The 56,680-nt window shown below is 61.6% G+C and carries 52 protein-coding genes (1 of these 52 cut by a window edge); 16 read left to right on the top strand and 36 right to left on the bottom strand.

Annotated features, from left to right (window positions below; genetic code table 11):
- On the bottom strand, positions 1 to 559 hold the 5' portion of the coding sequence (locus tag EL191_RS08440; RefSeq protein WP_013714801.1) for a MotA/TolQ/ExbB proton channel family protein. It extends 74 nt beyond the left edge of the window; only the first 559 of its 633 coding nucleotides appear in the window; it begins with the start codon at positions 557 to 559; its stop codon lies off the left edge, out of view.
- A 56-nt stretch (positions 560 to 615) separates the two neighbouring features.
- A complete protein-coding gene (locus tag EL191_RS08435) occupies positions 616 to 2,829 on the bottom strand; it encodes a DNA internalization-related competence protein ComEC/Rec2 (protein ID WP_041978015.1) in 2,214 nt (737 codons plus the stop codon).
- Positions 2,830 to 2,967: 138 nt separating this feature from the next.
- Between EL191_RS08435 and EL191_RS08430 the strand changes: the two genes are divergently transcribed.
- Complete coding sequence (locus EL191_RS08430; protein WP_041978012.1) at positions 2,968 to 3,495, top strand: DUF2062 domain-containing protein; 528 nt, start codon at positions 2,968 to 2,970, stop codon at positions 3,493 to 3,495.
- Positions 3,496 to 3,528: 33 nt separating this feature from the next.
- Here the strand turns inward: EL191_RS08430 and EL191_RS08425 are convergent, their stop codons facing one another.
- From EL191_RS08425 to EL191_RS08415, 3 genes are read right to left on the bottom strand one after another with little or no spacing between them, the layout of a single operon-like run.
- Entirely contained in the window at positions 3,529 to 4,773 is a 1,245-nt protein-coding gene (locus EL191_RS08425) for a lipoprotein-releasing ABC transporter permease subunit (protein ID WP_041978010.1), read from the bottom strand.
- Positions 4,773 to 5,474, bottom strand: coding sequence for a lipoprotein-releasing ABC transporter ATP-binding protein LolD (lolD, locus tag EL191_RS08420; RefSeq protein WP_041978008.1), 702 nt, complete (start codon positions 5,472 to 5,474; stop codon positions 4,773 to 4,775). Before lolD ends, EL191_RS08425 begins: the two co-directional genes overlap by 1 nt.
- Positions 5,475 to 5,478: 4 nt before the next feature.
- Positions 5,479 to 6,726: a lipoprotein-releasing ABC transporter permease subunit gene (locus tag EL191_RS08415; RefSeq protein ID WP_017361511.1), complete on the bottom strand. Its 1,248-nt coding sequence runs from the start codon at positions 6,724 to 6,726 to the stop codon at positions 5,479 to 5,481.
- 290 nt (positions 6,727 to 7,016) lie between these two features.
- Here EL191_RS08415 and EL191_RS08410 point away from each other — a divergent pair, with 290 nt between their 5' ends.
- From EL191_RS08410 to EL191_RS08395, 4 genes are read left to right on the top strand one after another with little or no spacing between them, the layout of a single operon-like run.
- Positions 7,017 to 7,583 (top strand): PilZ domain-containing protein, encoded by a 567-nt coding sequence (locus EL191_RS08410; protein WP_013714794.1) that lies wholly within the window; start codon positions 7,017 to 7,019, stop codon positions 7,581 to 7,583.
- Positions 7,584 to 7,602: 19 nt separating this feature from the next.
- A complete protein-coding gene (locus EL191_RS08405; protein ID WP_017361513.1) occupies positions 7,603 to 7,911 on the top strand; it encodes a hypothetical protein in 309 nt (102 codons plus the stop codon).
- On the top strand, positions 7,908 to 8,627 hold the full coding sequence (locus EL191_RS08400) for a glycerophosphodiester phosphodiesterase (RefSeq protein ID WP_041978006.1): 720 nt from the start codon (positions 7,908 to 7,910) through the stop codon (positions 8,625 to 8,627). The genes EL191_RS08405 and EL191_RS08400 overlap by 4 nt, the downstream gene beginning before the upstream one ends.
- 7 nt (positions 8,628 to 8,634) lie before the next feature.
- Positions 8,635 to 9,147 (top strand): AAA family ATPase, encoded by a 513-nt coding sequence (locus EL191_RS08395; RefSeq protein WP_041978003.1) that lies wholly within the window; start codon positions 8,635 to 8,637, stop codon positions 9,145 to 9,147.
- A 182-nt stretch (positions 9,148 to 9,329) separates the two neighbouring features.
- Here EL191_RS08395 and sthA read toward each other — a convergent pair whose 3' ends face one another.
- From sthA to EL191_RS08345, 10 genes are all read right to left on the bottom strand, one after another.
- Positions 9,330 to 10,724 carry a Si-specific NAD(P)(+) transhydrogenase gene (sthA, locus tag EL191_RS08390; protein ID WP_013714790.1) on the bottom strand — a complete coding sequence of 465 codons (1,395 nt, stop codon included), beginning with the start codon at positions 10,722 to 10,724 and terminating at the stop codon, positions 9,330 to 9,332.
- Positions 10,725 to 10,820: 96 nt separating this feature from the next.
- Positions 10,821 to 11,051, bottom strand: coding sequence for a (Na+)-NQR maturation NqrM (nqrM, locus tag EL191_RS08385; RefSeq protein ID WP_013714789.1), 231 nt, complete (start codon positions 11,049 to 11,051; stop codon positions 10,821 to 10,823).
- Positions 11,048 to 11,971 (bottom strand): FAD:protein FMN transferase, encoded by a 924-nt coding sequence (locus EL191_RS08380; RefSeq protein ID WP_013714788.1) that lies wholly within the window; start codon positions 11,969 to 11,971, stop codon positions 11,048 to 11,050. Before EL191_RS08380 ends, nqrM begins: the two co-directional genes overlap by 4 nt.
- 105 nt (positions 11,972 to 12,076) lie before the next feature.
- Entirely contained in the window at positions 12,077 to 13,300 is a 1,224-nt protein-coding gene (gene nqrF, locus EL191_RS08375) for an NADH:ubiquinone reductase (Na(+)-transporting) subunit F (RefSeq protein ID WP_013714787.1), read from the bottom strand.
- A 15-nt stretch (positions 13,301 to 13,315) separates the two neighbouring features.
- The gene (gene nqrE, locus EL191_RS08370) at positions 13,316 to 13,924 is read right to left on the bottom strand and encodes an NADH:ubiquinone reductase (Na(+)-transporting) subunit E (RefSeq protein ID WP_013714786.1); all 609 of its coding nucleotides are present in this window, start codon (positions 13,922 to 13,924) and stop codon (positions 13,316 to 13,318) included.
- The gene (locus tag EL191_RS08365) at positions 13,924 to 14,598 is read right to left on the bottom strand and encodes an NADH:ubiquinone reductase (Na(+)-transporting) subunit D (protein WP_174447350.1); all 675 of its coding nucleotides are present in this window, start codon (positions 14,596 to 14,598) and stop codon (positions 13,924 to 13,926) included. The genes nqrE and EL191_RS08365 overlap by 1 nt, the downstream gene beginning before the upstream one ends.
- On the bottom strand, positions 14,595 to 15,383 hold the full coding sequence (locus tag EL191_RS08360) for a Na(+)-translocating NADH-quinone reductase subunit C (protein ID WP_041977998.1): 789 nt from the start codon (positions 15,381 to 15,383) through the stop codon (positions 14,595 to 14,597). Before EL191_RS08360 ends, EL191_RS08365 begins: the two co-directional genes overlap by 4 nt.
- Positions 15,376 to 16,587, bottom strand: a complete 1,212-nt coding sequence (locus EL191_RS08355; protein ID WP_013714783.1) for an NADH:ubiquinone reductase (Na(+)-transporting) subunit B — start codon at positions 16,585 to 16,587, stop codon at positions 15,376 to 15,378. The genes EL191_RS08360 and EL191_RS08355 overlap by 8 nt, the downstream gene beginning before the upstream one ends.
- A 3-nt stretch (positions 16,588 to 16,590) precedes the next feature.
- Positions 16,591 to 17,928, bottom strand: a complete 1,338-nt coding sequence (locus tag EL191_RS08350; protein ID WP_017361516.1) for a Na(+)-translocating NADH-quinone reductase subunit A — start codon at positions 17,926 to 17,928, stop codon at positions 16,591 to 16,593.
- 288 nt (positions 17,929 to 18,216) lie between these two features.
- Positions 18,217 to 19,683, bottom strand: coding sequence for a glyceraldehyde-3-phosphate dehydrogenase (locus tag EL191_RS08345; protein ID WP_017361517.1), 1,467 nt, complete (start codon positions 19,681 to 19,683; stop codon positions 18,217 to 18,219).
- A gap of 131 nt (positions 19,684 to 19,814) precedes the next feature.
- On the opposite strand from EL191_RS08345, the gene mfd reads away from it, so the two are divergent.
- Together mfd and EL191_RS08335 are read left to right on the top strand one after the other, a co-directional pair.
- The gene (gene mfd / locus EL191_RS08340; RefSeq protein ID WP_041977995.1) at positions 19,815 to 23,252 is read left to right on the top strand and encodes a transcription-repair coupling factor; all 3,438 of its coding nucleotides are present in this window, start codon (positions 19,815 to 19,817) and stop codon (positions 23,250 to 23,252) included.
- An 11-nt stretch (positions 23,253 to 23,263) separates the two neighbouring features.
- The gene (locus EL191_RS08335; protein WP_017361519.1) at positions 23,264 to 23,788 is read left to right on the top strand and encodes a CsiV family protein; all 525 of its coding nucleotides are present in this window, start codon (positions 23,264 to 23,266) and stop codon (positions 23,786 to 23,788) included.
- 51 nt (positions 23,789 to 23,839) lie between these two features.
- Here the strand turns inward: EL191_RS08335 and nagZ are convergent, their stop codons facing one another.
- From nagZ to EL191_RS08320, 3 genes are read right to left on the bottom strand one after another with little or no spacing between them, the layout of a single operon-like run.
- Entirely contained in the window at positions 23,840 to 24,838 is a 999-nt protein-coding gene (gene nagZ / locus EL191_RS08330; RefSeq protein ID WP_017361520.1) for a beta-N-acetylhexosaminidase, read from the bottom strand.
- Between the two features lie 11 nt (positions 24,839 to 24,849).
- Positions 24,850 to 25,377, bottom strand: a complete 528-nt coding sequence (locus tag EL191_RS08325) for a L,D-transpeptidase (protein WP_041977992.1) — start codon at positions 25,375 to 25,377, stop codon at positions 24,850 to 24,852.
- 49 nt (positions 25,378 to 25,426) lie between these two features.
- Positions 25,427 to 26,134 (bottom strand): TetR/AcrR family transcriptional regulator, encoded by a 708-nt coding sequence (locus EL191_RS08320; RefSeq protein WP_013714776.1) that lies wholly within the window; start codon positions 26,132 to 26,134, stop codon positions 25,427 to 25,429.
- 227 nt (positions 26,135 to 26,361) lie between these two features.
- Between EL191_RS08320 and lexA the strand changes: the two genes are divergently transcribed.
- Both lexA and sulA read left to right on the top strand, forming a co-directional pair.
- Positions 26,362 to 26,976, top strand: a complete 615-nt coding sequence (gene lexA / locus EL191_RS08315; protein ID WP_013714775.1) for a transcriptional repressor LexA — start codon at positions 26,362 to 26,364, stop codon at positions 26,974 to 26,976.
- Between the two features lie 9 nt (positions 26,977 to 26,985).
- The gene (gene sulA / locus EL191_RS08310; protein WP_017361522.1) at positions 26,986 to 27,459 is read left to right on the top strand and encodes an SOS-induced cell division inhibitor SulA; all 474 of its coding nucleotides are present in this window, start codon (positions 26,986 to 26,988) and stop codon (positions 27,457 to 27,459) included.
- Positions 27,460 to 27,522: 63 nt separating this feature from the next.
- Here sulA and EL191_RS08305 read toward each other — a convergent pair whose 3' ends face one another.
- The 6 genes from EL191_RS08305 to fadB form a co-directional block, all read right to left on the bottom strand.
- Entirely contained in the window at positions 27,523 to 27,759 is a 237-nt protein-coding gene (locus EL191_RS08305; protein WP_013714773.1) for a hypothetical protein, read from the bottom strand.
- Positions 27,760 to 27,839: 80 nt separating this feature from the next.
- On the bottom strand, positions 27,840 to 28,358 hold the full coding sequence (locus EL191_RS08300) for a DUF6586 family protein (RefSeq protein WP_026041968.1): 519 nt from the start codon (positions 28,356 to 28,358) through the stop codon (positions 27,840 to 27,842).
- 149 nt (positions 28,359 to 28,507) lie between these two features.
- On the bottom strand, positions 28,508 to 31,117 hold the full coding sequence (gene topA, locus EL191_RS08295; RefSeq protein WP_017361524.1) for a type I DNA topoisomerase: 2,610 nt from the start codon (positions 31,115 to 31,117) through the stop codon (positions 28,508 to 28,510).
- A 247-nt stretch (positions 31,118 to 31,364) separates the two neighbouring features.
- On the bottom strand, positions 31,365 to 31,607 hold the full coding sequence (locus EL191_RS08290) for a DUF1653 domain-containing protein (RefSeq protein ID WP_013714770.1): 243 nt from the start codon (positions 31,605 to 31,607) through the stop codon (positions 31,365 to 31,367).
- Between the two features lie 73 nt (positions 31,608 to 31,680).
- A complete protein-coding gene (gene fadA, locus EL191_RS08285) occupies positions 31,681 to 32,856 on the bottom strand; it encodes an acetyl-CoA C-acyltransferase FadA (RefSeq protein ID WP_013714769.1) in 1,176 nt (391 codons plus the stop codon).
- A gap of 30 nt (positions 32,857 to 32,886) precedes the next feature.
- A complete protein-coding gene (gene fadB / locus EL191_RS08280) occupies positions 32,887 to 35,034 on the bottom strand; it encodes a fatty acid oxidation complex subunit alpha FadB (protein WP_013714768.1) in 2,148 nt (715 codons plus the stop codon).
- A gap of 468 nt (positions 35,035 to 35,502) precedes the next feature.
- Between fadB and EL191_RS08270 the strand changes: the two genes are divergently transcribed.
- Both EL191_RS08270 and EL191_RS08265 read left to right on the top strand, forming a co-directional pair.
- Positions 35,503 to 36,324 carry a DNA glycosylase family protein gene (locus EL191_RS08270; RefSeq protein ID WP_041977989.1) on the top strand — a complete coding sequence of 274 codons (822 nt, stop codon included), beginning with the start codon at positions 35,503 to 35,505 and terminating at the stop codon, positions 36,322 to 36,324.
- A 118-nt stretch (positions 36,325 to 36,442) separates the two neighbouring features.
- On the top strand, positions 36,443 to 36,892 hold the full coding sequence (locus EL191_RS08265; protein WP_017361528.1) for a universal stress protein: 450 nt from the start codon (positions 36,443 to 36,445) through the stop codon (positions 36,890 to 36,892).
- A gap of 83 nt (positions 36,893 to 36,975) precedes the next feature.
- On the opposite strand, the gene EL191_RS08260 is transcribed toward EL191_RS08265, so the two are convergent.
- On the bottom strand, positions 36,976 to 37,662 hold the full coding sequence (locus tag EL191_RS08260) for a DUF6901 family protein (RefSeq protein ID WP_017361529.1): 687 nt from the start codon (positions 37,660 to 37,662) through the stop codon (positions 36,976 to 36,978).
- A gap of 18 nt (positions 37,663 to 37,680) precedes the next feature.
- Positions 37,681 to 39,606, bottom strand: coding sequence for an ATP-binding cassette domain-containing protein (locus EL191_RS08255; RefSeq protein ID WP_041978191.1), 1,926 nt, complete (start codon positions 39,604 to 39,606; stop codon positions 37,681 to 37,683).
- 226 nt (positions 39,607 to 39,832) lie between these two features.
- On the opposite strand from EL191_RS08255, the gene EL191_RS08250 reads away from it, so the two are divergent.
- A complete protein-coding gene (locus tag EL191_RS08250; protein ID WP_041977987.1) occupies positions 39,833 to 41,761 on the top strand; it encodes a transglycosylase SLT domain-containing protein in 1,929 nt (642 codons plus the stop codon).
- 55 nt (positions 41,762 to 41,816) lie between these two features.
- Here EL191_RS08250 and EL191_RS08245 read toward each other — a convergent pair whose 3' ends face one another.
- From EL191_RS08245 to yegS, 3 genes are all read right to left on the bottom strand, one after another.
- Positions 41,817 to 42,623, bottom strand: a complete 807-nt coding sequence (locus EL191_RS08245; protein ID WP_017361532.1) for an MOSC domain-containing protein — start codon at positions 42,621 to 42,623, stop codon at positions 41,817 to 41,819.
- 151 nt (positions 42,624 to 42,774) lie between these two features.
- Entirely contained in the window at positions 42,775 to 43,707 is a 933-nt protein-coding gene (locus tag EL191_RS08240; protein WP_013714761.1) for a chemotaxis protein CheV, read from the bottom strand.
- 92 nt (positions 43,708 to 43,799) lie between these two features.
- Positions 43,800 to 44,717 carry a lipid kinase YegS gene (gene yegS / locus EL191_RS08235; RefSeq protein ID WP_041977984.1) on the bottom strand — a complete coding sequence of 306 codons (918 nt, stop codon included), beginning with the start codon at positions 44,715 to 44,717 and terminating at the stop codon, positions 43,800 to 43,802.
- 177 nt (positions 44,718 to 44,894) lie between these two features.
- On the opposite strand from yegS, the gene EL191_RS08230 reads away from it, so the two are divergent.
- Positions 44,895 to 45,593 (top strand): pirin family protein, encoded by a 699-nt coding sequence (locus EL191_RS08230; RefSeq protein WP_017361533.1) that lies wholly within the window; start codon positions 44,895 to 44,897, stop codon positions 45,591 to 45,593.
- 150 nt (positions 45,594 to 45,743) lie between these two features.
- Here the strand turns inward: EL191_RS08230 and EL191_RS08225 are convergent, their stop codons facing one another.
- From EL191_RS08225 to EL191_RS08215, 3 genes are all read right to left on the bottom strand, one after another.
- On the bottom strand, positions 45,744 to 47,303 hold the full coding sequence (locus tag EL191_RS08225; protein WP_017361534.1) for an FGGY-family carbohydrate kinase: 1,560 nt from the start codon (positions 47,301 to 47,303) through the stop codon (positions 45,744 to 45,746).
- A gap of 83 nt (positions 47,304 to 47,386) precedes the next feature.
- Positions 47,387 to 48,970: a glycerol-3-phosphate dehydrogenase/oxidase gene (locus tag EL191_RS08220; RefSeq protein WP_041977982.1), complete on the bottom strand. Its 1,584-nt coding sequence runs from the start codon at positions 48,968 to 48,970 to the stop codon at positions 47,387 to 47,389.
- Positions 48,971 to 48,972: 2 nt separating this feature from the next.
- Entirely contained in the window at positions 48,973 to 50,568 is a 1,596-nt protein-coding gene (locus EL191_RS08215; RefSeq protein WP_041977979.1) for an FAD-binding oxidoreductase, read from the bottom strand.
- A gap of 124 nt (positions 50,569 to 50,692) precedes the next feature.
- On the opposite strand from EL191_RS08215, the gene gliR reads away from it, so the two are divergent.
- Positions 50,693 to 51,727, top strand: a complete 1,035-nt coding sequence (gene gliR / locus EL191_RS08210; protein ID WP_041977977.1) for an AraC family transcriptional regulator GliR — start codon at positions 50,693 to 50,695, stop codon at positions 51,725 to 51,727.
- On the opposite strand, the gene EL191_RS08205 is transcribed toward gliR, so the two are convergent.
- The 4 genes from EL191_RS08205 to EL191_RS08190 are packed head-to-tail and all read right to left on the bottom strand — an operon-like array spanning position 51,724 to position 54,192.
- Positions 51,724 to 52,323 (bottom strand): HvfX family Cu-binding RiPP maturation protein, encoded by a 600-nt coding sequence (locus EL191_RS08205; protein WP_041977974.1) that lies wholly within the window; start codon positions 52,321 to 52,323, stop codon positions 51,724 to 51,726. The two genes, gliR and EL191_RS08205, sit on opposite strands and share 4 nt — an antisense overlap.
- 5 nt (positions 52,324 to 52,328) lie before the next feature.
- Entirely contained in the window at positions 52,329 to 53,039 is a 711-nt protein-coding gene (locus EL191_RS08200; RefSeq protein ID WP_041977972.1) for an HvfC family RiPP maturation protein, read from the bottom strand.
- On the bottom strand, positions 53,036 to 53,878 hold the full coding sequence (locus tag EL191_RS08195; protein ID WP_041977970.1) for an HvfB family MNIO-type RiPP peptide maturase: 843 nt from the start codon (positions 53,876 to 53,878) through the stop codon (positions 53,036 to 53,038). Before EL191_RS08195 ends, EL191_RS08200 begins: the two co-directional genes overlap by 4 nt.
- Positions 53,879 to 53,898: 20 nt before the next feature.
- Entirely contained in the window at positions 53,899 to 54,192 is a 294-nt protein-coding gene (locus EL191_RS08190) for an HvfA family oxazolone/thioamide-modified RiPP metallophore (protein ID WP_041977967.1), read from the bottom strand.
- Between the two features lie 521 nt (positions 54,193 to 54,713).
- On the opposite strand from EL191_RS08190, the gene EL191_RS08185 reads away from it, so the two are divergent.
- A complete protein-coding gene (locus tag EL191_RS08185) occupies positions 54,714 to 55,238 on the top strand; it encodes a hypothetical protein (RefSeq protein ID WP_126403471.1) in 525 nt (174 codons plus the stop codon).
- An 85-nt stretch (positions 55,239 to 55,323) separates the two neighbouring features.
- Positions 55,324 to 56,199 carry a DUF5677 domain-containing protein gene (locus EL191_RS08180; RefSeq protein ID WP_041977965.1) on the top strand — a complete coding sequence of 292 codons (876 nt, stop codon included), beginning with the start codon at positions 55,324 to 55,326 and terminating at the stop codon, positions 56,197 to 56,199.
- Positions 56,200 to 56,680: the final 481 nt, after the last annotated feature.

Raw genomic sequence — 56,680 nt, 5'->3', positions numbered from 1 at the left:
CCATGCCGACCACCAGCTCATCGACGCGGCGCTGCAGGTAACGATGGAAGAACAGCGCCGGGATCGCCACCATCAGGCCGGCTGCCGTGGTGATCAGGGCCTTGGAGATACCACCGGCGAGCATCGGCGCATTGGCCATGCCCGAACCCATGAAGGAACTGAAGATCTCGATCATGCCCAGCACGGTACCGAGCAGGCCAAGCAGCGGAGCGATGCCGGCTATGGTGCCCAGGGCATTGAGGTAACGCTCCAGATCATGGATGACGCGCGCGGCAGCCTCCTCGATGCACTCTTTCATGATCTCGCGACCATGCTTGGAGTTGGCCAGACCGGCGGCGAGAATCTGCCCCAGCGGCGAATCCTCGCGCAGTTCCTTGAGTTTCTGGTTATTGAGTTTCTTGTCCTTGATCCAGCGCCATACCTGAGCCAGCAGATTGGCTGGGGTGACGCGGGCGGGCCGCAGAGTCCACAGGCGCTCGGCAACGATACCGGCAGCAGCGATGGAACAGAGAATGATCGGCAGCATCATCCAGCCGCCAGCTTTGACCAGTTCCCACACGGTAGAGAATCCCCCTCGAAAAAGTGGCGCCACTCTAGCATAGGGCGCCGCCGTTCTCATTTTTCCCGCCAGAAACGTGGCTCGCGTCGCAATGCCCGCGCTGCGCCATGCTCGCCCAGGCGCAGATGCAGCGCGCCATCGAGCGCCGTGTCATGGACCAACACGCCTGCTGCACGATAACGCTCCAGCACCTGCGGATGAGGATGGCCGAAGGCATTGTGGCGGCTGCGGGTAATCAGCACATGCTGCGCACCAACCGCATCGATGAACGCCTGGCTGGACGAGGTGCGACTGCCATGATGAGGGGCCAGCAGCCACTGCGAAGACAGGGGAAAGTCGGCCTGCATCAGCGCCCGCTCGGCCTGTACATCGATATCGCCGGTCAATAGCAGGCGTTCGCCCGCAGCCTCTATCTGCAATACGCACGACAGCTGGTTGCCGGAGCTGGCGCGTTCCCACTGCCACAGCCTGAAGACCACCTCGTTCCATTGCCAGCTTTGTCCTGACTCGCACGCTTCGGCGCCGAGCGCATCGGCCAGCCTTCGCGGTTCACCACTGACCACCCTCGATACCGGCATACCGGCCTTGATCGCGGCCGCGCCGCCAGCATGATCGTTATCGGCATGGCTGAGCAGCATCACGTCGAGCTGCCTGAGGTTCAGCGCCCGCAACGAGGGCAGGACGATGCGCTCACCGGTATCGAAATCACCAAAGCGCGGCCCAGCGTCGTACAGCAGAGCATGCTCTCGGGTACGCACCAGCACCGCCAGCCCTTGCCCCACATCCAGCACCCAGATGTCGGCGCGACCATCATCCAGATGCGGCGCTGGCAATAACAATGCGGGCAACAACAGCGCAAGACCGGGCAACCGCAGCGGCACCCCGGCCGGCAAAAGGAGCAGCAAAGCACCAGCTGCCGCCAGCCACCATGCCCACAGCGGCAGAACGCTCGGCAACCAGGCGGGTAGCCAGCCGGCGATGATGCCGAGCAACTCGAACAGCAGGTGCAGCGCACCACCGGCCAGCCACAACAGCCCTTCGCCCAGCATTGGTATAGGCAGCAGCAAGGTGCCCAGCAAGGCCAGAGGCACCACCACCAATCCGACCCAGGGCACGGCGATCAGATTGGCCAACGGCCCGCTGCTGCTGACCGGCAGGCCGAGGACTAACATCATCGGCAACAGGCCGATGGCCATGGTCCATTGCGCACGCGTGAGCCCGCGCCACCAACCCCAGACGCCAAGTCGACCGCCAAACACCAGAGCCAGAATCGCCACCGCCGAAAATGACAACCAGAAACCCGGCTGCAACGATGCCAGCGGCTCCAGCAGCAGAACCACGATCAAGGCCAGCAACAATGGCCACCACGCACCAAGATGACGAAAGCGCATGCGCCACAGCAGCACCAACGCGACCATCACGCAAGCCCTGCGCACCGGCACCTCGAAGCCCGCCAGCAAGCCATAGGTCAAGGCCCCGCCCAGCGCCAGAGCACAGGCGCAAGGTAGCCATGGCCAGCGCGCCGGCCATGCGCCGAGCTTGGCCAGCAAGGCCACCAAACCATAGAGAAAGCCGGCCAGCAGTCCGATGTGCTGCCCGGAAATGACCATCAGGTGCACCGTGCCGGTGTGCTGCAACAGGCGCCAATCTTTGGTGCTCAAGCCAGAGCCGTCGCCCAGTACCAGCGCAGCGATGGCGCCTTCGCGCTCAACAGCCGGCGCCGCCAACAAGCGCTGGCGCAGGCTGTCACGCCAACTGCCCAGGCCCGAAGCTGGAGCAAGGCGCTGACCGGATTTGATCGTGCCTGTGGCACCGATACGCTGTGCCAGCAACCAGGCTTCGTAGTCGAAGCTCTGCGGATTGACCAGGCCATGCGGCCGCTTCAGGTTGACCGCCAGACGCCAGCGCTCGCCGCCCTGCACTGTCGGCCCGTCATACCAGGCCACCCGCAACCTTTTTGGCAGGTCGGCGCGACGCGAGTGCGCATCCTCCAGCAGGAAGCGCACCACACCATCGGATACCTCGGGCAATCCGACCACCCGCCCTTCCAGCCATAGCGTGCGGCCGTCGAGCTCAGGGCCGAGGCGATCATCCAGCGCCCACTGCGCAGAATTGCAGGCCCAGGCCAGCCCCAGCAAAAAGAACCCCAGCGGATAGAGACGCGAGAGCAGCAAAGCCAGGCCGACACAAGCTGCAACCAGCAACAGCCAGCCTGGCGGCAGGCTCGGTAGAAAGCGCAAGCTGAGCAGCCCCAAGGCCAGCGCCAACATCCCTGTTCGCATCCTTCCTCCCTGCTCATCGAGCTGCAGCGAACGCGTCCGGCGCTCACCTTCGGTCACAATATGAAAACGCTGGCCAAGCTGAATCCGTGCATAATATCGGCGCTTTTGCCTGCCCAGAGACTCTTCATGCCGCGTCGTTTATTCAAGCGCTACATGCCCACCCCCGACAGCATCAAGGGTAACAAGTCCCTGCGCTTTCTCGGCAAGTTGATTCACGATCCCAATCTCTGGCACCTCAACCGTCACTCTGTAGCTCGCGGCATGGCCATCGGCCTGTTCTGGGCGATGATCCCAATGCCGATGCAGATGCTGGCCGCCGCCGCCGTCGCTATCCCGATGCGCGCCAACCTGCCGATCTCCATCGGTCTGGTCTGGCTGACCAACCCCATCACCATGCCGCCCGTTTTCTATTGCACCTACAAACTGGGCGCGTGGATCATGCAGACGCCACCGGTGCGCATGCCGCAAACCCTGAGCCTGGAATGGATCACGGCCGAGGTGGCAGTGCTGTGGAAACCGCTGTACCTGGGCTCCTTCGTCGCGGGAATCATCCTCGCGGCAATGGGCTACGTCCTGACCATGCTCTACTGGCGCTGGTGGGTCCAGCGCAGCTGGCGCAAGCGCCAGGAAAAGCGTCGCCAGCAACGTCACTGAAAAAAGCCGTCGAAATCGACGGCTTTTTTATGCTTACTCGTAACGTAGCGCTTCGGCCGGTTGTACTTGCGCCGCCCGCCAGGATGGATAGAGCGTGGCGAGGAAGCTCAGGATCAATGCCGCCGAACAGATCAGCGCCACATCCAGCCACTGCAGGTCCGATGGCAGGCTGCTGATGAAGTACACGTCGGAGCTCAGCACCTGCTGTCCGGCGAAGGATTCCAGCGAGGCCACCAGTGCACTGACATTCAGCGCCGCAAGCACGCCGAATACCGTGCCGATCAGGGTGCCGACGAGGCCGATCACCGAGCCCTGCACCATGAAGATGGCCATGATCTGCCGTGGTGTGGCGCCCAGCGTACGCAGGATGGCGATATCGCCGCCCTTGTCGGCGACCACCATGATCAGCGTGGCGATGATATTGAAGGCGGCGACTGCGACGATCAGCAGCAGGAGCAAGCCGATCATGGTCTTTTCCATCTTCATCGCGCTGAACAGGCTGCCTTGGGTATGAGTCCAGTCGTCGGCACGGTAATCGGCGCCCAGCTGTGCCAGCAGCGCCTTGGACACCTGCGGTGCCTGATACAGGTCCTTCAGCGCCAGGCGGATGCCCGGCACGGTGCCCTCCGGCAGGCGCTGCATCGCTGCGGCATCGGCGACGTTGATCAGCGCCAGCGAGCTGTCCAACTCGGCGCCGACCTTGAACACCGCCGCCACGTTCAGGCGCTGCATGCGCGGTGTGACACCACCGGGCGCATTGCTCGGCTCGGGAATGATCAGCGTCAGCTTGTCACCCACCTGCAGGCCGAAGCGCCGCGCAGTGATATCACCGATCACCACGCCGAACTCACCGGGCTGCAGATTGTTCAGGCTGCCCTGGCGGATATGCTCGGGCAGGATCGATACCTTGCCCTCCTCGGCCGGGTCGATGCCGTGGATCTGGATCGGCTGCATCGTGCCGCGATGCGAAAGCATGCCTTCCAGTTCGGCATAAGGCGCTGCAGCCTGCACCTGCGGATTGGCCATGGCCTTTGCCGCCAGGGCGCGCCAGTCGGCAACCGGCTCGGCGCCATAGAGCATGGCGTGCGGCACCATGCCGAGGATGCGCGAGCTCATTTCCTTCTGGAAGCCGTTCATCACCGACAGCACCACGATCATCGCCAGCACGCCGAGCGCCAGACCGATCATCGAAGTCAGCGAAATGAAGGAGATGAAGTGATTGCGGCGCTTGGCCCGTGTATAGCGAGCGCCGATGAAGATACTCAGCGGACGAAACATCAGAGGGTCACCAGCTTGCCGTCCTGCAGGCTGAGCACGCGATCCATCTGGCGGGCCAGCTGCATGTCGTGGGTCACCACCAGGAACGCGGTGTTGGAATCGCGGCTGAGCTCGCGCATCAGCTCCTGAATACCTTCGGCGGTGTGCTGGTCGAGGTTACCGGTAGGCTCGTCAAGCAATACCAGCCCCGGGCGATTGACCAGGGCGCGGGCGATGGCCACACGCTGCCTCTCGCCACCGGACAGTTCTGACGGCTTGTGATTGAGGCGATGCCCCAGGCCCACGCGCTCCAGCAATGCAGTCGCACGCTGGCGCGCTTCGGCGATCGACGTCTTGCCGATCAGCAGCGGCATGCAGGCGTTCTCCAGCGCAGTGAACTCGGCCAGCAGGTGATGGAATTGATAGACGAAACCCAACGCCCGGTTACGCAGCAGGCCGCGGGCAGTCTCGCTGAGCGCCGACAGTTGCTCACCGGCCAGCCAGACACTGCCCTCGCTGGGCGTATCCAGGCCGCCGAGCATGTTCAGCAGGGTGCTCTTGCCGGAGCCGGAGCTGCCGACGATGGCCACGCGCTCACCGGGAAAGAGTTCCAGTTCGAGCCCATCGAGCACGATCACCGATTCGGGGCCCTCGTCGTAACGCTTGCTCAGATTGCGGCAGCTGAGCACGGCATTGTGCTGTTTCATGGCGTTCTGATTCATGGTTTCACTCATAGCGCAGGGCCTCGGCGGGCTGGGTGCGCGCGGCGCGCCAGGCCGGATACAGGGTAGCGAAGAAGCTCAGCAGCAGCGCCGCGGTACAAACCATCACCACGTCGGCGCTCTGCAATTGCGAAGGCAGGTAATCGATGAAATAGACATCGGCATTGAGAAATTTGATGCCCAGCAGGTGCTCGATGCCGGCGATCAGGCTGCTGACGTTGAGCGCAGCGACGATCCCCAGCACGGCACCGATGAAAGTACCGACCACGCCGATCACGGTGCCCTGCACCATGAAGATGGCCATGATCTGCCGCGGCGTGGCGCCAAGGGTGCGCAGGATGGCGATATCGCCCTTCTTGTCGGTCACCACCATCACCAGGGTGGAGATGATGTTGAAGGCAGCCACCGCGACGATCAGCAGCAGCAGCAAGCCGATCATGGTCTTCTCCATGCGGATGGCCTGATACAGGTTGCCGTGGGTACGAGTCCAGTCGCGGGCGTAGAAATCGCCGTCAAGGGTCTGGGCGATTTCCCAGGCGCTGCGCGGTGCCTGGAACAGGTCGTCGAACTTCAGGCGCAGGCCCTGTACCTGATCCGGCTTCCAGCGCTGCAGACGTGCCAGGTCACTGATGTTGGCCAGCGCCAAGGCACCATCGATCTCGCCGGCGCCGACATGAAAGATGCCGGTGACGGTGAAGCGTTTCAGGCGCGGGAACATGCCGGCCGGGGTCACGGTGACTTCGGGGGCGACGAAGGTGACCTTGTCACCGAGCTTGAGGCCCAGCTTGGCCGCGGCCTTGTCACCAATGACCATGGCGAAATCACCTGGCTGCAGGCTGTCGAGACTGCCTTCCTGGAAGAAGTCATCGATGATCGAGACCTTGCGCTCCTGCTCGGGATCGATGGCATTGATCAATACCTTCTGCACCTTGCCGTCGTGCGTCAGCAAGCCCTGCATCTGGGTGAAGGGGGCCAGCGCCTCGACGCGCGGATGGCGCTCGACCTGACGCGCCAGTGCCGGCCAGTCACTGACCGGAGTCGGCGACTCGACCGTGGCGTGAGGAATCATCCCCAGCACACGGGTGCGCATTTCGTGGTCGAAACCATTCATCACCGACAGCACCAGGATCATCACCATCACCCCCAGGGTGAGGCCGAGCATGGACGTCAGGGAAATGAAGGAAACGAAATGGTTGCGGCGCTTGGCTCGCGTGTAGCGCGTACCGATGAATACGAACAGAGGTCTGAACATGTCGGAGAGATTCGAGGGAAAGAAAAACGTCCATGTGGCGGGGCCAGATCAGCGGCCTTACACTCAGAAGCAACTCGAAGTCGGCTGCGTAACGGGCCTGCTGCGCTAAAAACACTTGGAAAGCCACTTATGACTCACACTTCAGTGTGACCCCGAAGGGGCGAGCGAAGCGAGAATTGCTCGTTTACCATTCGTAACCGGCGCTTGCCCAGCGATGTTCGCCTGGCTCGCATACCGTTCGCGAAGCCTTCAACAGGCTCTTCGACCACCACTGCTTTCATGGGTTCGCCATGTCGACTAACGATGTAGATGATCGCCGCGAATACTACCGTATCGAGGATACGATCGCACTGGAATTCAGCCTGCTGTCCGGGGCCGAAGCCCAGGCCAGCGACGTACTTCACGACCCGTCGCCGCTATTCAATCTGCTCAGCGATCTGCACCTGATGGACTTCGAGTCGCAGCATCTGCTGCGCCACATCAGCGAACGCGACCGCACCCTGGCCAACTACCTGAAAGTGATCAACAAGCGCATCGACCTGCTTGGCCAGGCGGTTGCGCAGAGCCTGTTGCGCGACATCGGCGCCCCGCGCCAGGTATCGCTGTCCGAAGGCGGCATCAGCTTCAGCCATACCCAGGCTGTGGCACCGGGCAGCCACCTGGCAATCAAGATGGTATTGATGCCACAGGCGCTCGGCCTGCTGCTACGCGCCCAGGTGGTGCACTGCAGCGCGCGCAGCGACGGCCAGTACGATATCGGCACCGAGTTCGAAGCGTTGACCGACGCACAGCGCCAGTTGCTGGCCCGGCATATTCTGCAGAGACAGGCCCTGGAACGTCGCCAGGCCCGCGAATGACCGCCGCAAAGGAACCGCCATGTACCGCATCGCACTGCTACTCGCCCTTCTCGCCCCTACCTCTTCCTTCGCCGACACCCTGACCATTCCGGTAGGCAGCCAGGGCGCGGATATCGATGCCCGCAACCTGCCACAGAAGGGCGAGTCCAAGCGCTCGGTGCTGGAGCGCTTCGGTCTGGCCGATGAGGAACACAACCCAGTCGGCCAACCGCCGATCACCCGCTGGGACTACCGCGAGTTCAGCGTCTACTTCGAATACGATCACGTGATCAACAGCGTGCGCCACCACCGGCCGCACCACCTCGACACCGCCAAGGAGCAACAGTGACTCTCATCTATGGCCATCGTGGCGCCAAGGGCGAAGCCCCGGAAAATACCCTAGCCAGTTTCCAGCGTTGCCTGGAGCATGGCGTCAATCGTTGCGAGCTGGATCTGCACCTGTCACGCGACGGCGAGTTGATGGTGATTCACGACCCAACCCTCAAGCGCACCACCGGCCTGCGCGGCAAGGTGGTCGAGCATGATGCTGCCGATCTGATCAAGTACGACGCGCGCAAGGGCGGCCCGGGCTGGGTGCGGCCCTGCCCGATTCCACGCCTGCAGGACCTGTTCGAGCAGTGCCGGTTCGAGCATTGGCAACTGGAGGTGAAAAGCGCCTCCAAGGTCCGCGCCGCACGCACCGTGCTGGCCATCTCGGAACTCGTCGAGCGCTTCGGCCTGCGCGAGCAGATCACCATCACCTCCAGCTCACGCGAGGTACTCAAGGCCGCACGTGAACTGACCCCGCAACTGCAGCTGGGTCTGGTTGCCGAGTACGCCTGGCTCGACCCGCTGAAAGTCGCGGCGCATTACGACTGCCACCTGCTGGCCCTGAACTGGACGCTGTGCACTCCCGAGCGCCTGCTCAAGGCGCAGAAGCAGGGGCTGCACGTGTCGGTATGGACGGTCAACGAACCGGCGCTAATGCGCCGTCTTGCCGACTTCGGCGTTGACAGCATCATCACCGACCTTCCCGGGGTCGCGGTGCGGACGCTGGGTAGCTAGGCCGGCCATGCTTGTCGTGTTCAGCGGCCTTCCAGGCACCGGCAAAACCACCTTAGCCAGGACACTGGCGGCCAGCCGAGGCGCTGTTTACCTACGTATCGACAGTATCGAGCAGTCATTGCGCAACAATCAGGCCATGGGCAGCGAAATCGGCAGCGATGGCTACGCGGTCGCCAATGCCATGGCGCTGGACAACTTGAACAATGGCTGTCTGGTTGTCGCCGACTGCGTCAACCCTTTACAGGAAAGCCGCGCAGCCTGGGCCTCAACGGCAGCCAAAGCCAACTGTCGACTGCTGAACGTGCAAGTCATCTGCTCCGATGAAACCATTCACCGGCAGCGCGTCGAATCGAGAACCAGCGATGTGCCTGGCCTCGTACCACCGACCTGGCGATCGGTCAGCCAGTATGAATATGAACCCTGGCAGACTACCCCCTTCACCATCGATACCGCGCGTGCCTCGCCTCAAGTCGCGCAGGCCTTGTTGGCTGAGAAGGTCGCGGCCTACCTGGTCGAGTAATCGAACGCAACCGGCCGCGTAGCCCAGATGCAGCAGCCAACAACGACAAAACCGGCACTAGGCCGGTTTTGTCGTTTGCTGCCGCCTGAGACGCTAGAAGCTCTCCCGATTCGGCCAGCGCCACTCGGAAGCCACTACCCAGCCTGACTCCCCGACCGGCTCAGGCCGCCGGCCGGAGCCGCTCAAAAAAGCCGGTTGAGGCCGTCGAACGCGGCAACCCGATAGGCCTCGGCCATGGTCGGGTAGTTGAAGGTGGTGTTGATGAAGTACTTGATGCTGTTGGCTTCGCCCTTCTGGTTCATGATCGCCTGACCGATGTGGACGATCTCCGAGGCCTGATAGCCAAAGCAGTGCACACCCAACACTTCCAGGGTTTCACGGTGGAAGAGAATCTTCAGCATGCCCACTGGTTCGACCGAGATCTGCGCACGGGCCATGCCCTTGAAGAAGGCCTTGCCGACTTCGTAAGGCACCTTGGCCTGGGTCAGTTCACGCTCGGTCTTGCCGATCGAACTGATCTCCGGAATGGTGTAGATGCCGGTCGGTACGTCATCGACGAAACGCCAGCTGCCATTTTCGACGATGCTGCCGGCAGCGGAACGGCCCTGGTCAGCCGCAGCACTGGCCAGGCTCGGCCAGCCGATCACGTCACCGGCGGCGTAGATGTTGCTGACCTCGGTGCGGTAGTACTCGTCGACCTGGATCTGGCCACGGCTGTTGACCGCAATGCCGATGTTCTCCAGGCCCAACTGATCGGTGTTGCCGGTACGGCCGTTACACCACAGCAGGGCGTCGGCCTTGATCTTCTTGCCCGATTTCAGGTGCAGCACCACGCCGTTCTCCACCCCCTCGATGCGCTCGTACTCTTCGTTGTGACGAATCAGCACGTTGTTGTTGCGCAGGTGATAGGAAAGCGCGTCGGAGATTTCCGAATCGAGGAAGCTGAGCAGTTGATCGCGGTTATCGATCAGGTCGACCAGTACACCCAGGCCACTGAAGATCGAAGCGTACTCGCAACCGATCACCCCGGCTCCGTAGATGATCAGGCGACGCGGCGTATGGCCGAGGCTGAGAATGGTGTCGCTATCGTAGATACGCGGGTGGCGAAAATCGACGTCAGCCGGGCGATAGGGACGCGAACCAGTGGCGATGACGATTTGCTTGGCCACCAGCTTTTCCACCACGCCATTGAGGCAAACCACTTCGACCGTCTGATCGTCAGCGAAGCTGGCGGTGCCGAAATAGGTGTCGATGCGGTTGCGAGCGTAGTAGCCGGTACGCGAAGTGACCTGCTTGGCGATCACCTTCTCCGCGCTTTTCAGCACATCGGGGAAGGAAAACCAGCGTGGCTCGCCGATCTGGCGAAACATCGGGTTGGTATTGAACTGCATGATCTGCCGCACCGAGTGGCGCAGCGCCTTGGACGGAATGGTCCCCAGGTGGGTACAGTTGCCGCCGACCAGCGGGCGGTTGTCCACCACGGCCACCTTGCGCCCGGCCTTGGCCGCGTTCATCGCCGCGCCCTCGCCCGCCGGGCCGGAGCCCAGCACCACCACATCGTAGTTGTAGACCGCCATGTTTACTCCTTCAGATCAGGCCGGAGCGCTTGTGGCGCACCCTCGGCAGGGCCGGCAGTGGATTACAGCTGCCGGCTATCAAAGCTACCAGCCGGCTTAGCGCTTGCTCGCGTCGTAAGCCAGGTCGGTGTTGGGCGCTTCGCTCTTGTCGCGATTGACCTCTTCGCACTTCTCACGGCTACCGCCACAGATCGAGCACTCCTTCTCGATACCCAGATTGGCGATACCGCCGCATGAGCCGGCGATGGGCTTGCGCCCCATGATCACGCCAACGGCCATCATGCCGACGACCAGGATCATGGTCAGAAATACCACCAGAAACGTCATTGCTCATCTCCTGCAGCGAATAGCTGCTCGAATGCGGTCGTGCCCTGTGTGACGAAGCCCTCGCCCTCACGCGTCACGAAAAAAGCCGCGATACCGTTGCGCTCGGCGAAGGCCATGCCGGCATCCGGCCCCAGCACCATCAATAGAGTAGACAAGCCATCGGCGCGCAAGGTCGATGGATCGGCCACCGTGACAGCTGCCAGTTTGTGATTGACCGGTTTGCCGGTCAGCGGATCGAGCGTGTGCGAATAGCGTTGGCCGTTCTCTTCGAAGTAGTTGCGATAGTCACCCGAGGTGGAAATACCGTAACCATCGAGCTGCAGGATGCGCTGAGCGACGCGCTGATCATTACGCGGCGCCTCCAGGCCGATACGCCAGTGGCTGCCATCGGGCTTGAAGCCAGCCGCCTTGAGCTCACCGGTGGCCTCGACCAAGTAACTGGTGACACCCAACTCGCCCAGACGCGCGACGATCCGATCGACAGCGTAGCCAGCCGCGATGCTGTTGAAGTCGACTTCCACGTCGACGTCCTTGCACAGTTGCTCGCCTTCGATTCTCAGGTGCTGTTGACCGACCCGCTGGCGCACTTCAGCCAGGCGTTCAGCGTCCGGCACGGCCTCGCCCTGCCCTTTGGGTCCGAAACCCCAGAGGTCGAGCAACGGCTCCAGCGTCAGGTCGAAATAGCCCTGGCTCTCCTGATGCAGGCGATCACCGGCGCGCACCAAGTCCAGCACGCCCTTGGGCATGGCCTGGCAGGTGCCAGCCGGCGCCTGGTTGAACTGCTCGATCAGCGAATCATCGCGATAAGTGGACATCTGCAGATCGATCTCGGCGAGGATCGCCTCGGTCGCGGCCTTGAGTTCGGCTTGCGGCGCGACACCTTCACTGCGGACGTATTTGATCGAATAGGTGCTGCCCATGGTCGGGCCACCGAACTCTTCGATCCGTTCAGAATGCAAGCAGCCCGTTAGGGCTGTCGCCAGGGCGACAGCGATAACGGGCTGGAGTACAGCAGACCTCATGCGTTAGCCGCCGAAGTCGTCGAGGAGGATGTTCTCCGGCTCGACACCCAGGTCGGTGAGCATCTTGATTACTGCGGCGTTCATCATGGGTGGGCCGCACATGTAGAACTCGCAATCCTCAGGAGCCGGGTGGTCCTTCAGGTAGTTCTCGTACAGCACGTTGTGAATGAAGCCCTTGAGACCGGTCCAGTTGTCTTCCGGCTGCGGGTCGGACAGCGCCAGGTGCCATTCGAAGTTCGGGTTTTCCGCGGCCAGCTGATCGTACTCTTCGTTGTAGAACGATTCGCGCATGGAGCGCGCACCGTACCAGAAGCTGATCTTGCGCTTGGATTTCAGGCGCTTGAGCTGGTCGAAGATGTGCGAACGCATCGGCGCCATGCCGGCACCACCACCGATGAAGACCATCTCGGCGTCGGTGTCCTTGGCGAAGAACTCACCAAAGGGTCCGTACACGGTGATCTTGTCGCCCGGCTTGAGACTGAACACATAGGAAGACATCTTGCCCGGCGGCAGATCGTCCTTGCCGGGGGGCGGCGAGGCGATACGGATGTTGAACTTCACCAGACCGCGCTCTTCCGGGTAGTTGGCCATGGAATAGGCACGGATCACGGTCTCGTCGACCTTGGACACGTACTTCCACTGGTTGAACTTGTCCCAGTCGCCGCGATACTCCTCCTGAATGTCGAAGTCCTTGTAGTACACGGTGTGCGGCGGGCACTCCAGTTGCACGTAACCACCGGCGCGGAAGTCGACGTTCTCGCCTTCCGGCAGCTTCAGTGTCAGCTCCTTGATGAAGGTGGCGACGTTCGGGTTGGATTCGACGGTGCACTCCCACTTCTTGACGCCGAAGACCTCTTCCGGAACTTCGATCTTCATATCCTGCTTGACCGGAGTCTGGCAGGACAGGCGCCAGCCCTCACGGGCCTCGCGCTTGGTGAAGTGCGACTCTTCGGTGGACAGCATCTCGCCACCACCGCTTTCCACGATGCACTTGCACTGGGCGCAGGTACCGCCGCCGCCGCAAGCGGAAGACAGGAAGATGTTATGGTTGGCCAGGGTTTGCAGCAGCTTGCCGCCAGCCGGTACCACGATGGTTTTTTCGCCGTTGATCTCGATGCTCACGTCGCCGCTGGAGACCAGCTTGGCGCGGGCAGCGAGAATCACCACCACCAACGCCAGGACGATGGCGGTGAACATGCCGATGGCGAGGAAGATTTCGTAATTCATCTGTTCATCCTTTCCTTACAGCTGCACGCCGGAGAAGGACATGAAGCCCAGCGACATCAGACCGATGGTGATGAAGGTGATGCCCAGACCCTGCAGGCCAGCCGGTACATCGCTGTACTTGAGTTTCTCGCGGATGCCGGCCAGCGCAGCGATCGCCAGCGCCCAGGACAGACCCGAACCAAAGCCGTACACGGTACTTTCGGCCAGGTTGTAGTCACGCTCGACCATGAACAGGGTGCCGCCCATGATGGCGCAGTTCACGGTGATCAGCGGCAGGAATACACCCAGCGCGTTGTAGAGCGCCGGTACGTATTTATCCAACAGCATCTCGAGGATCTGCACGATGGCCGCGATCACACCGATGTAGCTGAGCAGACCGAGGAAGCTCAGGTCGACCTCAGGCAGGCCAGCCCATGCCAGCGCGCCGTCCTTGAGCAGGTAGGTGTAGATCAGGTTGTTCGCCGGTACCGTGATGACCTGTACCACGATCACCGCGATGCCCAGACCGATTGCGGTCTCGACCTTCTTGGAGATGGCGATGAAGGTACACATGCCGAGGAAGAAGGCCAGTGCCATGTTCTCGACGAACACGGCCTTGGCCAGCAGGCTGAGATAGTGCTCCATTAGTAGGCCTCCTTGCTGGATACCTGAGGTGCCATCTTGTAGGCATTGACCTCGACCTGATCCTTCTTCCAGCTACGGATTGCCCAGATGAACAGGCCGATCAGGAAGAACGCCGAAGGCGGCAGCAGCAGCATGCCGTTGGGCTGGTACCAGCCACCATCGTTGACCACCGAGAAGACCTCGTAGCCCATCAGTTTGCCCGCACCGAACAACTCGCGAATGATGCCCAGAGCGATCAGCATGGCGCTGTAGCCCAGACCGTTACCGATGCCGTCGAAGAACGACAGCACGGGCGGGTTCTGCATGGCGAAGGCTTCGGCACGGCCCATCACGATGCAGTTGGTGATGATCAGGCCGACGAACACCGACAACTGCTTGGACAGGCTGAAGGCATAGGCCTTGAGCACCTGATCGACCACGATCACCAGCGAGGCGATGATCACCATCTGCACGATCATGCGGATCGAGCCTGGAATCTGGCTGCGGATCATCGAGATGAACAGGTTGGAGAAACCGGTCACCAGCGTCAGCGCGGCGGACATCACCAGCGCGGTCTGCAGATTGGACGTGACCGCCAGGGCCGAGCAGATACCGAGGATCTGCAGGCCAATGGGGTTGTTGTTGAAGATCGGGTTGAGCAGGACTTCTTTAATAGTCGGCTGCGACATGATCAAGCCTCCCCTGCACGCAGGTTAGCGATAAACGGGCCGAAGCCGTTCTGGCCGAGCCAGAACTTCAGCAGCTTGTCCACACCGACGCTGGTCAGAGTGGCGCCGGCCAGGCCGTCGACTTGGTGAGTAGCTTGCGGGCTCTGCGGATCGACACCGCCCTTGACGATCTGTACGGCGAGTTTGCCGTTTTCATCGAACAGGGTCTTGCCGGGCCATTGGCCTTTCCATTTCGGATTGTCCACCTCGCCGCCGAGGCCGGGGGTCTCGCCATGCTGGTAGAAGCCCATGCCCACGACGGTGTTCAGATCCCCTTTCACCGCGATAAAGCCGTGCAGGGTCGACCACAGGCCATAACCACGCACCGGCAGGATCAGGGTTTCCATTTCGCCGTCCTTCTCCACCAGGTAAACGGTGGTGTAACGCTCCTGGCGCTTGATCCCGGCGATGTCTTCGCTGCCCTTCAGAGCATCGGAGGTTTTCGGGTCCTTGGCGGCCTTCAGCGGGTCGAAGGTGAGCGGATCGAACGCATCGGAGAACTTGCCGCTCTCCAGGTCCACCAGCTTGGCAGTGACGGTGCTGTCGAACACTTCCTTGACCTTGGCACCGGACATGCCTGCCTCACCCAGGCCGGCAATGGCCAGGATGCTGCGCTGCTTGTCCAGCAGACGGTTTTCAACCTGGGTCGGCTTCAGTGCCACGGCAGCGCCGGCGACGAACACCGAGCACACCAGGCACACCAGCACGGCCACCGTCAGCGTGCGAACGGTGGATTCTTTTTGACTAGACATTGCGTGCCAGCCTCCGCTTGATATTGGCTTGAACGACGAAGTGGTCGATCAGCGGTGCAAACAGGTTGGCGAACAGAATCGCCAGCATCATGCCCTCGGGGAAGGCCGGGTTGACCACACGGATCAGTACGACCATCACGCCGATCAGGGCGCCGAAGATCCACTTGCCGGTGTTGGTCATGGAGGCCGACACCGGGTCGGTGGCCATGAAGAACATGCCGAAGGCGAAGCCGCCCACCACCAGATGCCAGTACCAGGGCATGGCGAACATCGGGTTGGAGGCAGAGCCAATCGTGTTGAACAGCAGGCTCAGACCGATCATGCCCAGCATCACGCCAGCGACGATGCGCCAGGAGGCGATCTTGGTGACCAGCAGAACCAGGCCGCCGATGGCGATGGCCAGGGTGCTGGTTTCGCCGAGCGAGCCATGAATAGTGCCGATGAAGGCGTCCATCCAGGTGATGCCGTTGTTGATCACGTTCTCGATGCCGCCGGAAGCCGCCAGGCTCAGCGAAGTAGCGCCCGCAAAGCCATCGACCGTAGTCCAGACCGCGTCACCCGACATCTGCGCCGGATAGGCGAAGAACAGGAAGGCACGACCGGTCAGCGCCGGGTTGAGGAAGTTCTTGCCGGTGCCACCGAACACTTCCTTGCCGATCACCACACCGAAGCTGATACCCAGGGCCACCTGCCACAGCGGAATGCTCGGCGGCAGGATCAGGGCGAACAGCACGGAGGTGACGAAGAAGCCTTCGTTGACCTCGTGACGGCGGATCGAAGCGAACAGCACTTCCCAGAAGCCGCCGACAATGAAGGTCACCGCGTAGACAGGCAGGAAGTAGGCCGCGCCCTGGATGAAGTTGTCCCACAGGCTGTTCGGATCGAAACCGGCCAGCGAGCCGATCAGGGCGAAGCGCCAACCATCCTGGCTCGCCAACAGCTCGGGGCTCTGGGCGAAGATCAGGTTGGCCTGGTAGCCGGCGTTCCACATGCCGAAGAACATCGCCGGGAAGGTGCACAGCCACACGGTGATCATCATGCGCTTGAGGTCGATGCCATCACGCACGTGAGCGGTTGTTTTAGTCACACTGCCAGGACGATAGAAGAAGGTGTCGATGGCTTCGTAGAGGGCGTACCACTTTTCGTACTTGCCGCCCTTTTCGAAGTTGTGCTCGATCTTGTCGAGAAATGCACGAATGCCCACGGATTAACCCTCCTTCTCGATGCGGGTGAGGTTGTCCCGCAGGATCGGGCCATATTCATACTTGCCGGCACAGACATAGGTGCACAGCGCCAGGTCTTCTTCGTCGAGTTCCAGGCAACCCAGCTTCTGGGCCATCTCGGTGTCACCGACGATCAGGTAGCGCAGCAGTTGAGTCGGCAGGATATCCAGCGGCATCACCGCCTCGTAGTTGCCTACTGGCACCATGGCACGCGGGCTGCCGTTGGTGGTGGTGGTGAAGTTGAACAGCTTGGCGCCGGCCAGCTTGGAGACGAAGATGTTCAGTACCGAGTGCTTGTTAACGCCGGCACGCAGGTAGTGCATCATCTCGCGCTCGTTACCTTCGCTCAGGCAGGACACCTGGTTGTGGTAACGACCGAGGAAGGCGAAAGCGCCCTGCGCGGTACGACCGCCGAACACCGAACCGGAAATCACCCGATTGAAGCCGGGCTTGAGTTCACCAGCAGTGAGTTCTTCCAGGCTGGCGCCCAGACGGGTGCGCAGCAGACGCGGCTGTTCGGCAACCGGACCACCGAGGGCGACCACGCGCTCGACGAACAGTTGACCGGTGGTGAACAGTTTGCCAACGGCAATCACGTCCTGATAACCGATCTGCCAGACGCTCTTGCTGGTACTGACCGGATCGAGGAAGTGAATGTGAGTGCCTGCCAGACCGGCCGGATGCGGACCGGAGAAGGCCTCGCTCTGCACCTTGGCCAGCTTTTCGCCAGGCAGGTTGGCGCCATCGGCCTTGCACAGGAACACCTTGGCCAGGTTGCCGAGAACCTTCAGGCCATTTTCGAAATCAGCGGCATGTTCAGCGATGATCACCGCCGGATCGGCAGCGAGCGGGTGCGTATCGATGGCGGTGACGAAGATCGAGCTGGGCACGGCATCGAGCGCCGGCACTTTGCTAAACGGACGCGTACGCAGAGCGGTCCAAAGGCCGGACTGCTGCAGGTTTTCGCGAACCTGCTCGTCACTCAGCGCTTCGAGCTGGCCGGCATCGTACTGGGCGAAGGTCTCCTGCTCGTCGCCATCGATATCGATGACCACGGACTGCAGAACACGCTTTTCGCCACGGTGAATGGCGCTGATCACGCCAGCAGCGGGGGCGGTGTAGCGCACGCCGGGTGTCTTCTTGTCGGTAAACAGCAATTGACCGAGCTTGACCCGATCACCGACCTGCACTTCCATCGTCGGCTTCATCCCGTGATAGTCGAAGCCGATGACGGCGACACTGCGCACGGGCCTGGCGGCCTCGATACGCTGTGCCGGCGCACCCGTTATGGGCAAATCGAGCCCATGCTTTAGTTTGATCATAGGTTTGCCTAACCACTGATTTAGAAAGCTTTTTATAGGACAGGCGGCGCAATCAAAAGTCTAATAGACCCAACCACGCCGATACGATATGGGCATGGAGGACGGCGCCAAACCTGGGTAAAAAATCTGCTCGATTATAAAGACGCCCCCCCGCACTGACCACCCAAGCGCTTGCTTTTTTTGGCTTTTCGGTAACAGGGCGCAACAATCCCGGCGCTGATTTGCATCAATTCTTGCGCATAAAAAACGGGAGCCGAGGCTCCCGTTCCTTTTTACGCTATCCGGCTATCAGCGCGGAAAAGCCGGCGGGTTGACCCCCGCCATGTCTTCCATCACGCGCACCACCTGACAGCTGTAACCGAACTCGTTGTCGTACCAGACGTACAGCACGACGCGGTTATCGTTGGCGATGGTGGCTTCGGCATCGACCACACCCGCGTGGCGCGAACCGACGAAGTCGGTCGATACCACTTCCTGCGAGCTGACGAAATCGATCTGCTTCTGCAGATCCGAGTGCATGGCCATCTGGCGCAGGTACTCATTGATCTCTTCGCGGGTGGTGGCCTTTTCCAGGTTCAGGTTGAGGATGGCCATCGACACGTTCGGCGTCGGCACACGAATGGCGTTGCCGGTCAGCTTGCCCTTGAGCACTGGCAGCGCTTTGGCAGCAGCGGTAGCCGCGCCGGTTTCGGTGATGACCATGTTCAGCGCGGCGCTGCGACCACGACGACTGCCTTTATGGAAGTTGTCGATCAGGTTCTGGTCGTTGGTGTAGGAGTGAACGGTCTCGACGTGACCGTTGACGATGCCGTACTGATCATTGACCGCCTTGAGCACCGGCACGATGGCGTTGGTGGTGCAGGAAGCAGCGGAGATGATCTTGTCCTCGGCGGTGATTTCGCCGTGGTTGATGCCATGCACGATGTTCTTCAGCGCGCCCTTGCCAGGCGCAGTGAGAACCACGCGATCGACACCCGGGCAGGTCAGATGCTGCCCCAGACCCTCGGCGTCACGCCATACACCGGTATTGTCCACCAGCAGTGCGTTCTTGATGCCGTACTGGGTGTAGTCGACTTCCTTCGGGTCCTTGGCGTAGATCACCTGGATCAGGTTGCCGTTGGCCGTCAGGGTGTTGTTCTCTTCATCGATGGTGATGGTGCCGTTGAACTTGCCGTGCACCGAGTCACGACGCAGCAGACTGGCACGCTTGACCAGGTCATTGCTGGCGCCCTTGCGCACGACGATGGCACGCAGACGCAGGCCGTCACCGCCACCGGTCTTCTCGATCAGGATGCGCGCCAGCAGGCGGCCGATACGACCGAAGCCATACAGCACCACATCGGTGCCTTCACGGGCCGAACCGTTCTGCTTGCCGACCACATCGGCCAGCTCGTCCTTGACGAACTGCTCGACGCCACGACCAGCGCCTTCGGCCTTGAACTTGGCAACCAGCTTGCCCAGGTCCACGGAAGCGGCGCCCAGCTTGAGCTCGCTCATGGCCTTGAGCATGGGGAAGGTGTCGTGCACCGACAGCTCGGCTTCTTCAGCCAGGCGGTGACGGGCGAAACGGTGAGCCTTGAGGATGTCGATGACCGAACGATTGATCAGGCCACGACCGTAGATCGAGGTCACCACATTGTTGTTGCGATAGAGCTGACCAATCAGCGGAATCATCGCTTCCGCGAGGGCTTCACGATCGATCCATTCACCGAGACACTGGTCGGGCTTCTGAGTCACGGGCAGTACCTTCCACATGTAGGGGCTGAAAAAAGGGGCTACATTATGACGGCGTGCGCTCGTGGGAGCAATGCGCGCCTGTCGTGACTGACATTGACCAGCAAGCCCCGCTACAATTCCCGGCCCTTCGTAATGATCGTGAGCCGCCCGTGTCCGTACTGCGTCTTCCGTCTCTGCCGGCCAGCGCCGGCAAACAGCAATGGGGCAATCTGCCCGGCGCCGCCCTCTCTCTGGCGATAGCCGAAGCGGCCAGCAATGCCGGGCGTTTCACCCTGGTATTGACCGAGGGCAGCCAGAGCGCCGAGCGCCTGCAGGAAGAACTGGCCTTCTTCGCCCCGGACCTGCCGGTGCTGCATTTCCCCGACTGGGAAACCCTGCCCTACGACGTATTCTCGCCGCACCAGGACATCATCTCCCAGCGTATCGCCGCTCTGTATCGGCTACCGCAACTGAGCCGCGGCATTCTCGTAGTGCCGATCGCCACTGCCCTACACCGCCTGGCGCCGAAGCGCTTCCTACTGGGTAGCAGCCTGGTGCTGGATGTCGGCCAGAAGCTGGATGTGGAGCAGATGCGCACGCGCCTTGAGGCCGCCGGCTACCGCTGCGTAGATACGGTGTACGAGCACGGTGAATTCGCCGTGCGCGGCGCGCTGATCGACCTCTTCCCGATGGGCAGCGACACGCCCTACCGCATCGACCTGTTCGATGACGAGATCGAAACCCTGCGCACCTTCGACCCGGAAAACCAACGCTCGGTGGACAAGGTCGAGTCGATCCGCCTGCTGCCGGCGCGCGAATTCCCACTGGAGAAGAAAGCCGTCACCGATTTCCGCGGGCGCTTTCGCGAGCGTTTCGACGTGGATTTTCGCCGTTGCCCGATCTATCAGGATCTCTCGTCCGGCATCACCCCGGCTGGCATCGAGTACTACCTGCCGCTGTTCTTCGAAGAAACCGGCACCCTGTTCGACTACCTTCCGAGCGACACCCAGGTGTTCTCCCTGCCGGGTATCGAGAAAGCCGCCGAGCAGTTCTGGCTGGATGCGCGCAACCGCTATGAAGACCGCCGCGTCGACCCGGAACGCCCGCTGCTGCCGCCGGCCGACATCTTCCTGCCGGTAGACGAATGCTTCGCGCGCCTGAAGAACTGGCCGCGCGTGGTGGTCAACCAGGACGATATCGAACCCGGCGTCGGTCAGACCCGCTTCGACGCCCGCGCCCTGCCCGACCTGGCCATCCAGGCCAAGGCCGGCGAGCCGCTGGCGGCGCTGCGCCGCTTCATCGAGGAATATCAGGGCCGCGTGCTGTTCTGCGCCGAGTCGGCCGGTCGCCGCGAAGTGCTGCTGGAACTGCTCGCCCGCCTCAAGCTCAAGCCGAAGGAGGTCAACGGCTGGCCTGCCTTCGTCGAAAGTGCCGAACGCCTGAACATCTGCATCGCGCCGCTGGATGAGGGCCTGCTGCTCGACGAGCTGGCACTGATCCCGGAAAACCCGCTGTTCGGCCAGCGCGTGATGCAGCGCCGCCGTCGCGAGAAAGGCCGCGAAGGCGGCGACAACGTGATCAAGAACCTCACCGAGCTGCGCGAAGGTGCGCCGGTGGTGCATATCGATCACGGCGTCGGCCGCTACCTGGGCCTGGTAACCATGGAATTCGACGGCCAGGCTGCCGAATTCCTCGCCCTGCAGTACGCCGACGACGCCAAGCTCTACGTGCCTGTGGCCAGCCTGCACCTGATCGCCCGCTACAGCGGCAGCGACGATGCCCTGGCCCCACTGCACCGGCTCGGCTCGGAAGTCTGGCAAAAGGCCAAGCGCAAGGCCGCCGAACAGGTACGCGACGTCGCCGCCGAACTGCTCGACATCTACGCCCGCCGCGCCGCCCGCGAAGGTTTCGCCTTCCAGGACCCGGCCGTGGACTATGCCACCTTCAGCGCCGGCTTCCCCTTCGAGGAAACCCCGGATCAACAGACCGCCATCGACGCCGTGCGCAACGACATGCTCGCCGGCAAGCCGATGGATCGCCTGGTCTGCGGCGACGTCGGCTTCGGCAAGACCGAAGTGGCCATGCGCGCCGCCTTCATCGCCGTGCACAGCGGCAAGCAGGTGGCCGTACTGGTGCCCACCACCCTGCTCGCCCAGCAGCACTACAACAGCTTCCGCGACCGCTTCGCCGACTGGCCGGTGAAGGTCGAGGTGATGAGCCGCTTCAAGAGCGCCAAGGAAGTCGAAGGCGCCGTGCAGCAGCTGGCCGAAGGCAAGGTGGACATCGTCATCGGCACGCACAAGCTGTTGCAGGACGATGTAAAATTCCACAACCTGGGCCTGGTGATCATCGACGAAGAACACCGTTTCGGCGTGCGCCAGAAGGAACAGCTCAAGGCGCTGCGCAGCGAGGTGGATATCCTCACCCTCACCGCCACGCCGATCCCGCGCACCCTGAACATGGCCGTGGCCGGCATGCGCGACCTGTCGATCATCGCCACGCCGCCCGCGCGGCGCCTGTCGGTACGCACCTTCGTGATGGAGGAAAACAAGCCGACCATCAAGGAAGCGCTGCTGCGCGAGCTGCTGCGCGGCGGCCAGGTGTACTACCTGCACAACGACGTGAAGACCATCGAGAAATGCGCCGCCGATCTGGCCGAACTGGTGCCCGAGGCACGCATTGGCATCGGTCACGGGCAGATGCGCGAACGCGATCTCGAACAGGTGATGAGCGACTTCTACCACAAGCGCTTCAACGTGCTGGTGGCCTCGACCATCATCGAGACCGGCATCGACGTACCCAGCGCCAACACCATCATCATCGAGCGCGCCGACAAATTCGGCCTGGCCCAGCTGCACCAGTTGCGCGGCCGCGTCGGTCGTAGCCACCACCAGGCCTACGCCTATCTGCTCACGCCGCCACGCAAGAGCATGACCGAAGACGCCCAGAAGCGTCTGGAAGCCATCGCCGGCGCGCAGGATCTCGGCGCCGGCTTCATCCTCGCCACGCACGATCTGGAAATCCGTGGCGCTGGCGAACTACTCGGCGACGGCCAGAGCGGGCAGATTCAGGCCGTCGGCTTCACCCTGTACATGGAAATGCTCGAGCGCGCGGTCAAGGCTATCCAGAAAGGCGAACAACCCAACCTTGACCAACCGCTGGGTGGTGGCCCGGAGATCAACCTGCGCGTGCCGGCGCTGATCCCCGAGGACTACCTGCCCGACGTGCATGCCCGCCTGATCCTCTACAAGCGCATCGCCTCGGCTACCGACGAGGATGGCTTGAAGGAGCTGCAGGTGGAGATGATCGACCGCTTCGGCCTGCTACCAGAGCCGACCAAGCACCTGATGCGCCTGACCCTGCTCAAGCTGCAGGCAGAAAAGCTCGGCATCACCAAGGTCGACGCCGGCCCACAAGGCGGCCGCATCGAGTTCGCCGCAGAAACCTGCGTCGACCCACTGACGCTGATAAAGCTGATCCAGGCCCAACCGAAACGCTACAAATTCGAAGGCGCCACCGTCTTCAAGATCCAGGTGCCCATGGAGCGCGCGGAAGAGCGCTTCAACACCCTGGAAGCCCTGTTCGAGCGCCTCGCGCCCACCACCTGAAGGACTCTCACATGATGCGCCCACTGCACCTGATCGCCCTGCTGCTCTGCCTGCTCGCACCGAGCGCCTTCGCCGAACGCCTGTACCAGGTTGAACTGCTGGTATTCCGCCAGGCTGGGGATGCTGTCATCGCGCCAAAGATCGCGCCGGACGACTGGGCAGGCACCGCACTGCCGATCGCCGGCAACGAGCGCCCCACCAGCCTCGATAATGAAGCCGCCAAACTCAATCCGGGCAACGGCTATCAGGTCCTGCTGCACAAGGCCTGGAGCCAGACGCTGAGCACCACACCGAGTCGCGTCGCAGTCAGCAGTGGCGAGGCGCACCTCGGCCACTACCCGGTCGAAGGCACTCTCGCCTTCACCCAGGATCGTTTCGCCGATCTGGATCTGGAATTGTGGATCAATCGCTTCAGCGCCGACGGCTTACTGGAAAGCAGCGAACACATGAAAGTCGCCCAGCGCTTGAAGGACAACAGCCTGACCTATCTGGATCACGGCAGCCTGGGAGCCCTGGTACGCATCAGCCCGCTTTAAGCGGGCCGTTTAACAAGGCCGCACGCAGCCTTCCCGCAGAAGCCCCGCCCCTCAGTCAATCAGTTGCGCGGCTCTGAGCGCTGCCACAGCCACCGACCAGCGTGGCACCTGGCGGTAATCGGTGCAGGCGTGACCACGCCCGCGCATGCGTTGCAAACGCTCGGCTGGCGTGACCTGCAAGCGCTGCAATGCGCTGAGGGCCAGCTCAGCCGAGCCCCGGTCATTGCACACCAAGCCCATGTCACAGCCGGCCGTGAGCGCCGCCTCGATACGCTTGCCGGCATCACCGACCACGTGCGCACCGGCCATCGACAGGTCGTCACTGAAAATCACGCCGTCGAAGCCCAACTCGCCGCGCAGAATGTCCTGCAGCCAGCGACGAGAGAAACCCGCCGGCTGCTCATCGACCTGCAGATAGATCACGTGCGCCGGCATCACCGCATCGAGCTCGCCAGCCAGGCGCTTGAACGGCTGCATGTCGCAGGCGCGAATCTCATCGAGGCTGCGCTCGTCGACCGGAATGGCTACGTGAGAGTCCGCCTCGGCCCAGCCATGCCCGGGGAAGTGCTTGCCGGTCGCGGCCATGCCCGCCTGGTGCATGCCGCGAATGAACGCGGCAGCCAGCGTCGTGGCGCGCTGCGCATCGCCCTCGAAGGCGCGGCTGCCGACCACCGCACTACGCTGGTGGTCGAGATCCAGTACCGGGGCGAAGCTCAGATCCAGCCCAACCGCCAATACTTCGGTCGCCATCAGCCAACCGCAATGCTCGGCCAGTTCTTCAGCGTTGTGGTTATCTGCAATCGCACGCATCGCCGGCAAACGCAGAAAGCCCTGGCGCAGGCGCTGCACACGCCCACCCTCCTGATCCACCGCCAGCAGCAGATCCGGCCGCACGGCGCGAATGCTCTGGCATAGCTCACGTACCTGGCGCGGCGACTCGATGTTGCGGGCAAAAATGATCAGACCACCCACCTCGGGCTGGCGCAGCATCTGGCGATCCTCGGCAGTCAGCCAGGTACCGGCGATGTCCATCATCAAAGAGCCTTGCATGAACGTATTCCTTATTTGAAATCCTGGTTTGCAGCCCACTGCGGGCACGAAGCCTCGCCGATGCGTACCTTGCAGTTCAGCGGCACGCGATCAAAGAGCGCCAGCATGTCGGTGTTACGCAAACGAATGCAGCCATGGGACAACGGCTCGCCCATGGGTTCCGTATCCGGCGTGCCATGCAGGTAGATATAGCGACGGAAGGTATCCACTTCTCCCATGCGGTTACGCCCCGGTTCGAGACCACTTAACCAGAGAATGCGGGTGAGAATCCAGTCACGACCGGGGAACTGCTCGTGCAACTGCGACGACCACACTTCGCCCGTCCAACGACGGCCGCGCAACACGGCTGCCAATGGCAAACCGGCGCCGACCTTTACGCAAACCTGATGCAACCCTCGCGGCGTACAGCCCGAGCCATTGCGCTCGCCCGCGCCGTTACGTGCAGTGGATACGGACAAGCGCACTACCAGCTGCCCGTCACTAAAGCCATAGAGCAACTGGTCGGCAATGGAGATGTGGAGTAAATCGAGATCGGGCATGGGCCGCTAGCTTAGCCGAAGGGCGAAGCCAAGCCCACCTGCTGAGCTGTCAGACCTTGGGCGCGGCGCTCGGCGTCTTGCTACGCGGCTTGAGCTGCGCACTGGCCAACGCCGGATCGTTGATCCCGGTTTCCGAGCGCATGCCCGCAGCCAGGAACGGCACCATCATGCGCATCACCTGCTCGATCGAGGTATTGACCCCGAAGTCGGTTTCGGACATCGCACGCAAGGCTTTGATGCCCGACATGCTGAACGCGGCAGCGCCAAGCATGAAGTGCACGCGCCAGAACAGCTCAAGCGGGGGAATACGCGGTGCGGCGTCATGCACCAGCAGCATGTAGCGGCGGAATACCTTGCCGTACACCTCTTCGAGGTACTTGCGCAGGTGCCCCTGACTCTGACTGAAGGCCAGGCCCAGCAGACGCATGAAGATGGACAGGTCGTTGCCACTGCGCGGCTTGACCGCCAGCGCCTGCTCGACCAGCAGCTCGAGCAACTCTTCCAGGGAAACCTGAGTGTCGGACTTGGCCTGACGGCGATCGAGCTCCTTTTCCAGGCTGGCGCAGAATGGCCCGAGGAAGCGTGAGAAGACCGCCTGGATCAGTGCCTTCTTGGAACCGAAGTGGTAATTGACGGCAGCCAGGTTTACCCCGGCCTTGCTGGTGATCAGACGCAGCGAGGTCTCGGCGAAGCCTTTTTCCGCGAACAGCTGTTCCGCAGCATCGAGAATGCGTTCAACGGTTTCCGACTGAGCCATGAGTTATCACCTGACAAACACTTGTTTGAAACATACGTTTCAGTCCACTCCATTGTCAAGCCGCATGAGCCGTCTTTTGTCCGGCGGGTCACAGCTTACAACAAGCAGAGACGCAGATTAGCCAAAGAGGGTAACAAGCCAAAAACCGGCGCCTGCAAATAGATCGTTGCCAAGCCCTTCTTACTGTATATAATCCCAGTCACTGTATAAAAAGACAGAGCCCCGCCATGCTGAAACTGACGCCACGCCAAGCCGAGATTCTCGCCTTCATCAAACGCTGCCTGGAAGACAACGGCTACCCGCCCACCCGCGCGGAAATAGCCCAGGAATTGGGGTTCAAATCACCCAACGCCGCAGAAGAGCACCTCAAGGCCCTTGCCCGCAAGGGCGCCATCGAGATGACCCCTGGCGCGTCGCGCGGTATTCGTATTCCCGGCTTCGAGGCGGGCGCAGCGAACGAGGACGAGGGCCTGCCGGTGATCGGCCGTGTCGCAGCCGGCGCCCCGATCCTCGCACAGCAGCATGTCGAGGAATCCTGCCAGATCAACCCGGCATTCTTTCAGCCCAAGGCCGACTATCTGCTGCGCGTGCGCGGCATGAGCATGAAGGACATCGGTATTTTCGATGGTGACCTGCTCGCCGTTCATACCACCCGCGAAGCACGCAACGGCCAGATTGTCGTTGCCCGTATCGACGATGAGGTGACGGTCAAGCGCTTCAAGCGCGAGGGCAACAAGGTCTGGCTGATTGCCGAGAATCCTGAATTCGCCCCGATCGAAGTGGACCTGGAGCACCAGGATCTGGTCATCGAAGGTTTGAGCGTCGGTGTAATCCGCCGCTGAGGAAACGCCATGCAAATGCAGCAGTCGTTCGAGCGCCCACAACTCCCCCTTTTCGACGCCTTCCTTGCCGGCGCGTCGAGCGAGCAGCCACTGGCTCCTGACAATATCGCCAATGGCGAGGATGATCAGGCATTCAGTGAATTGGCTTTGCGCGGCGCAGCCGGCCACTGCCTGCACTTACTGGCACCGATCCTGCGCGAACTGAGCCAGAATCAGGATGCACGTTGGCTGACCCTGGTAGCGCCACCCGCCAGTCTCACACAGAGCTGGCTGCGTGAAGCCGGGCTCAATCGCGAACGCATCCTGCTGCTACAACCGCGGCACGGGCAAAGTGCCCTGGAGCTGGCCGAGGAAGCACTCAAACTGGGCCGCAGCCACACCGTCATCAGTTGGCTACACCCAGTCGAGCGCAGCACTCGCCAACGCCTGGCACAGGCAGCCAATACCGGTAGCGCGCAGAGTCTGAATATCAGCCTGGGCTGAACCATTCTCGCCAATGAAAACGGGGCTCCATTGGAGCCCCGTTTTCATTGTGGCGTAGCGACGTCAGTGCAGGACTCGCGGACCTTCTTCCTCGGTGCTGAAATCACCTTCGGCCATTCGACCGGCCATCTGCACGCCGACATTGAGCATGGCCTTGGCCACCTCGATATGCTGCCCCTGCAGAAAAGCCTTGGCATCAGCGGAAAAGTCCAGGGTCACCAGCGCCTCTTCATCCTCTGCACGACGCAGGGCAATACGCCCATCGGGCAGTTCGACGATTTCCAGAAAGGATGTAGGCATGGCTCAGTCTCTGTGCAAAAACACGACATTGTAACAGTCCGCCGGAGTCATCCCCAGCCCACTGGTCCAGTTAAACCCAATCAGCACTCACTGAGGCCTTCGCGGAAACGCAGTATCAAGGCCTTGAGCTGCTGACGCCAGGCCTCGATATCGTCGAGGCTCACCTCGACAGGCTCCTCGCCGACGCTAACCGCCGTGATCAACGGCATCGAAGGATCGACCTTGGCCTTGCGCTCCTCGCGCGGAGGCTGGAACAGCTCAGCGTAGGCAGCCAGCAATTGCGCCAGCCAGGTTTCCCGCTGCTGCGCCAGCTCGACCAGCTCAGCCAACTCCGGGCTGGGCGATCCCTCGAGTACTGCCTGCTGAACGAACGCCTCGACACGCGAAGGCGCGGCGTCGTTCATGCGGTAGTAACCCGCAATCTCATGGCACACCCCAAGGAGCCCACCGTAAAGGTGAAACAGCGCGGCCTCACGCTCAGCCTGCACCAGCGCCTGCACGTTGAACGCGGAAGACGCCTCGGCCTTGCGCCAGTTATCCAGAGCAATACCGGCGAAGAAAATCTTCTGATTGGTGCGGGTGTAGATTTCTTTGGCCATCTCGGCGATCTCCACAGCAGATCGGGTCATGATACGCGCGTCGACCCGTAGCCAAACGCGTATCTCGTCAGCATTTCAGGGCTTTCAATCTTGCGGGCTAGCGCCTGGATACAAATACCAGGCGCCCCCGGAAGCTCATGAGCCGGGCCCTAGCGCTTGTCCTCGACCTTCCACTTACCGCCGTCGTAGAACGCACGCCAGCCGGTCGGCTTGCCGTCGACCTCGGACTGTACGTACTGTTCCTTGGTCTTGCGGCTGTAGCGAATCACCGCCGGACGACCGTCCGGATCCTTCTGCGGAGCATCGCAAAGGAAGTGGTACTTCGGATCGATCTCATGCTTGTGCGGGACAATTTCCAGCACCAGCGGCGCACGCGTTTCACGATTCTTGGGGAACTGGCTGGCAGCGAGGAACAGACCGGATGCGCCGTCGCGTAGCACGTAGGTGTCATCCACCTTCTCGCACTTGAGCTCGGGCATTTCCACCTTGTCCATCTTCGGCGGCGCGGCTTCGCCATTCTTCAGCAGCTTGCGGGTGTTCTTGCAGCTCGGGTTGGTACAGCCGAAGAACTTGCCGAAACGGCCGGTCTTGAGCTGCATCTCGCTGCCGCACTTGTCGCACTCCAGGCTTGGCCCTTCGTAGCCCTTGATGCGGTACTGACCCTGCTCGATCTCGTAGCCCGTGCAATCCGGGTTGTTACCGCAGATGTGCAGCTTGCGGGTTTCATCCAGCAGGTAGGCATCCATGGCTGTGGAGCAGATCGGGCAGCGATGCTTGCCGAGCAACACACGGGACTCGGACTCGCCCTCGTCATCCGCGGCAATCTCGTCGCCCGGCACCAGGTTGATGGTGGCCTTGCAGCGCTCTTTCGGCGGCAGCGCATAGCCGGAGCAGCCGAGGAACACACCAGTGGAGGCGGTACGAATCATCATCGGCCGGCCGCACTCACGGCACGGGATGTCGGTCAGGGTCGGCTGGTTGGCACGCATGCCGCCCTCGCCCGCTTCGGCCGCTTCGAGCTTCTTCTTGAAGTCGCCGTAGAACTCGTCGAGCAGGTTCTTCCACTCGCGCTCACCCTGGGCCACATCGTCGAGGTGCTCTTCCATGGTGGCGGTGAAGCTGTAATCCATCAGGTTGGCGAAACTCTCGTCGAGACGCTCGGTGACGATGTCGCCCATCTTCTCGGCATAGAAACGACGGTTGTGCACCGTCACGTAGCCACGATCCTGAATGGTGGAAATGATTGCCGCATAGGTGGACGGACGACCGATACCGCGCTTTTCCAGCTCCTTGACCAGGCTGGCTTCGGAGTAGCGTGCCGGCGGCTTGGTGAAGTGCTGGCTGGGGTCGAGCTGGATTAGCTTGAGGCCCTCGCCTTCCTTCATTTCCGGCAGGACATCGTCCTCGCCCGGCTTGCTCTGCTGCGGCAGCACACGGGTGTAACCGTCGAACTTGAGGATACGGCCCTTGGCGCGCAGCTCGAAATCGCCGGCGGCCACGGTGACGCTGGTGGACAGGTATTCGGCCGGCGGCATCTGGCAGGCGACGAACTGGCGCCAGATCAGGTCATACAAACGCTCGGCATCACGTTCCATACCGGACAGCTGGGTCGGGCGCAGATTGACGTCGGACGGGCGAATCGCTTCGTGCGCCTCCTGAGCGCCTTCCTTGCTCGAATACAGGTTGGGCTTGCCCGGCAGGTACTTGTCGCCGTACTCGCTGCCGATGAAGCCACGCACCATCTCTACCGCGTCGTTGGACAGGTTGGTCGAGTCGGTACGCATATAGGTGATGTAGCCGGCCTCGTAGAGACGCTGGGCCATCATCATGGTCTTCTTCACACCGAAGCCCAGGCGGTTGCTCGCGGCCTGCTGCAGGGTGGAGGTGATGAAAGGCGCCGACGGCTTGCTGCTGGTCGGGCGGTCTTCACGCTTGACCACGCTGTAGCTGGAGGCCTTGAGCTTCTCCAGCGCAGCCATGGCCTGGGCTTCATTGACCGGCTTGAAGGCAGCACCGCCCTCGCGCACAACCTCGAAGCGCACCTTGGCGTTCTTCGCGGTACCGAGATCAGCATGTACTTCCCAGTATTCTTCCGGCACGAAGGCACGGATTTCTTTTTCACGCGCAACGACCAGCTTCACCGCCACCGACTGCACACGGCCGGCGGACAGGCCACGGGCTATCTTGGCCCACAACAGCGGCGAAACCATGTAGCCGACCACACGGTCGAGGAAGCGGCGCGCCTGCTGGGCGTTGACGCGGTTGATGTCCAGTTCGCCGGGCTTGGAGAAGGCCTCCTGAATGGCCTTCTTGGTGATCTCGTTGAACACCACGCGCTTGTAGCGGCTGTCATCGCCGCCAATGGACTCGCGCAGGTGCCAGGCGATGGCTTCCCCTTCGCGATCCAAGTCGGTTGCGAGATAGATGGTGTCGGCATCCTTGGCCAGGCGGCGCAGTTCCTCGATCACCTTTTCCTTGCCAGGCAGGATCTCGTACTTCGCCTTCCAGCCGTGCTCGGGATCGACGCCCATGCGAGCGAACAGCTGACGCTTGGCCTTTTCCTTGGGCGACAGCGCAGGCGCTTCACCAGCGGCGGCCTTGCCGCGCTTGGCCGGCTCCTTGGTAGCGCTTGCCGAGCCGCTGGTAGGCAGGTCACGGATGTGGCCGATGCTCGACTTCACCACGTACTGGCTGCCCAGATACTTGTTGATGGTCTTGGCCTTGGCCGGGGATTCCACGATGACCAGCGATTTGCCCATGGATCAGAAAATTCCTGAATTGCGAAATATAGAAGGCTGGAAGCCATATGAGCCTGCTCACGAGCTCGTGAGCTAGAGTGATACAAGGCAAAAACAAGCGAGGAAGCGGAGTTTACGAGTGGTAAATGAGCATTCCGAGCTTGTTTTTTACGCAGTAGCGCCGACGCGCAACAGATCGTGAACAGGTTCTAAGGCCCCGCTATATATAGTGGCGACCGAGCGAAGGTCAAGCGCAGGGGATGCGCAGTCAGACTTCCAAACTGCCGATAGGGCTGACTTCAGCCTGAATCAAAGCAAAGCGTGGAACGCGCTTGCCGTCCACCTCGATCTCTTCGCAGAACATGCTCAGCGGTCGTACCCACAAGCCAAACTCGCCATACAACGCCTGGTAGACCACCACCTCTTCCTCATTCTCGGAATGACGTGCCACACCGAATACACGGTACTGCGGGCCTTTGTAGTGACGATAGAGTCCTGGCTGCAACTGCATGAGCGGTTCCCGAAATAAAAAGCCGTAAAAAGCAAAACCGGGGCACTGGGCCCCGGTTCTTGTCCACTAACGCTTAGATGCGTTCGAAGACGGTGGTGATGCCTTGGCCAAGGCCCACGCACATGGTGGAGACACCGAAAGTGCCGCCGTTCTGCTTCATGACGTTGAGCAGGGTACCGGAGATACGGGCCCCGGAACAACCGAAGGGGTGACCCAGAGCGATCGCGCCGCCGTGCAGGTTGACCTTCTCCTCCATCTTGTCGAGCAGTTTCAGATCCTTCAGCACAGGCAGGGCCTGGGCGGCGAAGGCTTCGTTGAGCTCGACGAAGTCGATGTCGGCCATGCTCAGGCCGGCACGCTTGAGCGCCTTCTGAGTGGACGGCACCGGGCCATAACCCATGATCGCCGGATCGACACCGGCTACGGCCATGGCGCGCACCACGGCCATCGGCTGGATGCCCAGGTCCTGAGCACGCTGGGCGCTCATGACGATCATGCAGGAAGCGCCATCGGTGATCTGAGAGGAAGTACCTGCAGTCACGGTGCCGCCTTTCGGATTGAACGCAGGCTTCAATGCAGCCAGGCTTTCCAAGGTGGTTTCCGGACGAATGGTTTCGTCGAAATCGTACATCTTCAGGAAACCGTTCTCGTCGTAGCCTTGCATCGGGATGATTTCATCCTTGAACTTGCCTTCGACGGTGGCCTTGTGCGCCAGACGATGCGAACGCTCACCGAACGCGTCCTGCTGCTCGCGGCTGATGCCGTGCATCTTGCCCAGCATCTCGGCGGTCAGGCCCATCATGCCGGACGCCTTGGCGGCGTACAGCGACAGGTGCGGGTTCGGATCGACACCGTGCATCATGCCGACGTGGCCCATGTGCTCCACGCCGCCGACGACGAACACGTCGCCGTTGCCGGTCTGGATCGCCTGCACGGCGGTGTGCAGAGCGCTCATGGACGAACCGCACAGGCGGCTGACGGTCTGGCCGGCGCTGGTGTGCGGAATCTGGGTCATCAGCGACGCCATGCGCGCGATGTTCCAACCCTGCTCCAGGGTCTGGTTGACGCAGCCCCAGATCACATCCTCGACTTCAGCCGGGTCGATCTTGGCGTTGCGCTCCAGCACTTTGCTGATCAGATGCGCGGACATGGTCTCGGCGCGGGTGTTGCGGTGCATGCCGCCCTTGGAACGACCCATCGGGGTACGACCGAAGTCGACGATCACTGCATCTCTAGGATTCAGGCTCATATTTCTACTCTCGCTCTGTTCGCTGCACGGTTAACCGAAGAACTTCTGGCCCTTGGCGGCCATTTCACGAAGTTTTGCGGTCGGGTGGTACAGGGCGCCCAGCTCGGCATATTTGTCAGCCAGGGCGACGAATTCAGCTACACCGATGGAATCGATATAGCGCAGCGCACCGCCACGGAAGGGAGGGAAGCCGATACCGTAGATCAGGCCCATGTCGGCCTCGGCTGCGGTATCGACGATGCCGTCTTCCAGGCAACGAACAGTTTCCAGGCACAGCGGAATCATCATGAAGTTGATGATGTCCTCGTCGGTCACTTCACGCTCTTCGACCACGATGGACTTGAGCAGCTCGTAAGCAGCCGGGTCGGAGACCTTCTTCGGCTTGCCGCGCTTGTCGGTCTCGTAGGCGTAGAAGCCCTTGCCATTCTTCTGGCCCAGGCGGTTGGCCTCGTACATCACGTCGACGGCAGTCTTGCCTTCTACGGCCATACGATCCGGGAAACCCTCGGCCATCACGTCACGGCCATGGTGGCCGGTGTCGATGCCAACCACGTCGGAGAGATAAGCCGGGCCCATGGGCCAGCCGAACTTCTCCATCACCTTGTCGATGCGCACGAAGTCGACGCCGAAACCCAGCAGCTTGGAGAAGCCGCCGAAGTACGGGAACAGCACGCGGTTGACCAGGAAGCCGGGGCAGTCGTTGACCACGATCGGGTTCTTGCCCATTTTCTTGGCGTAGGCCACGGTGGTGGCCACGGCCACTTCACTGGACTTCTCGCCACGGATCACTTCCACCAACGGCATCATGTGCACCGGGTTGAAGAAGTGCATGCCGACGAAGTTTTCCGGACGCTTGAGCGCCTGGGCCAGCAGACTGATGGAGATGGTCGAGGTGTTGGAAGCCAGGATGGCGTCTTCACGCACCACAGCTTCCACCTCGGCCAGCACAATCTGCTTGACCTTGGGGTTCTCGACCACGGCTTCGACGACGATGTCGACGTTGCCGAAATCACCGTAGGACATGGTCGGACGGATGGCGTTGAGGGCTTCGGCCATCTTCGCCGGGGTCATGCGACCCTTCTCGACGCGCTTGCCGAGCAGCTTGGAGGCCTCGTTCAAGCCCATCTGGATACCCTCTTCACGGATATCCTTCATCAGGATCGGCGTGCCCTTGGAGGCCGACTGGTAGGCGATACCACCGCCCATGATGCCGGCGCCGAGTACGGCAGCCAGTTTCACGTCACGAGCGATTTCGTCGTGGTGCTTGGCCTTCTTCTTCAGTTCCTGATCGTTCAGGAACAGGCCGATCAGGCTCTCGGCAACCGAAGTCTTGGCCAGCTTAACGAAGCCGGCAGCCTCGACTTCCAGCGCCTTGTCGCGGCCGAAGTTGGCAGCTTTCTGAATGGTCTTGATCGCCTCGACCGGCGCCGGGTAGTTCGGACCGGCTTGACCGGCGACGAAGCCCTTGGCGGTCTCGAAGCACATCATCTGTTCGATGGCGTTGAGCTTGAGTTTTTCCAGCTTGGGCTGACGTTTGGCCTTGTAGTCCAGCTCGCCGGAGATGGCACGCTTGACCAGATCCAGAGCGGCATCCTTGAGCTTGGCGGGAGCGACCACCGCATCGACGGCGCCGACTTTCAGCGCGTCTTCCGCGCGGTTTTCCTTACCGGAGGCGATCCACTCGACAGCGTTGTCGGTACCGATCACGCGCGGCAGACGCACAGTACCGCCAAAGCCCGGGTAGATACCCAGCTTGACTTCGGGCAGACCGATCTTGGCGGTCTCGCTCATTACGCGGTAGTCACCGGCCAGGCACATCTCGAAGCCGCCACCCAGGGCGATGCCGTTGATGGCGACGACGGTCGGCACGGCGAGGTCTTCGAAATCACTGAAGATCTTGTTGGCTTCCAGGTTGCCAGCCACCAGCTCTTCGTCGGGCAGTTTGAAGTTGTCGACGAACTCGGTGATATCGGCACCGACGATGAACACGTCCTTGCCACTGGTGACAATCACGCCCTTGATCGAACCGTCAGCCTTGATCGCGTCGACGGAAGCGCGCAGCTCGTTGAGGGTAAGACGGTTGAATTTGTTGACGGACTCACCCTTGAGGTCGAAATTCAATTCGACGATGCCGCTCTCAAGAGCCTTAACCGTGATGGCTTTACCTTCGTAAATCATCAACTGATCTCCACGGTATGGAAGCTGAACAGTACACATCGGAGCCAACCGGCAGGCCAGCTCACGGCACAGCCGTCGAGCATAGCTCCAATCGGTACGACACACCCACCGACGCGATATTCGGGCTGTAAACGGCGCGCCTGACCAGGCAAACGCTCAATTCATACGCCCGTTTGATTTGGGTGTGCACACCTTCAGGGAAAAGCCTGCGCTTGTCAATTGGCCTGTTTTCGTCGTTTTCCGAACGTTTTCTATAACCCTGGTCATTCGCGGGCTTCACGGGATATCGATAAACCGCGTCAATATCGCACCATTGCCCGCGTTTTCCCGTCCGTTGCAGGCACACCCGAGCGCCTAGCCAAACGCCCAGGCTCCGGGTACAGTCGTCTCACTTTCGGCTGGCACAGGGCCATCCGTGAGCAATACAAAAACAAATCGAGCCCCATGATGGGCCACACGGAGTCGCCAATGTCGAGCCGCCGTTCGCTTGCATTTCCCCTGAGCACCCTGCTCGTTTTTCTCTTCACGCTGCTATCCCCTCCCCTGCTCAGCGCCGCACCGGCCGATGACCTGCTACGCCTGCATCAGTTGCGCCTGGCGACGCAAAAGAGCCTGGGCGATTTCTACATGTACAACGGCATGGAAGGTGACCAGCGCTATGCCCGGATGATTGCCGAGTCCCTGCAGGAGGGCCAGGCTCACCTGGATGGTCTGGGCGAAATGCCCGGCGAGGCGAGCAAAGCGCTGAGAGAACAGCTGCAAACCAACTGGCAAAGTTATCGCAGCGGCCTACAGGCCCTGATGGAAGCCATGCGCAACCAGGGCTTTACCGACCTGCAGCCCGTCGCCGACCTGGCCGACAACAACCAGCGTCTCATGGCCATTAGTCAGGAGCTGTATCAGAAGATTCAGCAAGAAAGCGGCTTCAGCGTACCGTCGCTGACCCAGAAGAGCCGCGAGCAAAGCCTGCTGATGCAGAACATCGCACTGGACTATGCTTCACGCAGTGCCTCGGTTGGCGCCAGCTTCTTCGGCGGCGGCGAAGAACGCGCCATCGACGAGCTTGCCGGCGAGTTCGCCAGCAAGCTGGATAATCTCAGTAGCGCCCAGCAGAACACCCCGGAGATCAACGCAGCGCTGAACTCCATCGGCACCAAGTGGCGTTATATCGAGAAATCCCTGCGCAACTACAACGAGAACACCGTACCGTTTCTGATCAGCAAATACTCCGACAGCATCATCGAAGGCCTGGAAGGCGTTGCCGCCCAGTACGCTGCCGGCCAGCATTGATGCCCCTTATTTCCGGCCTGCCTGGCCACCCATTGCCCGTTCATGCCAGTCGCCCTATCGCCCACAATGGGGCCATACTTGAGCCAGAGCCATTTGCTTCCTTAAGGAGGAGTTCACCATGCCCTACCAGCACATTCTGGTCGCAGTAGACCTGACCGAGGAATGCGACCCTGTAGTGGTCCGTGCGCAGAAGCTGGCCCAGGCCAGCGGTGCCAAGATGTCACTGGTGCACATCGTCGAACCAATGGCCATGGCCTTTGGCGGCGACGTGCCGATGGACCTGTCGATGCTGCAACAGCAGCAATTCGAGCAGGCACGCGAGCGCCTGGACAGTTTTACCGGCAAGTACCCGGAACTCACCGCTGACCAACGTCACCTGGCTTACGGCCAGCCACGCCAGGAAATTCACCGCCTGGCCGAAGAGCAGGGTTGCGATCTGATCGTGGTCGGCAGCCATGGACGCCACGGCCTGGCCCTGCTACTGGGCTCCACCGCAAATGACGTGCTACACGGCGCGCCCTGCGATGTGCTCGCAGTGCGTCTGAAGAAAGGCGAAAAAGGCGCTTGAGGTCGCGTCGCGGCTAAAGCCCCTCCCACACAGTAGCTGCGTTGGCTTTACCCGTGGGAGGTGGCGAACTTGTTGGCTTCGGCCTACTCGAGCGACTCGCCCGCACTCATGACCAGCGGGCGGATCTTCTGCAACTGGGTTTCCAGCGACACCGTCATGCTCGATGACATCGAGAAGAAGGTCAGGAAGGCCTTGAGATTGGAGTCGCCTTCACAGGTGTCGTGAATACGCTGCCAGAAGGCCTGATTGACCAGCTTGAGCTGCTGGAACAGACGCACCAGCCCCTTCAGCTCCCAATCGGCCAGGCGCCCCTCACGCATATTGAAGTATTGCCGCGACAGGTACAGCGATACCGCACGCAGGATGAACTCCTGATTGTTGGCAAACGGCAGATGGTGCTGCGCCATTGGCTTCAGGCGCGCCAGCACCGGGCAGGCGCTGGTGGCCATGATCACTCCAAGCAGCGCCCGCAGGCCCTCTTCCAGCCCGACATGCTTGGTGTACTCACGCTCTGGCGTACGCACCCAGACGCTGGCCTTCTTGAACGCCGGCAAGCCACGAAAGTCCTCGATCACCCGATGCAAATCGACTGCAGCCGGGCAATGACTGAACTGCTCGCGACTGAGTGGGCAATTGCTGCACTGCTGATGCCCGAGGCGGGTCCAGGCAGGTGCCTGTTGCGCCTGCGCAGGATCATATTCGCGATTCAGCTCGATCCGGTAGCTGAACTGATGATTGTCGTCGAGAGTAATGCGGTACTCGATGGCCATTGCCCGTTCGTTCCTTCGTCAGCCTTCCAGCTCTGCCCAGCGCTCGAGCAACGCGTCCATTTCTTTCTGCAAGCGCTCGAGACGCGCCAATACTTCCGTGGTGATCTGCACCGGCTGCTGATAGAAGGCAGGATCGGATACCTGCTCCTGTACCGCGGCCATTTCCTGCTCCAGGGCATCGATCTGCCCGGGAATCGCTTCCAGCTCGCGCTGCAGCTTGTAGCTTAGTTTCTTCTTCGCAGGCTCTGCGCTCTCCTGAACGGGAGTCACTGCGGCCGGAGCCGGCGCTTCGACGATGGCCGTGGCCAGCTCGGCCTTGCCGGACTTGCTTTCCCCCACGCCGAGCAAACGCGGCGAGCCGCCCTGGCGCAGCCAGTCCTGATAGCCACCGACGTACTCGCGCACCTTGCCTTCACCCTCGAATACCAGGGTGCTGGTCACGACGTTATCGAGGAAGGCACGGTCGTGGCTGACCATCAGCACAGTGCCGGGGAAGTTGAGCAGCACTTCTTCGAGCAGTTCCAGGGTTTCTACATCCAGATCGTTGGTCGGTTCGTCCAGCACCAAGAGGTTGGCCGGCTTGCTGAACAACTTGGCGAGCAACAGTCGTGCCCGTTCGCCACCCGATAGCGCCTTGACGGGGGTACGGGCCCGTTGCGGGCTGAACAGGAAGTCGCCCAGGTAGCTCAGCACATGGCGATTCTGGCCATCGATGGTGATGAAATCACGACCCTCGGCGACGTTGTCGATCACTGTCTTTTCCGGCTCGAGCTGGTGACGTAATTGGTCGAAATACGCCACTTCCAGTTTGGTGCCGACCTCGATACTGCCGCTGCTTGGCTGCAGATCACCCAGCAGCAGCTTGAGCAACGTGGTCTTGCCGGTGCCGTTGGCGCCGAGCAGGCCGATGCGGTCGCCACGTTGCAGGACCATGGAAAAATCCTTGACCAGGCACGGGCCGCCGTTATGAGCGAAGCTGACGTTCTCTGCGACCATCACCTGCTTGCCGGACTTGTCCGCGGTTTCCAGCTGGATGTTCGCCTTGCCCTGACGTTCACGGCGCTCGGCACGCTCGGCGCGCATCGCCTTGAGCGCACGCACGCGACCTTCGTTACGGGTGCGGCGGGCCTTGATGCCCTGGCGAATCCACACCTCTTCCTGGGCCAGACGCTTGTCGAACAACGCGTTGGCAGTTTCCTCGGCAGCCAGCTGCTGCTCCTTGTGCACCAGGAAGCTGGCATAGTCGCCGTTCCAGTCGATCAGGCCACCACGATCCAGTTCGAGGATGCGCGTGGCCAGGTTCTGCAGGAAGGAGCGGTCGTGGGTGATGAACAGCACGGCGCCACCGAAATCCTTCAGTGCCTCTTCCAGCCAGGCGATGGCGCCGATGTCCAGGTGGTTGGTGGGCTCGTCGAGCAGCAGCAGATCCGGCTCGGACACCAGCGCCTGAGCCAGCAGCACACGGCGGCGCCAGCCACCGGACAGCTCGGCCAGGGTCTTGTCCGCCGGCAACTGCAGGCGGCTGAGGGTGCTGTCGACCAGTTGCTGCAGGCGCCAGCCGTCTTTGGCCTCCAGCTCCTGCTGCACGTGCATCAACTGCTCAAGGTCGTCATCACCCTGAATGTTCTGCGCCAGATGGTGATAACGCGCCAGCAGCTCACCCACGCCCGCCAGGCCTTCGGCGACCACATCGAACACGGTACGTTCGTCGGCGCGCGGCAGCTCCTGCGGCAATTCGCCAATCTTCAGCCCCGGTGCACGCCAGATCTCGCCGTCGTCCGGCATCTGGTCGCCCTTGACCAGGCGCAGCATGCTCGATTTGCCGGTCCCGTTGCGGCCAATGATGCACACCCGCTCGCCCCGTGCGATCTGCCAGGACACTCCGTCGAGCAGGGGCATAGCGCCATAGGCGAGGGATACATCGGCAAACTTGAGCAGGGTCATGGGCATCTCCAGAAACAGGCGGCGCATTCTACCCGAGTTGCCAGCCGGCTGTTGCCGTTTCCACCGAGGTGACAGGCAGGACGTCGACAGTCCTCCTGGCGCATTTTTTCTGTATGTGTCCATCCGGCCCGGCGGCATTCACCGCGCCCCGATGAAACGCTAAGCTAGAGGTATGCAACGACACGGATCGTGTTGCCCCATACCTCTGCTTCCCCCTGGAAATGCCATGCGCAGTCGCTTTCTCTCTGTAGTTTCCTGTCTGATTCTTACCGCCACTGGTATCGCCAGTGTCGAAGCCGCCAGCCTCTCCCAGCAGCGCCAGTACTACGATGAAGCCAAGCGCGCCCTGGCCAAGGGCGACAGCGGCCCCTATCGCCAGTACGCCAGCACACTGCGCGATTACCCGCTGACACCGTACCTGGCCTACGACGAGCTGACCAACCGCCTAAAATCGGCGAGCAATGCCGAGATCGAGAAATTTCTCGCCGAGCACGGTGACCTGCCCCAAGCCAACTGGATGAAGCTGCGCTGGTTGCGCTGGCTGGCCGAACGTGGTGACTGGAAGCCCTTCCTCGATCACTACGACCCGGCCCTCAACTTCACCGAGCTGGATTGCCTGTACGGCCAATACCAGCTGAGCCACGGCCTGACCGCAGAAGGCAACGCCACCGCCGAGAAACTCTGGCTGGTTGGCAAGTCCCAGCCCAACGCCTGCGACCCGCTGTTCGAACGCTGGGCTGCCAATGGCCAGCTCACCGAGCAACGCCGCTGGCAGCGCGCCAAGCTGGCGGTGGAAAGCGGCAACTACGGGCTGGCCAACTTCCTGATCAAAGGCATGCCGACACTCGGCGAGCGCGGCAAGCTGATGGTCGAAGTGGCGCAGAAGCCGCAACTGCTGAAGAACACCGCACGCTTCGCCCCCGCCGATGACGCCATGAGCGATGTGGTCGGCCTCGGCCTGCGCCGCCTGGCCCGGCAGAATCCCGAAGACGCCCTGGCCCTGCTCGACGGCTATGCCCAGCGAATGAAGTTCTCCTCGGATGAACAGGTCGCCATTGCCCGCCAGATCGGTCTACGCCTGGCGCAACGCTTCGACCTGCGCGGCCTGCAGGTGATGACCAAGTACGATCCACAGTTGCGTGACAACACTGTCAGCGAGTGGCGTGCACGCCTGCTGCTGCGCCACGGCCGTTGGGAAGAGGCCTATCAGTTGACGCAGAAGATGCCGTCCGATCTGGCCAGCAGCAACCGCTGGCGCTACTGGAACGCGCGCAGCCTGCAACTGGCGCAACCCAACAGCCAACAACCAGCGGTGCTGTTCCAGGCCCTGGCCAAGGAGCGTGATTTCTACGGTTTCATGGCAGCGGACCAGGTCAAGGCGCCTTACGCCTTGAACAACCAGCCGCTGGCGCTCGATCCCAAGGTCGTACAGAAAGTGCGCAACACCGCCGGCATCCGGCGCGCCATGGAGTTTCACGCGCGCGGCCAGATCGTCGACGGGCGTCGCGAGTGGTATCACGTCAGCCGTCTGTTCAGTCGTGATGAACTGGTCGCCCAGGCACGCCTGGCCTACGAAATGGAATGGTACTTCCCGGCCATCCGCACCATCAGCCAGGCCCAGTACTGGGACGACCTGGAAGTGCGCTTCCCCATGGCCCATCGCGACGAATTGGTCCGTGAAGCCAGGCGCCGTGATCTGCACTCGAGCTGGGTGTTCGCCATCACCCGCCAGGAAAGCGCCTTCATGGCCGATGCCCGCTCCCACGCAGGCGCCATGGGTCTGATGCAACTGATGCCGGGGACGGCAAAGGAAACCGCGCGCAAGTTCGGCATCCCCCTGGCATCACCACAGCAGGCGCTCAACCCGGACACCAACATCCAGCTGGGCGCTGCCTACCTGAGCCAGGTGTACGGCCAGTTCAACGGCAACCGCGTACTCGCCTCGGCCGCCTACAACGCCGGGCCGGGCCGCGTACGTCAATGGCTGCGCGGCGCCAATCACCTGAGCTACGACGTCTGGGTGGAGAACATTCCCTTCGACGAGACCCGCCAGTACGTGCAGAACGTGCTGTCCTACTCGGTGATCTACGGTCAGAAACTCAACGCGCCGCACCCACTGGTGGCGTGGAACGAGCGCTTCTTCGACGATCAGTAAAAGAAAGCCCCGATCAGACAACATCTGATCGGGGCTTGTTATGACACCTGCCCTGCTATTCCAGCACTTCCACCGTCATGCCCAACTGCAGTTCGCCGACACCGCGCGGCAACAGATTCTGCCCGAAGAACACGTCACCGTCGCGCTCACGATAGGTCTTGAGCGTGGCCAGCGGCTCACGCTGGGCGTTACGCTCGCCAGTCTGAGGGTCGATGGTGGTGAGAATGCAGCGCGAGCAGCCCTTGGCCACGTCGAACTCCACCTCGCCAATGCGGATGCGCTTCCAGCTGTCTTCGGCGTAGGGCTCGCTGCCGGTGACGACCAGATTGGGACGGAAGCGCAGCATCGAGAGTGGCTGGCCGACACGCTGGGACAGATCCTCCAGCGAGGCCTGACCGATCAGCAGCAGCGGAAACCCATCGGCAAAAGCCACATGGTCACCCGGCTGGGCATAGGCGGTATCGACCTGGCGGGTACGTCCTTCCGGCACCTGCACCAGACGGCAGGATTTACCCAGCAAGTCGCTGAGCCAAGCGGCCGCTGCATCACCAGCATCCGGTACGCGCAGGCTGTCACGCCAGACGATAACGCCACGCAGATCCTGCTCGGGATCAGGCAAGGCAACGGACAGATCGTCACGCCCCGGCGCACTCAGGGTAAGGCCGCCGCGCGCATCGTACAGAGCACTCAGCTGACTCATTTGCGGTAGCAGGCGTTGGGTGATGAAGCGGCCGTTGTCGGCGTCGACCAGCATCCAGCGCCGATCGCCATGCAGGCCAAGGCCGTCGACCGCGCTGCGCTGCAAGGCCTCGCCGCGGCCGGACTTGAGCGGGTAACGGTATAACCCCGAGAGACTCAGCATGGGTCAGGTTCCTGTTGGCAAAACGCCGTTATACGAGGTGACGGCGATGCTCACAAGCAACAAAACTCGGGAAATTTTGCAGATCAGTAAAGCTCGCTCGGGCACCAGCGGCCATCGACGCTCGGCGGGTTTCACCCGCCCTACGCCAATGCTAGCGTGGCTCGTCCAGTTCGAGACGTTGACGAACCACGTCAACGAGCTTGTCGGGCTGGAACTTGGAGAGGAAGTTGTCGCAACCGACCTTCTTCACCATCGCCTCGTTGAAGCTACCGGACAACGAAGTGTGCAGTACCACATAGAGATCCTTGAGGCGCGGGTCGTTGCGAATCTCGCTGGTCAGGCGGTAACCGTCCATTTCCGGCATTTCGGCATCGGTGAAGATCATCAGCAGCTTGTCGGTCATCACTTCACCGGTGTCAGCCCACTTCTTCAGCAGATTCAGGGCTTTGAGGCCGTCGCCCGCCATGTGCAGACGCATGCCCAGTTGCGTGAGGGTATCGCGCAATTGGCTAAGGGCGACGCTGGAGTCGTCCACCAGCAGCACTTCGCGACCGCGCGCCTTTTCCAGCAGCGGATCGGCGAGTTTTTCCTCGGAGACCTTGGTGCTCATCGGCACGATCTCGGCCAACACCTTCTCCACGTCGATGACCTCGACGATCTGCTCGTCGACCTTGGTGATGGCGGTCAGGTAATGCTGACGACCCGCGCCACCGGGCGGCGGCTGGATCGACTCCCAGTTGAGGTTGAGGATGCGATCCACGCTACCAACCAGGAAAGCCTGCACCGAACGGTTGTACTCGGTGACGATGATGGTGCTGCGCTCATCCGGCACCAGCGGGCGCATGCCGATGGCCTGCGACAGGTCGATCACCGGCAGGGTCTGACCGCGCAGGTTGACCACGCCGCAGACGAAACGGTGGCGTTGCGGCATCAGCGTCAGCTTGGGCATCTGCAGGACTTCCTGCACCTTGAACACGTTGATGGCGAACAACTGCCGACCGGCCAGGCGGAACATGAGAATTTCCAGACGGTTCTCGCCGACCAGTTGCGTGCGTTGATCCACTGAATCGAGAATGCCGGCCATCATGCGCTCCAAGGTATATAAGGTAAGTCTAGTCTGCCGTTCGGGTTATCGGCGGACTGCCGGCAGACTGAAGCGTTGCTGGCGCCCAGCCATCATGCCTCAGGCCCAGGCGCCTGACCAGCGAGCAGCGGCGAATGCCCGGGCAGGTGCAGACGCAAGGCACCAGGTTGGGCGCTGAAGCGTAAACGCTTGCTTTCCATGGGCTCGCCGTCGAGGTTCAGGTCCAAGCCTTCCAGTGCCTCAACTTCCAGCCAGGGTAGCCGCGCGCTGATCGCCACACTCTGCAAACCGTGCATGCCACCCGTTAGCAGCGTACCGAGCGTGCTCACCACGTCCTGCGCCGCTGGCACGATGCTGACATCCAGCAGACCATCGTCAATGGTCGCATCCGGGCAAAGCAGGTGCCCGCCGCCGGCCTGGCGGCCATTGCCGATACCGAGGGCGAGAAATTCACCTTGCCATTCGAAGTCGGGCCCGTGGAAACGTCCCGCGGCGGCACGTACTTCGGAAAAGCGGCTAAGCCCGGTAAGCAGATAGGCGGCGCCACCCAGGACTTTCTTAAGCTCCTCCGAGGTATTGGCCGTGACATTGGAGCCGAAGCCGCCGGTGGCCATGTTGAGGAAGGCGCGCTCGTCGGCCATGCCGACGTCCACCGTCACGGGTTCCACTTCCAGCAGTGCCAGTGCTGCAGCTGGCGTCAGCGGTACTCCGGCTGCGTGGGCAAAGTCGTTGGCCGTGCCCAGTGGCAACAGCGCCAGGCTGGCATCCCCGCGCGCCTTGACCAACGCCTCGACCACATCGCGCAAGGTGCCATCGCCGCCGCCAGCGATCAGAGTCGGATAACCGGCCGCCAGCCCTTCGTGTACCAGACGTTCGGCATCACCGCCTTCCCAGGTCAGGCGCACCGCGAGATCCCAGCCACGCTCACGCAGGCCGTTCACTGCCGCCCTTACCTCTTCGTTCAACGCCTGCTTGCCATGCAGAATCAGCCAGGCCTTGCGCTCACGCATCGCAGTCCTCCTTGAAACGGATCAACGAAAGCCTAGTGCGTGGCTCTCGCGAAAATTAATCAAATAAATAGATATTTATTCCGTAAATATTGCGCTTTTAAATCGATCAATCCAAATAGATCATTACCCCATCGACGCTGCATGGGACTAAGCCCGTGCACGACTGGAGGATTGACCATGATCGATGTACGTCCGTTCGAACAACTCGGTGGTGCTCATCACGGCTGGCTCAACGCCCGTCACCACTTTTCCTTCGCCGAATACTACGACGCCGAGCGGATGAACTGGGGCCGCCTGCGCGTCTGGAATGACGACGAGATCGCACCGCACTCGGGATTCCCGCCGCACCCGCACCGCGACATGGAGATCATCACCTACGTTCGTGAAGGCGCCATCAGCCATGAGGACAACCTAGGCAACAAGGGCCGTACCGAGGCTGGCGACGTGCAGGTGATGAGTGCCGGCACCGGCATCGCCCACAGCGAGTACAACCTGGAGGATGAAACCACCAAGATCTTCCAGATCTGGATTCAACCGAACCAGGCCGGCCTGCCGCCCTCCTGGGGCGCCAAGCCTTTCCCCAAAGGCGACCGCTCGGGATCGTTCGTCACCCTGGCCAGCGGTTATGAGGAGGATGTCGATGCATTGCGCATCCGCACCGATGCACGACTGGTCGCGGCCACGATCAAGGCAGGAGAAAGCGCCGAATACCGCCTGCAGCCGGGTCGCAAGGCCTATCTGGTAGGCGCTACCGGAGCCTTCAGCGTCAACGGTGTGGCAGCCAAGGCACGTGACGGCGTGGCCGTTGCGGATGTCGAGGTGATCCACGTCGAAGCGCAGGAAGACAGCGAGATCGTGCTGGTGGATGTCGCCTGACGGCAGCCTCAAGCGGCAAGTAGAAATAGCGTAGGGCGTACTCGCGAAGCAGTACGCCGCTGGATTTGTGTAACACCGAGGAGCGGCGGACTGTTCGCTTCGCTCCTGAGTCCGCCCTACGTCCCTACCTCCCTACGCCCACCGCATGCTCTACGCCGGATAGCCGGTGATCTTGCGAATGCGCTGGTACAGCGGCTTGAGCTGACGATACATGCGCTGATAGACCTGCCCGTAGAGCTGCTGGTAAACGCGCTGTGCCTCCGGGTTCGGCTGGAATACCTGGCCAACGCGGGTCATGGCGGCGATGGCCGTCGGATAGTCCGCATGCAGCCCCAAGCCCACTGCGCAGTTGATCGCAGCCCCCAGCCCGCTGGTTTCGTAGAGGTGCGGTCGCTCGGCCGGCAAGCCGAAGATATCGGCCGTCAGTTGCATCGCCGCATCGCTCTGCGAACCGCCACCGGATACGCGCAGGCGCTCGATACGGGTGCCGGAGCGTGTTTCGATACGTTCCTTGCCCTGACGCAGCGCATAGGCCAAACCTTCGAGAATGGCGCGATAGATATGCGCGCGGGTGTGTACATCACCAAAACCGATGATCGAGCCCTTGGCCTCCAACCCCGGCTCGCGGATGCCCGGTGTCCAGTACGGCTGCAGCATCAGGCCCATGGAACCCGGCGGCACGGCGTTGACCAACTCGTCGAACAGCGCCTCGGGTGGCACACCCAAGGCCTCGGCGCGCTGCATTTCGCGCAGGCCGAATTCACGCTTGAACCAGCTGACCATCCAGAAGCCGCGATAGATCATCACCTCGGTGTTGAAGTGATCCGGCAGCGCCGCCGGATAGGGCGGAATCAGGCGAACGGTTTCCAGATAACGACTGCGAGTGGTGTTGATGGTCGCGGTGGTGCCATAGGACAGGCAAGCCGTACTGGCCTCCAATGCACCGGAGCCCAGCACTTCGCACGCCTTGTCGGCGCCGGCGGCGATCAGTGGCAAGCCCTCGGGAATACCGGTGTGGCGGCTGGCCTCGGCGCTGATCTGGCCCAGTCGCGCCCCCGGCTTGAACAACTCGGGCAGCTGCTCCCGGCGTACCTTCAGCGCCTGCCACTTCCAGTCGCCGGGCGCGGCCCAGCGCAGGCGCTTGTAATCGAACGGCAGGTAGGCCACGCAACTGCTGGTGGAATCGACGAAGCGACCGCACAGGCGATGGGTGAGAAAGCCCGAGAGCAACAGCACCTTATGCGTGCGTGCCGCAATGTCCGGCTGATGCTGGGCAACCCAGTTGACCTCGGCCTGGCCACGAAAGTGATCGACCGCCTCCTCCGCGCGCACCAGTTTGAACAGCCAGCCCCACAGGCCCTTGATCCGCCCTACCACCTCGGCACGACGCTGATCGAGCCAGAGAATCGCCGGGCGCAGCGGCGTGCCCTGCTCGTCGACATGAATGATGCTGCCGCGCTGGGTGGTGACGGCAACGCCCTTGATCTGGTTACGGTCGATATCCACCTGCTGCCACAGCAGGCGGCAGGCCTCGCCGAGACTGGCCCAGTAGTACTCGGGGTCCTGCTCGGCCCAACCAGGCTGACTGGAGAAATAGGGGTCGAGCTCGACCTTGCCCTTGGCGAGCAGGTTGCCGTTGGTATCGAACAGCAGCGCTCGGACGCTCTGGGTGCCGTTGTCGATGCTCAGCAGGTAGCTTGGTTCGCTCAAGGTTTTGTCCTTTTTGTTATGTCTCCCCTCTCCCCAACCCTCTCCCGCAAGCGGGAGAGGGAGCTGATCGGAGGTGCCGCAATCTAGTAATCGCCCTGCGGCAGGCTGTAACAGCGTTGCCACAACGCCAGGTAATCCGTCTCTTCCTGCTGCCAGCGCGCATCGTTCCAGCCCAGGTGCGGTTGGCACAGCGTGCGAATACGCGGCAGCTCTGCGCGACCGCCTTCTGCCAGCAACAGGCCCAGGCGCGTACGGCGCAGCAGCAGGTCGTCCAGGTGCAGCACCAGCTCTCCTTCGGCAGCCCAGGCCAGTTCGGCCCACAAGGTGTCGGTACCGGCGACGCAATCAGCGCCGATTTCATCGATCAAACGCAGTACCTCACCCAGCTGACGACCATGGCGGCCAGCCAGACGGCGTTGCTGCGCCGGGCTCAACGCCGGCATCGGTGTCGGCTTACTGGAAGCGAAGACCGCACCGCCCTGATCATCCACCGCTTTGCCGACGAATCCGGCACAGGCACGAAGCACTTCCAGCGCCAGCAGGCGGAAGGTGGTCAGCTTGCCGCCAGCCAGGGTCACGCTACCCGGCTCGATCCACAGCGCATGCTCGCGTTTCTCGTCCGAGGGTTTCAGCCCGGCATTGCCATCGCTCACTACCGGACGCACGCCAGCCCAGGTCGACAGCACGTCGGCGCGGCTCACCTGCGCAGCCGGGAACTGCTGGGCACAGGCGGCCAGCAGGTAATCGACCTCCTCGGCGCTGATGGCGGCTTCATGATCGAGCTCGTCAGTATGATCCAGATCGGTGGTGCCAATCACCGTCGCACCTTCCCAGGGGAAGACAAATACCGGTCGGCCATCGGCCGCGTGCATAAAGCTGAATGCATGTGCCACCGGCAGGCGCCAGCTTGGCAGTAGCAGATGGCTGCCACGCAGCGGACGGATGCGACCATTGCCAGGCTGGCGCAGACGATCGGCCCAGGCACCGGTGGCTTGCGCCACGGCGCGGCTGCGCAGGCGGTACTGAGTGCCCGTTTCCACATCCTCGGCGAGCACACCAACCACCTGCCCCGCCTCACGCAGCAACTCGACCACGCGCATGCCATTGAGCGCCTCGCCGCCTTCGGCGCGCGCCTCGCCCAGCACGCGCTGCACCAGGCGGGCATCGTCGGTTACCGCATCGAAGAAGCGCGTGCCACCGAGCAGGCCATCTTCGCGGATGCCCGGCGCCAGGTAACGCAGTTGCTGCAGCGGGTAGAACAGATGATTGCGTTTGCCGGCCAGGGCGTCGTAAAGGCTGAGCAGGCCGCCAAACACCTTCGACCCGGGAAAGCCGCCGCGGTAGTGCGGCATAACGAAGCTCAACGGCTCCACCAAACCTGGCGCCTCGCCGAGCAGGCGCTGGCGCTCGCGCACCGAGTCGCGGGTCAGCCCCAGTTGGCCCTTGGCGACATAGCGCAGGCCACCGTGCACCATCTTCGACGAGCGACTGGAAGTGCCCCAGGCGAAGTCGCGCTGTTCCAGCAGCAGGCAGCGCCAGCCACGCCGCGCCGCCTCACGCAGGATGCCGGCGCCGCATATGCCGCCGCCGATCACCAGCAGATCCCAGTCGCGCGCGGCCAGTTCAGGCAGCGCGCGCGTGCGCCAGGCGGCGTTCCAGGCATCCATGCTCAGTCCTGCAGCAACACGCCAGGCGCCAGGCGCTGGTCGGGGTCGAAATGCATGGCCAGGCTGCGCAGTGTGGCCATGCCCAGCTCGCCCTTCTCCGCCGCCAGATAAGGTGCGTGGTCACGACCGACGCCGTGCTGGTGGCTGATGGTGCCGCGATTCTCGGCGATGGTGCGGCTGGCCGCAGCTTTCAAGCGCTGCCAGCGCGCCATGGCCTCGGCGTAGTCGCTGCCGGGACGAAATACGTAGGTGGTGTAGATGCTCGAGCCTTCGCCATAGACGTGCGACAGGTGGGTGAACACATGCACCCGCTCGCCCTCTCCGGTCAGCTCGTCACGCAGGCTGGCCTCGACCTTGTTCAGCAGGTTGTCGACGTTGGACCAGTCGGTGGCGGTTTCCAGGGTGTCGACCAGGTAACCGCGCTCCCACAGGCCATGGCGCAGGTAAGGGAAGCGAAAGCGGTTCTGCTCCCACTTCTTGCCCAGCAGGGTGCCGGTGAACACGCCGCCAAAGCCTTTCAGCAAGCGCCGCGCCTGTTTCAGCGAGGCGGCGTTCTGCACCCGGCTGCCGGTGACGCCGAAGGTCAGCATGCACTTGCCGTCGCGGGCGCCGCGCAGGGCCAGGTATTTCTCCAGCAGCGCGATCTGCTGCGGGTGACCGGCCAGAGCCAGCTGGGTACGGGTTTCGATGGCGTTGGACAGGCGCAGCATGGACAGCGGCACGCGCGCCTGGGCCAGACTACGAATGGCGCTCAGCGCCTGCTGCCAGTTGGGCAGGAACACCGCGTAGAAACGCTCCTGTTCGGCCAGGCGACTGATGCGCACGCGTACTTCGGAGATCACCCCGAAGCGCCCTTCCGAGCCCATCACCAGCTCGCGCAGATCGGGGCCGGCGGCCGATGCCGGGAAGGTGGGAATCTCCAGGGTGCCGGCGAAGGTTTCCAGCTTGCCGCCGGCGAACAATTGCTCGATCCGCCCGTAACGCAACGACTGCTGGCCGCTGGAGCGGCTGGCGACCCAGCCACCGAGGGTCGACAGTTCCCAGGACTGCGGGAAATGCCCCAGGGTGTAGCCACGGGCGCGCAGTTGACTTTCCACCTGCGGGCCATTGGCGCCGGGGCCGAAGGTGGCGATCAGGCTGTCCTCATCGATATCCAGCAGGCGCGTCATGCGCTCCAGCGACAGGGTCAGCACCGGGCGCTGGCCGGCCTGCGGGTTGATATGGCCGGCCACCGAAGTCCCGCCACCGTAAGGAATCAGGGTGACGTCATGTTGTTGCACCCAGGCCAGTAGATCACGAATTTGTTCGGCACTTTCCGGGCAGGCGACGCCATCGGGAAACAGGCCGAAGTCACCGGAGCGCATCGCCAGCCAGTCCGGCAGACTCTGGCCGCGGGCGTGGCGCACGCGCACTTCGGCATCAACGCTGATCAGTGGATGCGGCGCCAGACGCGACGCCGGCACGCGCGCCAGCACATCCTGCAGGCTGGCATCGGCCAAACGTTGCCCCGGCCCGACCAGTTCGGCGAGAAATGCCTCGCCATGGGCCGGCAGTTCCACTTCGGTCGCCTCGTCACCCCATCCGTTCCAGCGTCGCATCGCATCCCCCATTCCGATCAGCACTTATGGCTGCCTATACTAGCCAGCCGCCGATTTCCGTCACTGTCGAATCGGGACAGGCGCTATCGCCAATCAAGACAGGCACCCAGAACAAGAAGAATCCATGGAAAACCTCGGCTATACCTCGGTTCCAGCCCTGCTCAAATACCTGCGCCAGGCCGAACAGCTCGGTCTGGATATCGACCGTGCGCTGGCCGCCGCCGGGATTGGCGCGCAGGACCTGGCCGATAACGGCAAGCGCATGCCCAGCGAGGTGCATGAGCGCCTGCTGGCGCATCTGATCGAGGTTTCCGGTGATCCCTTATTCGGCCTGCACTCAGCGCGTTTCGTGCAGCCCGGCTCGTGGAGCGTGCTCGGTTACATCGCAATGAACTGCGCCACCCTGGGTGAGGCCATGGGCCGCATCGTGCCGTACGAGAAACTGGTGGGCGACATGGGCACCAGCCGTCTCGAAGCCGCCGAGGATCACGTGCGGCTGATCTGGAGTTGCCGTCATCAGGCGCCGGACGTACGCCGCCATATGGTCGAGAACGTGCTCGCCTCCTGGCTGCTGTACGCCCGCTGGATCGCCGACTCCGAGCATTCGCCGCGCGAAGTGTGGTTCGAGCATGCGCAACCGGCCGACACCGACCTGGCCGAATACCAGCAGCTGTTCGGCTGCCCGGTACTGTTCGAACAACCCTGCAACGCCCTGCTGGTGCCGCTGGATTACCTCGGCGTGCCGCTGCGCCAGGCCGATGCCAACCTGCTGCGCACGCTGGAAGAACATGCCCTGACCCTGATGGCCGGGCTGGACGATAACGAGCCACTGCCGCGCCGGGTGAAGAACGCCCTGCGCCTGCTGCTCAAGGACGGCCTGCCGCGCAAGGAACGGGTGGCAGAGAAGTTCGACATGACCGTGCGCACCCTGCAGCGCCACCTGCAACAGGCCGGCACCAGCTACCAGCAGATTCTCGACGAGCTGCGCCAGGAGCTGGCCGAGCATTACCTGCTGCGCAGCGACCTGGCGATCCAGGACATCGCCTGCTACCTGGGCTTCACCGAATCACGCTCGTTCCACCGCAGTTTCAAGAGCTGGACCGGGCAGACGCCGGGCGAGTTTCGCGAAAGCCGGCGCCGGGATAACCCGCTGGGTTAGCGGGAAATTCTGAAGCGTCGCGCCAGCCAGTAATCGACGCTCAACCAGCGCCCTGCCCCGCTGAAGAACAACGCCACCAGCATCACCAGGTAGGTGGCGGCGAACTCAATACCGTTGTTCAACACCACGAACTTGCCACTGCCGGTCAGCCAGTCGTAATTGCCGTGCTCGCGCAGAATCGCCCGCGCCCGTTCGATCTTCTCCGCCGCCGCCAGCACGCGCTCGTTGGCAAAGGGTGCCGATGGGTCGGCAATTGCTTGCCAGCCATAGGGCCAGTGCACAGCGAAAATCGCCACCAGCATGGTGACGATCAGCGGAATGCTGATCCAGCGCACAGCAAAGCCGAACAGCAGCAGAATAGCGCCACCAGCCTCGGTCAGCGCCGCCGCCCAGGCCAGCAGTTCGGGAAACGGCAGGCCCAGGCCCCAGTCCGGGTTGCCGAACCAGGCGGCAGTGGCGTCGATATCGGACAGTTTCTGCATACCGGCCATCCAGAACACCGGCACCAGATACAGGCGCAGCAAGAGCGGGCCGAGAAAATCCAGGCGCTGGGTGGCCTCCAGCGCGTCCTGGAAGCGATTTAGCAAAGCGATCATGGCGGTCAGTCCTCGGAATGGGGAAACCAGATATCGCGCTCCTGCCAGTCATCCAGCAGCGCGCGAGCGTTGTCGAAATAGCTGCTATCGGCAGCCAGACCATGGGCGGAGGCCAACCCAAGCAGCGCCTGCATGGGCGGCTCACCAGCCTGCAGGCGCAACGCCAACTGATAGGCGAACGGCGCCAACTGCATGAAGCGCACCTGATCCTGGCGATCACGCCAGACCAGCAGGCAGGTCGGCTCGGCCGGCGGCTGCGTGGGGCAGTGATCGACACCGATCATCTGCACCGGCCAGCGATAGGCCAACGGCCAGGCCAGTGGCGACCAGCCGCGCTCGGGCAACTGCGCATCGCTGACATCCAGCGCCAGCTCAACCCACTCGTAATGCGCCAGCTCCAGCATGAACGCAGGGTAGTCAGGCTCGGCGCGATAGCCCTGCTGCAGCCAGGCAATGAACTCCTGACTGATCTCAAGAAAGTACGGCGTGCTCGCCCGATGCTCGGCAAAGAACGCGCGCAGCAGCCGCTGCCAGCGCTCGCCCCCGAGAACCCCGCGCAGCACGGGGAAAGCACCGCCAACCAGGCTGGCGACATTGTTGAAGAACAGCGACTCGTAGACCGCCATGCGCTCGTCGCTGATGCCCGGCAATAGCGCCTGCGCCTCAGGCTGGCGAATACGCGCAGCGAAGTCGCGCTGCAATTGCACGCCGTTCATGTGCCGTACCTACTCAGCGGTTGCACAGCCTGTTGCAGGCTGCGGATATGCGCCAGCTCGGCATACAGCTCGGCCAGCGGCGGGAAGTTGAAGTCACGCTCCAGCAGCGTCGGGCGCACGCCATGCTGCGCGTAAGCGCTGCTTAGCAGTGCCCACACCGGGTCGATAACCGGCGCACCGTGGGTATCGATCTTCAGGTCTGCCGCCTGGTCGTAGTGACCGGCGACGTGCAAATAGGCGATGCGCTCGCTGGGCATCGCGGCGATGTAGGCCTCGGCATCGAAGCCGAAGTTCAGGCTGTTGACGTAGACGTTGTTGACGTCGAGCAGCAACTGGCAATCAGCACGCTCCAGCACCGCGCGAACAAAATCCGCCTCGTCCAGCTCACCGGGCAGGCGCGCATAGGCCGAGACGTTCTCGATGATCAGCGGCCGCTCCAGTACGTCCTGAACGACGCGCACGCGCTCGGCAATTCGCGCCACCGACTCCTCGGAAAACGGCAGCGGCATCAGGTCATACAGCTGGCCGTCGTCAGCACAGGCCGACAGATGCTCGCTGTAGGCCAGCACGCCATGCGCGTCGAGAAAACCCTTGATGGCGTGCAGCAACTCCAGGTTCAGCGGCGCGAAGCCGCCGAGGTTGAGGGACAGACCATGGCACAGCAACGGCCGGCGCTCGCTCAGGGCGCGCAACTGCTTGCCCAACCGGCCACCGACACCGATCCAGTTCTCCGGCGCCACTTCGAGAAAGTCGGCGCCGCTGGCGTCATCGCCGATCAGCTCAGCGAGCAGCCCGCGCCGCAGGCCGAGACCGGCGCCGATGAAGTTTGCGAGGTGCATGATCCGTCCTCCCCTCGCCCTTACTCGCTCTTCTCGCCGCCGCACTTGCCTTCGCCGCATTTACCCTCGGCATCGGCTTTTTTCTCGCCACCACACTTGCCCTCGCCACACTTGCCCTCTGCGTCGGCTTTCATCTCGCCACCGCATTTGCCTTCGCCACAGGAACCTTCCTGCGCTTTCTCGGCAGCGGCCAGGCTATAGCCGCTGGCCAGTTCCTGCGCAGCGAACGGGTTGCTCGCGGCATGGGCAGTGAACGCCATGGAAGTCAGCAGCGCAGCGCCCAGGGTAGCGGTCAGGGTATTGAGTTGTTTCATGGCATCTCTCCATCAGTTTCGAATACGACGCCGGATTGGCGCCCTCGCAGCAATGGACGAGGCAGGGATGCGGGCGTTACAGCAGGCGAAAAAAGTTTTTCGTAGCCCGGATGAAATCCGGGGGCGCTTTGCCCGCTACCAGTCGCGGCTACGACTGCATGGATGCAGGATGTAGAGCGTATCAGGATGCCAGAGCCGAGAGCGCCACCCACAGGCACAGGAACATTCACCGCACCGTGGGAGGCGCTTCAGCGGCGAAGCTTTCGATAGCCAGTAGCGCGAACAGCCAGAGCAAACGGTGGATGAAAAAAGCGTCATCGACACTACGCGTGGTGTGCCAGGCCTAATGCTGGAGCAGAAAGAGGAGGCCAAGCGAATACAGCGGAGTCCCGGGGCACAGCGGTAAGGCTATGATTGGAAAGGCTTTCTAGTGCGAAGCGAAGCGAGATGGTGCGGAGTTAGATGTAAGGCTCTACTATCGGATTAGTACCGCCATCTATCTAATCACTGTTAGGGTAAGTATGGAAAATTTCGCGCTCAATGCAAGGCAAAAGCTTGACGAGGCATGCTTCTACTTAAAACTAATGGATAAAATCGAAATCGGACGCAGTCCATTAACTGAAGGGCGTGCAACAGAGCAAGAATTTTCTTATTTGTTAAGTGCATTTCTTAATGCCTGCTACAGTTGCGGCGAGCACCTCAAGCAAAATTCAGAATCAATATCGAGCGTCAAAAAATTTAGGAAAAGTCATCCTGAATTTTACGAGTCCGGCCCAGATGGCGGATGGCGTACAATCGCCGCTCACTACAAGCCAGTTAATCCAGCACATGAAGGCTATTTTCCTCCGCCTGGTAACAATGTAATTTTTCGCTTTAGAGAAACTAAACCCTATATCCCACCAAAAGCTGGAGAGCCTATTAACTTCAATTTTGGCCCCGGAAGCTTTTATTTCTCTACTGACAGCGCTCAAAATTCCATCTGCGACCTATGTGCAGAACACATTGAAGAGCTAAACAAGCTAATACGCTCGTGTGAGCAACCCTAACAAATTCAAATCGCTCGCTGCGCTCACTGGAACGGGATAAAGCCCGCCCCCTTAACCAAACGTTAGCCATACAAAAGTACGAAGCATGGACGAAATAGAGAAAGTCATAAGTCGATACGATGAGGCATATGTAGAGAAAAGCCTACGATCGCTTGATGATTTAAATAGATTTACTGGCACTTTCGTTAGGGATGTGGCAGAGATTTATGACTGCATCACTAGAATACGGAATCTTGATCGAAATCCTACCGGATTCAATTTGGAAGATGCTCCAATTTTGGGGTTGCTAACCAGGATATGGAAGCTCCTCAAAGAGATCGTAACTTATTATGAGAAAGATAATGCTGAAATCATAAGCATTCTCGAACGACCATTAATAGAGGCCGCTGTAACAGCAGAGTATCTACTAAAGAGCGGTTCAGCAGTAATTGAAGATTACAGAAAGTGCTCGTACAAAGACAGATTGAGGATACTACGCGAACTAAAAGAAGGCTCTAGATTCTTTGAGACAAAAGCCGGGAAGCGACTGCTTAAATCCGTACAAGAAAAGATGGATCTAGAGGACTTCTCAGAAGACGACTTCACAGAACAAAAGAGAAATCGCTGGAGGCTTCAAGGTAAGACGTTCTTTGACATATTCAAGGAAATTACAGACGAGGATCTATACAAATACACTTATGGACTAATGTCAGAATCCATACATGGATCATGGAACGAATCCATGGATTGGTGCCTTCAAAAGAACGAAGACTCTACATTTTCCGTATACCCGTTTTACCATGAGACTGATGTGAGGTATATATGTCCAACGCTCAAATTCTGCAATGAGTCGTACCGCCTCTGGCTGGAACGAATTGATTGCTTGGATGAAAACATGGCCAACGTTCTTGATTGGATCGAAAGAGTAAATACTCGAATATTCATGATTTTCGATCAAAAATATGACGGACCGAATGGCTAACATGTGGTTCAAATCGTTCGCTTCGCTTACTGGGACGGGCTAAAGCCCGCCCCCAACCCAAACGTTAGAGGCACAGATGAAATTAATAAAATCCACCCCAACAAGAGGTGAAGATGGAGAGAACATTTACACCAATGAAGTTGAAATGACTTCCGGTGATCCCAGCTCGCTCCGAGCGAGAGCCCATGATTTGTGCCAAGTCATGGGCATCAAACCGGAACCTTGGTGCAGCAGATATCCGGTCATGGGAAACGAAGAAATTCGGTCAGATCATGAATGGGTTATGACGTTGAGTAACGGAATCGGATTCATCATTGAAAAATAAAAGTCTAACCCGGCAGTCGGCTTAGCTAGTTCATTTGGCACCCTATACCCCGTCCTGTCATATCGTGCGCACCAGCGTTGAAACACTAACAAGTAGCCTGAACAACCACCACAAACGGTGGATGAAAAAAGTGTCGGCTACGCGCCCCGATCCACC

The organism is Pseudomonas mendocina (genome assembly GCF_900636545.1).
GTDB lineage: Bacteria > Pseudomonadota > Gammaproteobacteria > Pseudomonadales > Pseudomonadaceae > Aquipseudomonas > Aquipseudomonas mendocina.
This window is presented reverse-complemented; position numbering and strand designations above follow the sequence as displayed.

What these genes read in the sequence shown, in the direction of transcription:
- EL191_RS08250 (WP_041977987.1), top strand. Translation starts at nt 39,833, where the DNA reads ATGCGCAGTCGCTTTCTCTCTGTAGTTTCCTGTCTGATTCTTACCGCC.
- EL191_RS08255 (WP_041978191.1), bottom strand. Translation starts at nt 39,606, where the DNA reads ATGACCCTGCTCAAGTTTGCCGATGTATCCCTCGCCTATGGCGCTATG.
- EL191_RS08215 (WP_041977979.1), bottom strand. Translation starts at nt 50,568, where the DNA reads ATGCGACGCTGGAACGGATGGGGTGACGAGGCGACCGAAGTGGAACTG.
- EL191_RS08350 (WP_017361516.1), bottom strand. Translation starts at nt 17,928, where the DNA reads ATGATCAAACTAAAGCATGGGCTCGATTTGCCCATAACGGGTGCGCCG.
- EL191_RS08185 (WP_126403471.1), top strand. Translation starts at nt 54,714, where the DNA reads ATGGAAAATTTCGCGCTCAATGCAAGGCAAAAGCTTGACGAGGCATGC.
- EL191_RS08290 (WP_013714770.1), bottom strand. Translation starts at nt 31,607, where the DNA reads ATGCAGTTGCAGCCAGGACTCTATCGTCACTACAAAGGCCCGCAGTAC.
- EL191_RS08415 (WP_017361511.1), bottom strand. Translation starts at nt 6,726, where the DNA reads ATGTTCAGACCTCTGTTCGTATTCATCGGTACGCGCTACACGCGAGCC.
- nagZ (WP_017361520.1), bottom strand. Translation starts at nt 24,838, where the DNA reads ATGCAAGGCTCTTTGATGATGGACATCGCCGGTACCTGGCTGACTGCC.
- EL191_RS08380 (WP_013714788.1), bottom strand. Translation starts at nt 11,971, where the DNA reads ATGGGCAGCACCTATTCGATCAAATACGTCCGCAGTGAAGGTGTCGCG.
- EL191_RS08425 (WP_041978010.1), bottom strand. Translation starts at nt 4,773, where the DNA reads ATGTTTCGTCCGCTGAGTATCTTCATCGGCGCTCGCTATACACGGGCC.
- EL191_RS08410 (WP_013714794.1), top strand. Translation starts at nt 7,017, where the DNA reads ATGTCGACTAACGATGTAGATGATCGCCGCGAATACTACCGTATCGAG.
- EL191_RS08320 (WP_013714776.1), bottom strand. Translation starts at nt 26,134, where the DNA reads ATGGCTCAGTCGGAAACCGTTGAACGCATTCTCGATGCTGCGGAACAG.
- gliR (WP_041977977.1), top strand. Translation starts at nt 50,693, where the DNA reads ATGGAAAACCTCGGCTATACCTCGGTTCCAGCCCTGCTCAAATACCTG.
- EL191_RS08270 (WP_041977989.1), top strand. Translation starts at nt 35,503, where the DNA reads ATGTCGAGCCGCCGTTCGCTTGCATTTCCCCTGAGCACCCTGCTCGTT.
- nqrM (WP_013714789.1), bottom strand. Translation starts at nt 11,051, where the DNA reads ATGACGTTTCTGGTGGTATTTCTGACCATGATCCTGGTCGTCGGCATG.
- EL191_RS08305 (WP_013714773.1), bottom strand. Translation starts at nt 27,759, where the DNA reads ATGCCTACATCCTTTCTGGAAATCGTCGAACTGCCCGATGGGCGTATT.
- EL191_RS08265 (WP_017361528.1), top strand. Translation starts at nt 36,443, where the DNA reads ATGCCCTACCAGCACATTCTGGTCGCAGTAGACCTGACCGAGGAATGC.
- nqrF (WP_013714787.1), bottom strand. Translation starts at nt 13,300, where the DNA reads ATGAATTACGAAATCTTCCTCGCCATCGGCATGTTCACCGCCATCGTC.
- EL191_RS08230 (WP_017361533.1), top strand. Translation starts at nt 44,895, where the DNA reads ATGATCGATGTACGTCCGTTCGAACAACTCGGTGGTGCTCATCACGGC.
- EL191_RS08190 (WP_041977967.1), bottom strand. Translation starts at nt 54,192, where the DNA reads ATGAAACAACTCAATACCCTGACCGCTACCCTGGGCGCTGCGCTGCTG.
- EL191_RS08245 (WP_017361532.1), bottom strand. Translation starts at nt 42,623, where the DNA reads ATGCTGAGTCTCTCGGGGTTATACCGTTACCCGCTCAAGTCCGGCCGC.
- EL191_RS08260 (WP_017361529.1), bottom strand. Translation starts at nt 37,662, where the DNA reads ATGGCCATCGAGTACCGCATTACTCTCGACGACAATCATCAGTTCAGC.
- EL191_RS08360 (WP_041977998.1), bottom strand. Translation starts at nt 15,383, where the DNA reads ATGTCTAGTCAAAAAGAATCCACCGTTCGCACGCTGACGGTGGCCGTG.
- fadA (WP_013714769.1), bottom strand. Translation starts at nt 32,856, where the DNA reads ATGAGCCTGAATCCTAGAGATGCAGTGATCGTCGACTTCGGTCGTACC.
- lolD (WP_041978008.1), bottom strand. Translation starts at nt 5,474, where the DNA reads ATGAATCAGAACGCCATGAAACAGCACAATGCCGTGCTCAGCTGCCGC.
- EL191_RS08200 (WP_041977972.1), bottom strand. Translation starts at nt 53,039, where the DNA reads ATGAACGGCGTGCAATTGCAGCGCGACTTCGCTGCGCGTATTCGCCAG.
- EL191_RS08335 (WP_017361519.1), top strand. Translation starts at nt 23,264, where the DNA reads ATGATGCGCCCACTGCACCTGATCGCCCTGCTGCTCTGCCTGCTCGCA.
- EL191_RS08220 (WP_041977982.1), bottom strand. Translation starts at nt 48,970, where the DNA reads ATGGATGCCTGGAACGCCGCCTGGCGCACGCGCGCGCTGCCTGAACTG.
- EL191_RS08430 (WP_041978012.1), top strand. Translation starts at nt 2,968, where the DNA reads ATGCCGCGTCGTTTATTCAAGCGCTACATGCCCACCCCCGACAGCATC.
- yegS (WP_041977984.1), bottom strand. Translation starts at nt 44,717, where the DNA reads ATGCGTGAGCGCAAGGCCTGGCTGATTCTGCATGGCAAGCAGGCGTTG.
- EL191_RS08205 (WP_041977974.1), bottom strand. Translation starts at nt 52,323, where the DNA reads ATGATCGCTTTGCTAAATCGCTTCCAGGACGCGCTGGAGGCCACCCAG.
- topA (WP_017361524.1), bottom strand. Translation starts at nt 31,117, where the DNA reads ATGGGCAAATCGCTGGTCATCGTGGAATCCCCGGCCAAGGCCAAGACC.
- sulA (WP_017361522.1), top strand. Translation starts at nt 26,986, where the DNA reads ATGCAAATGCAGCAGTCGTTCGAGCGCCCACAACTCCCCCTTTTCGAC.
- lexA (WP_013714775.1), top strand. Translation starts at nt 26,362, where the DNA reads ATGCTGAAACTGACGCCACGCCAAGCCGAGATTCTCGCCTTCATCAAA.
- nqrE (WP_013714786.1), bottom strand. Translation starts at nt 13,924, where the DNA reads ATGGAGCACTATCTCAGCCTGCTGGCCAAGGCCGTGTTCGTCGAGAAC.
- EL191_RS08395 (WP_041978003.1), top strand. Translation starts at nt 8,635, where the DNA reads ATGCTTGTCGTGTTCAGCGGCCTTCCAGGCACCGGCAAAACCACCTTA.
- EL191_RS08435 (WP_041978015.1), bottom strand. Translation starts at nt 2,829, where the DNA reads ATGTTGGCGCTGGCCTTGGGGCTGCTCAGCTTGCGCTTTCTACCGAGC.
- EL191_RS08240 (WP_013714761.1), bottom strand. Translation starts at nt 43,707, where the DNA reads ATGGCCGGCATTCTCGATTCAGTGGATCAACGCACGCAACTGGTCGGC.
- EL191_RS08300 (WP_026041968.1), bottom strand. Translation starts at nt 28,358, where the DNA reads ATGGCCAAAGAAATCTACACCCGCACCAATCAGAAGATTTTCTTCGCC.
- EL191_RS08345 (WP_017361517.1), bottom strand. Translation starts at nt 19,683, where the DNA reads ATGTGGAAGGTACTGCCCGTGACTCAGAAGCCCGACCAGTGTCTCGGT.
- EL191_RS08405 (WP_017361513.1), top strand. Translation starts at nt 7,603, where the DNA reads ATGTACCGCATCGCACTGCTACTCGCCCTTCTCGCCCCTACCTCTTCC.
- EL191_RS08180 (WP_041977965.1), top strand. Translation starts at nt 55,324, where the DNA reads ATGGACGAAATAGAGAAAGTCATAAGTCGATACGATGAGGCATATGTA.
- EL191_RS08195 (WP_041977970.1), bottom strand. Translation starts at nt 53,878, where the DNA reads ATGCACCTCGCAAACTTCATCGGCGCCGGTCTCGGCCTGCGGCGCGGG.
- EL191_RS08325 (WP_041977992.1), bottom strand. Translation starts at nt 25,377, where the DNA reads ATGCCCGATCTCGATTTACTCCACATCTCCATTGCCGACCAGTTGCTC.
- fadB (WP_013714768.1), bottom strand. Translation starts at nt 35,034, where the DNA reads ATGATTTACGAAGGTAAAGCCATCACGGTTAAGGCTCTTGAGAGCGGC.
- sthA (WP_013714790.1), bottom strand. Translation starts at nt 10,724, where the DNA reads ATGGCGGTCTACAACTACGATGTGGTGGTGCTGGGCTCCGGCCCGGCG.